The sequence below is a fragment of the Candidatus Enterococcus myersii genome, assembly GCF_017316025.1.
Lineage (GTDB): Bacteria > Bacillota > Bacilli > Lactobacillales > Enterococcaceae > Enterococcus_C > Enterococcus_C montenegrensis.
Genome location: NZ_JAFLVT010000002.1, coordinates 1 through 57,671, shown reverse-complemented (window position 1 = coordinate 57,671; position 57,671 = coordinate 1). Strand labels below are relative to the sequence as shown.

56 protein-coding genes, 1 tRNA gene and 1 other annotated feature (1 of these 58 running past the window's edge) are annotated in these 57,671 nt (G+C 36.7%); of the genes, 13 read left to right on the top strand and 44 right to left on the bottom strand.

Translation table 11 applies throughout. The annotated features are described in order from the left end of the window. From JZO76_RS01825 to JZO76_RS01805, 5 genes are all read right to left on the bottom strand, one after another. On the bottom strand, nucleotides 1-105 hold the 5' portion of the coding sequence (locus JZO76_RS01825; protein ID WP_206902471.1) for a YycH family regulatory protein. The gene continues 1,221 nt to the left of window position 1, outside the view; 105 of the gene's 1,326 nt are visible here — the first part of the coding sequence; its start codon is at nucleotides 103-105; the stop codon falls past the left edge of the window. Then, entirely contained in the window at nucleotides 102-1,940 is a 1,839-nt protein-coding gene (gene walK, locus JZO76_RS01820) for a cell wall metabolism sensor histidine kinase WalK (protein WP_206902470.1), read from the bottom strand. The genes JZO76_RS01825 and walK overlap by 4 nt, the downstream gene beginning before the upstream one ends. 4 nt (nucleotides 1,941-1,944) lie before the next feature. Next, a complete protein-coding gene (gene yycF, locus JZO76_RS01815) occupies nucleotides 1,945-2,649 on the bottom strand; it encodes a response regulator YycF (RefSeq protein ID WP_206902469.1) in 705 nt (234 codons plus the stop codon). A gap of 205 nt (nucleotides 2,650-2,854) precedes the next feature. Next, on the bottom strand, nucleotides 2,855-3,712 hold the full coding sequence (locus JZO76_RS01810; RefSeq protein WP_206902468.1) for a DegV family protein: 858 nt from the start codon (nucleotides 3,710-3,712) through the stop codon (nucleotides 2,855-2,857). Further along, the gene (locus tag JZO76_RS01805) at nucleotides 3,705-4,277 is read right to left on the bottom strand and encodes a DUF1836 domain-containing protein (RefSeq protein ID WP_206902467.1); all 573 of its coding nucleotides are present in this window, start codon (nucleotides 4,275-4,277) and stop codon (nucleotides 3,705-3,707) included. The genes JZO76_RS01810 and JZO76_RS01805 overlap by 8 nt, the downstream gene beginning before the upstream one ends. Before the next feature lie 598 nt (nucleotides 4,278-4,875). Between JZO76_RS01805 and JZO76_RS01800 the strand changes: the two genes are divergently transcribed. After that, nucleotides 4,876-4,948, top strand: a tRNA-Lys gene (locus JZO76_RS01800). A gap of 418 nt (nucleotides 4,949-5,366) precedes the next feature. On the opposite strand, the gene citF is transcribed toward JZO76_RS01800, so the two are convergent. From citF to citC, 5 genes are all read right to left on the bottom strand, one after another. After that, nucleotides 5,367-6,917 carry a citrate lyase subunit alpha gene (gene citF, locus JZO76_RS01795; protein ID WP_206902466.1) on the bottom strand — a complete coding sequence of 517 codons (1,551 nt, stop codon included), beginning with the start codon at nucleotides 6,915-6,917 and terminating at the stop codon, nucleotides 5,367-5,369. Continuing rightward, nucleotides 6,914-7,783 carry an aldolase/citrate lyase family protein gene (locus tag JZO76_RS01790; protein ID WP_347401452.1) on the bottom strand — a complete coding sequence of 290 codons (870 nt, stop codon included), beginning with the start codon at nucleotides 7,781-7,783 and terminating at the stop codon, nucleotides 6,914-6,916. Before JZO76_RS01790 ends, citF begins: the two co-directional genes overlap by 4 nt. A 23-nt stretch (nucleotides 7,784-7,806) precedes the next feature. Further along, complete coding sequence (citD, locus tag JZO76_RS01785; RefSeq protein ID WP_206902464.1) at nucleotides 7,807-8,106, bottom strand: citrate lyase acyl carrier protein; 300 nt, start codon at nucleotides 8,104-8,106, stop codon at nucleotides 7,807-7,809. A gap of 223 nt (nucleotides 8,107-8,329) precedes the next feature. Further along, entirely contained in the window at nucleotides 8,330-8,872 is a 543-nt protein-coding gene (gene citX / locus JZO76_RS01780) for a citrate lyase holo-[acyl-carrier protein] synthase (protein ID WP_206902463.1), read from the bottom strand. A gap of 12 nt (nucleotides 8,873-8,884) precedes the next feature. Further along, on the bottom strand, nucleotides 8,885-9,940 hold the full coding sequence (gene citC / locus JZO76_RS01775) for a [citrate (pro-3S)-lyase] ligase (protein WP_206902462.1): 1,056 nt from the start codon (nucleotides 9,938-9,940) through the stop codon (nucleotides 8,885-8,887). Nucleotides 9,941-10,307: 367 nt separating this feature from the next. Here citC and JZO76_RS01770 point away from each other — a divergent pair, with 367 nt between their 5' ends. Then, entirely contained in the window at nucleotides 10,308-11,453 is a 1,146-nt protein-coding gene (locus JZO76_RS01770) for a PucR family transcriptional regulator (protein ID WP_206902461.1), read from the top strand. A 247-nt stretch (nucleotides 11,454-11,700) separates the two neighbouring features. Beyond that, nucleotides 11,701-11,913 (top strand): hypothetical protein, encoded by a 213-nt coding sequence (locus tag JZO76_RS01765; RefSeq protein WP_206902460.1) that lies wholly within the window; start codon nucleotides 11,701-11,703, stop codon nucleotides 11,911-11,913. A gap of 44 nt (nucleotides 11,914-11,957) precedes the next feature. Here JZO76_RS01765 and JZO76_RS01760 read toward each other — a convergent pair whose 3' ends face one another. From JZO76_RS01760 to JZO76_RS01740, 5 genes are all read right to left on the bottom strand, one after another. After that, entirely contained in the window at nucleotides 11,958-14,321 is a 2,364-nt protein-coding gene (locus JZO76_RS01760; RefSeq protein WP_206902459.1) for a glycoside hydrolase family 2 TIM barrel-domain containing protein, read from the bottom strand. A 173-nt stretch (nucleotides 14,322-14,494) separates the two neighbouring features. Beyond that, nucleotides 14,495-16,222, bottom strand: coding sequence for a PTS lactose transporter subunit IIBC (locus tag JZO76_RS01755; protein ID WP_206902458.1), 1,728 nt, complete (start codon nucleotides 16,220-16,222; stop codon nucleotides 14,495-14,497). A gap of 23 nt (nucleotides 16,223-16,245) precedes the next feature. Next, entirely contained in the window at nucleotides 16,246-16,566 is a 321-nt protein-coding gene (locus tag JZO76_RS01750) for a PTS lactose/cellobiose transporter subunit IIA (protein WP_206902457.1), read from the bottom strand. 70 nt (nucleotides 16,567-16,636) lie between these two features. Next, nucleotides 16,637-18,037 carry a 6-phospho-beta-galactosidase gene (gene lacG, locus JZO76_RS01745; RefSeq protein WP_206902525.1) on the bottom strand — a complete coding sequence of 467 codons (1,401 nt, stop codon included), beginning with the start codon at nucleotides 18,035-18,037 and terminating at the stop codon, nucleotides 16,637-16,639. Nucleotides 18,038-18,060: 23 nt separating this feature from the next. After that, the gene (locus JZO76_RS01740) at nucleotides 18,061-18,894 is read right to left on the bottom strand and encodes a PRD domain-containing protein (protein WP_206902456.1); all 834 of its coding nucleotides are present in this window, start codon (nucleotides 18,892-18,894) and stop codon (nucleotides 18,061-18,063) included. Nucleotides 18,895-19,372: 478 nt separating this feature from the next. Between JZO76_RS01740 and JZO76_RS01735 the strand changes: the two genes are divergently transcribed. Further along, complete coding sequence (locus tag JZO76_RS01735) at nucleotides 19,373-19,798, top strand: GNAT family N-acetyltransferase (protein WP_206902455.1); 426 nt, start codon at nucleotides 19,373-19,375, stop codon at nucleotides 19,796-19,798. 128 nt (nucleotides 19,799-19,926) lie between these two features. On the opposite strand, the gene JZO76_RS01730 is transcribed toward JZO76_RS01735, so the two are convergent. From JZO76_RS01730 to JZO76_RS01720, 3 genes are read right to left on the bottom strand one after another with little or no spacing between them, the layout of a single operon-like run. After that, nucleotides 19,927-20,061 (bottom strand): FeoB-associated Cys-rich membrane protein, encoded by a 135-nt coding sequence (locus JZO76_RS01730; RefSeq protein WP_206902454.1) that lies wholly within the window; start codon nucleotides 20,059-20,061, stop codon nucleotides 19,927-19,929. Further along, on the bottom strand, nucleotides 20,062-22,221 hold the full coding sequence (gene feoB / locus JZO76_RS01725; RefSeq protein WP_206902453.1) for a ferrous iron transport protein B: 2,160 nt from the start codon (nucleotides 22,219-22,221) through the stop codon (nucleotides 20,062-20,064). A 1-nt stretch (nucleotide 22,222) separates the two neighbouring features. After that, entirely contained in the window at nucleotides 22,223-22,693 is a 471-nt protein-coding gene (locus JZO76_RS01720; RefSeq protein WP_206902452.1) for a FeoA family protein, read from the bottom strand. A gap of 331 nt (nucleotides 22,694-23,024) precedes the next feature. On the opposite strand from JZO76_RS01720, the gene nrdH reads away from it, so the two are divergent. The 4 genes from nrdH to JZO76_RS01700 all read left to right on the top strand — a co-directional run bounded on the left by nrdH (nucleotide 23,025) and on the right by JZO76_RS01700 (nucleotide 27,839). Beyond that, complete coding sequence (nrdH, locus tag JZO76_RS01715; protein ID WP_206902451.1) at nucleotides 23,025-23,249, top strand: glutaredoxin-like protein NrdH; 225 nt, start codon at nucleotides 23,025-23,027, stop codon at nucleotides 23,247-23,249. A 187-nt stretch (nucleotides 23,250-23,436) separates the two neighbouring features. Beyond that, on the top strand, nucleotides 23,437-25,599 hold the full coding sequence (nrdE, locus tag JZO76_RS01710) for a class 1b ribonucleoside-diphosphate reductase subunit alpha (protein ID WP_206902450.1): 2,163 nt from the start codon (nucleotides 23,437-23,439) through the stop codon (nucleotides 25,597-25,599). Between the two features lie 93 nt (nucleotides 25,600-25,692). Then, nucleotides 25,693-26,655, top strand: a complete 963-nt coding sequence (gene nrdF / locus JZO76_RS01705; RefSeq protein WP_206902524.1) for a class 1b ribonucleoside-diphosphate reductase subunit beta — start codon at nucleotides 25,693-25,695, stop codon at nucleotides 26,653-26,655. Nucleotides 26,656-27,035: 380 nt separating this feature from the next. After that, nucleotides 27,036-27,839, top strand: coding sequence for a DUF92 domain-containing protein (locus JZO76_RS01700; protein ID WP_206902449.1), 804 nt, complete (start codon nucleotides 27,036-27,038; stop codon nucleotides 27,837-27,839). A gap of 342 nt (nucleotides 27,840-28,181) precedes the next feature. Here JZO76_RS01700 and nagB read toward each other — a convergent pair whose 3' ends face one another. The 11 genes from nagB to JZO76_RS01645 form a co-directional block, all read right to left on the bottom strand. Next, nucleotides 28,182-28,883, bottom strand: coding sequence for a glucosamine-6-phosphate deaminase (gene nagB / locus JZO76_RS01695; RefSeq protein ID WP_206902448.1), 702 nt, complete (start codon nucleotides 28,881-28,883; stop codon nucleotides 28,182-28,184). A gap of 280 nt (nucleotides 28,884-29,163) precedes the next feature. Further along, nucleotides 29,164-29,352, bottom strand: coding sequence for a CsbD family protein (locus tag JZO76_RS01690; protein ID WP_071865579.1), 189 nt, complete (start codon nucleotides 29,350-29,352; stop codon nucleotides 29,164-29,166). A gap of 99 nt (nucleotides 29,353-29,451) precedes the next feature. Then, nucleotides 29,452-30,639, bottom strand: coding sequence for a class C sortase (locus JZO76_RS14190; RefSeq protein ID WP_206902447.1), 1,188 nt, complete (start codon nucleotides 30,637-30,639; stop codon nucleotides 29,452-29,454). A gap of 65 nt (nucleotides 30,640-30,704) precedes the next feature. Continuing rightward, nucleotides 30,705-32,618 (bottom strand): SpaH/EbpB family LPXTG-anchored major pilin, encoded by a 1,914-nt coding sequence (locus tag JZO76_RS01680; protein ID WP_206902446.1) that lies wholly within the window; start codon nucleotides 32,616-32,618, stop codon nucleotides 30,705-30,707. A 15-nt stretch (nucleotides 32,619-32,633) separates the two neighbouring features. Further along, complete coding sequence (locus tag JZO76_RS01675) at nucleotides 32,634-34,100, bottom strand: SpaH/EbpB family LPXTG-anchored major pilin (RefSeq protein ID WP_206902445.1); 1,467 nt, start codon at nucleotides 34,098-34,100, stop codon at nucleotides 32,634-32,636. Next, nucleotides 34,101-36,884, bottom strand: coding sequence for a prealbumin-like fold domain-containing protein (locus tag JZO76_RS01670; RefSeq protein WP_206902444.1), 2,784 nt, complete (start codon nucleotides 36,882-36,884; stop codon nucleotides 34,101-34,103). 730 nt (nucleotides 36,885-37,614) lie between these two features. Continuing rightward, nucleotides 37,615-37,983: a 50S ribosomal protein L7/L12 gene (rplL, locus tag JZO76_RS01665; RefSeq protein ID WP_206902443.1), complete on the bottom strand. Its 369-nt coding sequence runs from the start codon at nucleotides 37,981-37,983 to the stop codon at nucleotides 37,615-37,617. Between the two features lie 54 nt (nucleotides 37,984-38,037). Next, nucleotides 38,038-38,541, bottom strand: coding sequence for a 50S ribosomal protein L10 (rplJ, locus tag JZO76_RS01660; RefSeq protein ID WP_206902442.1), 504 nt, complete (start codon nucleotides 38,539-38,541; stop codon nucleotides 38,038-38,040). Nucleotides 38,542-38,577: 36 nt separating this feature from the next. Beyond that, nucleotides 38,578-38,709: a sequence feature (ribosomal protein L10 leader region), on the bottom strand. Nucleotides 38,710-38,763: 54 nt separating this feature from the next. Next, nucleotides 38,764-39,453, bottom strand: a complete 690-nt coding sequence (rplA, locus tag JZO76_RS01655; protein ID WP_206902441.1) for a 50S ribosomal protein L1 — start codon at nucleotides 39,451-39,453, stop codon at nucleotides 38,764-38,766. A 101-nt stretch (nucleotides 39,454-39,554) separates the two neighbouring features. Then, nucleotides 39,555-39,977 (bottom strand): 50S ribosomal protein L11, encoded by a 423-nt coding sequence (rplK, locus tag JZO76_RS01650; protein WP_173103535.1) that lies wholly within the window; start codon nucleotides 39,975-39,977, stop codon nucleotides 39,555-39,557. Nucleotides 39,978-40,408: 431 nt separating this feature from the next. After that, the gene (locus JZO76_RS01645) at nucleotides 40,409-41,137 is read right to left on the bottom strand and encodes a glucosamine-6-phosphate deaminase (protein WP_206902440.1); all 729 of its coding nucleotides are present in this window, start codon (nucleotides 41,135-41,137) and stop codon (nucleotides 40,409-40,411) included. A gap of 224 nt (nucleotides 41,138-41,361) precedes the next feature. Between JZO76_RS01645 and sdaAB the strand changes: the two genes are divergently transcribed. Beyond that, complete coding sequence (gene sdaAB, locus JZO76_RS01640; protein WP_206902439.1) at nucleotides 41,362-42,027, top strand: L-serine ammonia-lyase, iron-sulfur-dependent subunit beta; 666 nt, start codon at nucleotides 41,362-41,364, stop codon at nucleotides 42,025-42,027. Nucleotides 42,028-42,040: 13 nt separating this feature from the next. Then, entirely contained in the window at nucleotides 42,041-42,913 is an 873-nt protein-coding gene (sdaAA, locus tag JZO76_RS01635; protein WP_206902438.1) for an L-serine ammonia-lyase, iron-sulfur-dependent, subunit alpha, read from the top strand. Between the two features lie 73 nt (nucleotides 42,914-42,986). On the opposite strand, the gene JZO76_RS01630 is transcribed toward sdaAA, so the two are convergent. Continuing rightward, nucleotides 42,987-44,600: an ABC transporter permease gene (locus JZO76_RS01630; protein ID WP_206902437.1), complete on the bottom strand. Its 1,614-nt coding sequence runs from the start codon at nucleotides 44,598-44,600 to the stop codon at nucleotides 42,987-42,989. 8 nt (nucleotides 44,601-44,608) lie between these two features. Then, nucleotides 44,609-45,490, bottom strand: a complete 882-nt coding sequence (locus JZO76_RS01625) for an ABC transporter ATP-binding protein (RefSeq protein ID WP_206902436.1) — start codon at nucleotides 45,488-45,490, stop codon at nucleotides 44,609-44,611. 184 nt (nucleotides 45,491-45,674) lie between these two features. Between JZO76_RS01625 and JZO76_RS01620 the strand changes: the two genes are divergently transcribed. After that, a complete protein-coding gene (locus JZO76_RS01620) occupies nucleotides 45,675-46,271 on the top strand; it encodes a TetR/AcrR family transcriptional regulator (RefSeq protein ID WP_206902435.1) in 597 nt (198 codons plus the stop codon). A gap of 379 nt (nucleotides 46,272-46,650) precedes the next feature. On the opposite strand, the gene JZO76_RS01615 is transcribed toward JZO76_RS01620, so the two are convergent. The 11 genes from JZO76_RS01615 to rpmG form a co-directional block, all read right to left on the bottom strand. Next, complete coding sequence (locus JZO76_RS01615; protein ID WP_206902434.1) at nucleotides 46,651-47,505, bottom strand: alpha/beta fold hydrolase; 855 nt, start codon at nucleotides 47,503-47,505, stop codon at nucleotides 46,651-46,653. 153 nt (nucleotides 47,506-47,658) lie between these two features. Then, the gene (locus JZO76_RS01610; protein WP_206902433.1) at nucleotides 47,659-48,837 is read right to left on the bottom strand and encodes an SIS domain-containing protein; all 1,179 of its coding nucleotides are present in this window, start codon (nucleotides 48,835-48,837) and stop codon (nucleotides 47,659-47,661) included. A 42-nt stretch (nucleotides 48,838-48,879) separates the two neighbouring features. After that, on the bottom strand, nucleotides 48,880-49,608 hold the full coding sequence (locus JZO76_RS01605; RefSeq protein WP_206902432.1) for a GntR family transcriptional regulator: 729 nt from the start codon (nucleotides 49,606-49,608) through the stop codon (nucleotides 48,880-48,882). Nucleotides 49,609-49,780: 172 nt separating this feature from the next. Next, entirely contained in the window at nucleotides 49,781-50,821 is a 1,041-nt protein-coding gene (locus JZO76_RS01600; RefSeq protein ID WP_206902431.1) for a PTS system mannose/fructose/sorbose family transporter subunit IID, read from the bottom strand. After that, the gene (locus JZO76_RS01595; protein ID WP_206902430.1) at nucleotides 50,811-51,617 is read right to left on the bottom strand and encodes a PTS mannose/fructose/sorbose/N-acetylgalactosamine transporter subunit IIC; all 807 of its coding nucleotides are present in this window, start codon (nucleotides 51,615-51,617) and stop codon (nucleotides 50,811-50,813) included. Before JZO76_RS01595 ends, JZO76_RS01600 begins: the two co-directional genes overlap by 11 nt. A gap of 27 nt (nucleotides 51,618-51,644) precedes the next feature. Continuing rightward, the gene (gene agaV, locus JZO76_RS01590; protein ID WP_206902429.1) at nucleotides 51,645-52,127 is read right to left on the bottom strand and encodes a PTS N-acetylgalactosamine transporter subunit IIB; all 483 of its coding nucleotides are present in this window, start codon (nucleotides 52,125-52,127) and stop codon (nucleotides 51,645-51,647) included. A 27-nt stretch (nucleotides 52,128-52,154) separates the two neighbouring features. Beyond that, a complete protein-coding gene (gene yajC / locus JZO76_RS01585) occupies nucleotides 52,155-52,442 on the bottom strand; it encodes a preprotein translocase subunit YajC (protein ID WP_206902428.1) in 288 nt (95 codons plus the stop codon). 2 nt (nucleotides 52,443-52,444) lie between these two features. Continuing rightward, nucleotides 52,445-52,879, bottom strand: a complete 435-nt coding sequence (locus tag JZO76_RS01580) for a PTS sugar transporter subunit IIA (protein WP_206902427.1) — start codon at nucleotides 52,877-52,879, stop codon at nucleotides 52,445-52,447. Nucleotides 52,880-53,300: 421 nt separating this feature from the next. Continuing rightward, nucleotides 53,301-53,843, bottom strand: coding sequence for a transcription termination/antitermination protein NusG (nusG, locus tag JZO76_RS01575; protein ID WP_173103550.1), 543 nt, complete (start codon nucleotides 53,841-53,843; stop codon nucleotides 53,301-53,303). A 98-nt stretch (nucleotides 53,844-53,941) separates the two neighbouring features. Then, entirely contained in the window at nucleotides 53,942-54,112 is a 171-nt protein-coding gene (gene secE, locus JZO76_RS01570; protein WP_206902426.1) for a preprotein translocase subunit SecE, read from the bottom strand. 12 nt (nucleotides 54,113-54,124) lie between these two features. Next, nucleotides 54,125-54,277: a 50S ribosomal protein L33 gene (gene rpmG / locus JZO76_RS01565; RefSeq protein ID WP_016171295.1), complete on the bottom strand. Its 153-nt coding sequence runs from the start codon at nucleotides 54,275-54,277 to the stop codon at nucleotides 54,125-54,127. Nucleotides 54,278-54,463: 186 nt separating this feature from the next. Between rpmG and cbpA the strand changes: the two genes are divergently transcribed. Then, entirely contained in the window at nucleotides 54,464-55,105 is a 642-nt protein-coding gene (gene cbpA, locus JZO76_RS01560) for a cyclic di-AMP binding protein CbpA (protein WP_206902425.1), read from the top strand. Between the two features lie 123 nt (nucleotides 55,106-55,228). On the opposite strand, the gene JZO76_RS01555 is transcribed toward cbpA, so the two are convergent. Together JZO76_RS01555 and JZO76_RS01550 are read right to left on the bottom strand one after the other, a co-directional pair. Beyond that, the gene (locus JZO76_RS01555; protein ID WP_396139697.1) at nucleotides 55,229-55,729 is read right to left on the bottom strand and encodes a QueT transporter family protein; all 501 of its coding nucleotides are present in this window, start codon (nucleotides 55,727-55,729) and stop codon (nucleotides 55,229-55,231) included. A 60-nt stretch (nucleotides 55,730-55,789) separates the two neighbouring features. Then, complete coding sequence (locus JZO76_RS01550) at nucleotides 55,790-56,044, bottom strand: hypothetical protein (protein WP_206902424.1); 255 nt, start codon at nucleotides 56,042-56,044, stop codon at nucleotides 55,790-55,792. A 446-nt stretch (nucleotides 56,045-56,490) separates the two neighbouring features. On the opposite strand from JZO76_RS01550, the gene JZO76_RS01545 reads away from it, so the two are divergent. Next, a complete protein-coding gene (locus JZO76_RS01545) occupies nucleotides 56,491-57,471 on the top strand; it encodes a diacylglycerol kinase family protein (protein ID WP_206902423.1) in 981 nt (326 codons plus the stop codon). Nucleotides 57,472-57,671: the final 200 nt, after the last annotated feature.

Below are 57,671 nucleotides of genomic sequence, written 5' to 3'. Positions count from 1 at the left end.
ATTACTGCGCGCAGTCGGGCTCAACCAAATCATATAAGAAAGATAAAAACTTAATGCGATTAAAAAAATCAAACCGATACGAATAATACGTTCGGATATTTTCATTCCCACCATTCCCCCTCATATGGTTCATAAGGTAATGTAATAAAGAAAGTAGAGCCTTTGCCTTCTTTACTTTCAGCCCAAATACTACCACCATGGGACTTAATTACTTCTTTTGAAATTGCTAAGCCTAGGCCTGTACCACCTTGTTTTCGTGCTCGCGCTTTATCGACGCGATAAAAACGATCAAATACTTTTTGCAAATCTTTTTTTGGAATACCTAATCCTCTGTCTTGAACGCTCAAGACGATGTTATTATGCGTTTCCATCAAACGAACAGTAATCGTGCCGCCGTCTGGTGAATACTTGATGGCGTTATTCATGATATTATCAATCACTTGCATCATTTTATCGGTATCCACTTCAACCCACAATTCCCGTTTGGTAAATTCTCGCCGAATTGTATATTTTTTCTTTTGATCCTGGGAATTCATCATCATATCAAAACGATCCAAAACAAAATTCACTAGTTCATTAAAATTAATATATTCTAGTTGCATATTATTTTTACCATTATCCATCCGCGATAAATTCAAAAGATCGTTGATCATGCGAATCATACGGTCGGTTTCATCTAGCGTTACTTTTAAGAAATTTGGTGCAATTTCTTTGTCTTGCCAAGCACCTTCACTCAAAGCTTCAATGTAACTACGCATACTGGTCAAAGGTGTCCGTAATTCATGGGATACATTTGATACAAACTCCCGGCGTTCTTGCTCTGTTTTTTCCTGTTCGGTTACATCGTGCATAACGGCTACTAAACCACTAATAAAGCCCGATTCACGCCGAATCATGGAGAAGTCCGTCCGCAAAATAATTTCACTGCCATCTGGTGCTTCACGAGAAATTAACATTTCATCAGGATTTTCCAAAAGTTTTCGCAGGGTATAATCTTCTTCAATATCTAATAGTTCTAAAATCGAATGTCCCACTGCTTCTTCACTGGTGACATTTAAAAGGTTGATTGCCATTTCATTAATCGTAATGACTTTTCCTCTTCGATCGGTGGCGACAACACCATCTGTCATATGTGACAAGACACTATCTAGCCGATTTCGCTCTGCTTCCATCGCTTCTTGCGTTTCTTCGATCCGATCTCCCAGTTGATTAAATGTTTCAGCCAATTGCCCTAACTCATCTTTACCATGAACAGCCACCTTACGACTATAATCTCCTCTAGCTATTCGTCTTGCTTGTTCTCGCATTTCTCCAATCGGTTGTGTGATCGAGCGGGAAACCAATACCGCCACGATTATTGAAATGGCCGCCGCGATAATCGAAGCAGTAACAAAAATCAGAGCCGTATTTTGAATTTCTAAGTATTGTTTTTCAATATCACTCTTAATGTAAACAGCTCCGATAATGCTATCCCCTGTAGGAGATTGAATTGGTTGTACATTAATGTAAACTCGATTTCCTGTTGTATCATCAATGGCCATCTCGGATTTTACGGCTAAATCATCAATATCGCGATAATCATTTTTTTTGCCGCGGGCACTACGATCAGAAACATTGGTAGTAGCCCTCACAATGCCTTTTTCATCCACAACTCGAATTTCAATAATATCGCCGCTTTTATTCGTGTCAATAATCCGCTGAATAGAAGCATCCGCTTCATCGGTCTCTTTATCATTGTCTTTACTCAATTCTGAGCCAAGCGTGCCGGATAAACTGGCAGCTTGTCGGTTCATACTCGTGGTAAAACTTTCGATCGTTTTATTTTCCAATCCGCGAATAAAATACGCCCCGATAATCTCGATCGAAATAATTAAGATCAAGATAAATGCCAGGGCGATTTTAAAGTTCACTGATTGAAAAAAGCGAACTTTTTTATTCATTCCATTACTCCTGTTCCGGATTGCGTAAATAATAGCCTACGCCTCTTCGTGTCACCAAATAATTAGGATGGCTTGGATTATCTTCAATTTTTTCCCGCAGACGACGAACTGTTACGTCAACAGTTCTGACGTCGCCAAAATAATCGTAACCCCAAACGGTTTGTAATAAGTGTTCTCTGGTCATTACTTGACCTAAATGCTTTGCCAAATAATGTAACAATTCAAATTCTCTATGGGTCAGCTCAATCGCCTCACCATTTTTCATAACCATGTAGGCTTCTGGTTGAATGGTCAAATCTCCAATGACAAGTTCGGAGTTTGGCGCTTCTTCAGCTTCTTTTGCCGCAGTAGAACCACGACGCAAGTTGGCTTTAACCCGAGCAACTAATTCACGGTTTGAAAACGGTTTGGTTACATAATCATCTGCGCCCAATTCCAGTCCTAAAACTTTATCGATTTCAGAGTCCTTGGCTGTTACCATGATGATTGGCATATCATAGTTTTTGCGCACTTCCCGAGCGACTTCTAGCCCGTCAATTTTTGGTAACATTAAATCCAATAAAATCAAATCTGGCTCGACTTCTTTCACTTTTTCTAGGGCTTCTTCCCCATCAAAAGCAGTGTGTACCTCATAACCTTCTTTAGTTAAATTGAATTTGACGATATCTGAAATTGGTTTTTCATCGTCAACAACTAATATTTTCTTCATTAGAAGACACCTCTTTATGCTTCTTAAATTTGTCTCTATTATTATAACTCATTTTGACAGGCATTTCATTAAATGGAAAATTTCCTGCTCTAGCAGCCTTTTGAAAAGAAAAAGCTTAACAAAAGAGTAAGAATTAAGTCAAATAACACACCTTTTTTCTGACTTTGATTCTTCACTTGTTAAGCTTCCTTCATTATTTTTTTGATTAGTCTAATGCTTGAATCCCAAAACCTAATAATCCAGGACCAGTATGGACAACCAACGCTGGGGAAATTTGCCCAAAGAAAAATTCTTTGACTTGGGGAAATTCTTTTTTCAAGTGCGCCAACATCATTTCAGCCTCTTCTTTTGCATCACCATGAGCAACTGCTAATCGGACTTTTTGATGATTCCCGATTGCTTCAGAAATCAAACGCACTGATTTTTCCAAACTTTTTTTGCGCCCTCTGGCTTTGGCAACGGTATAATAAATTCCTTCATCATTGCATGAAATTATCGGATTTAATTTTAATGCATTGCCTAAAATCGATGCGACTAAACCAATCCGGCCGCCTTTTTGCAAATATTCTAAAGTTGCCACATTGAAGTAAACTTTGTTTTGCAACACTTCTTTTTCCAATTGGACGATTAATTCGGTAAAAGATACTCCTGATTGCAATAGTTCTGCTGCTCGAATCGCTTGCAGGCCAGCACCAATACCAATATTTTTCGTGTCAAATGCATAAGTAGTTAAACCTTCATAATGCTCGCCTAAAAGACGAACAGCATTATTTGTCCCGCTCAAACCACCAGAAATCGTAATCGCTAAGACATGGGTAAACCCATCAGCTTTGATTTGATCAAAAATTTTATTAATCGTATCGCCATCAGGTAATGAAGTAGAAGGAATTTCCTGACTTAATTTGGCATAAATCTCTTCTGGGGTGATATCTACTTTATCGGTGTATTCCCGATCTTTATAAATAATTTTTAAAGGAATCGTGTACATATGATTTGCGGCAACAATTTCTTGTGGTACGTCTGTTCCAGAGTCTACTAGTAAGGCAATTTTTTCTTTAGTCATTATTTTCTCCTTGTCGTAAATAATCAATCTCACAACTAATAACTTTTGCGGCTAGAATTTTATTGGCAAAGGCAATTGTCGCCGTTCGGGCTGCCAAATAAGCAAAAGGGATAGGTTCATTGGGGTAAGTTATCCCTTCACCTTGCGCTTGGCGGGCGATTAAATGAAGCGCACTTTCTTGCTCACGACAAAAAAAGTTATAGGCCTCACGAATGCCATCGGTACGTCCTTGAAAAACAATTGCTTCTTTTATTTCGGGAATCGTTAAAACTTGCTTCAATGTGGTAATAGCAAGTAAAAACGCCACATGGGTTCTGGTATAACGTTTTTTAACTGGCGGTGGAATCAAGCCTAATTTGACGTAATTGTTTACCATTGACTTTGTCAAAAGCGGATGCTTGTCGCCTGTTGTCACAGGGGATAAATATTGATCAACTAATTGAATCACTTGATCCATATATAATTCCAAGTCAGGTAATTGGTCCCAACGTGGTAAATGGAACTCACTAATTACTTCGCCCCATTTTTTTAAAGTTTCATTTTGAAAAGTATCATTCATTTTCATTACTCCAAATAAATTTATGATAATTATATAAAGTAGTTTTAAAAACTAGATAGAATATAACACATTCTACGAAACAAAACTAGCCAGCTAAAGGAAAATTTTAGAAGTAGCCCCTAGAAAGTTTGCATAAATTTCCACAGCTTTTAGATAGTAAGAGCAAAATATTGCAAAATTGCAACTCAAATTAAAATTTTTTACTTCGTGCTAGTAAAGCGTGTTTATAAAGTGTGGCAGGAAGAAAGGTTTTCTAAAACTTGTTTTGCTTTCCAGCAGAAAACCAAAAAAGTTAGCTCAAGAGGCTGATGGCTAAAAAGACAGCTACACTAAATTTTTAAAGTAAAAAAAAGACCTGTCGGCGGGGAACCGACAGGCAGGAGTAAAAATGAAAAAGTGTTAGGGTTTGTCTTAAAAAGACAGGTTATTGTTGGTACTCTTGTATAGTAACGAGAAAGTGTGAAAAAAGTGTGAATGAAGTTTTGCACCTCTGTAAAATTTTTCTTGCGATAAATTAACCAAAGCAAAAATATTTTCCTCTTTATTCTTGCATTTTCAAAATCAGAGTGCTAACATAAAAAAGTACTTTTCTTAAAGTATTTTTGGGCCGTTAGCTCAGTTGGTAGAGCAGCTGACTCTTAATCAGCGGGTCGCGGGTTCGAGCCCCTCACGGCCCATTGGGTGCCAAACCCACGCCACCGGTATGATCTCGGCGTCTTTTAGACGTTTCGAAGAGATTGTATGCGGTGGTATTTTTTTTGCCTTAGGTATGGAATTTGGGTACGAAATTCTAAATTTTTTAATTTCATAAAAAAATAACAACAAAAAACAACCCCATTCTCAAGTTAAGAGTTGGGGGCTGCTCACTGTTTAATAGAACATTAGACAACAAATTCCCTTGAGAGATATCCCTTTTGGTATTTATCAGTTCGAAGCCATATGATCAAAATATTCCCACTTACTGACTCACTATCACCAAGTGTAACTTGAATAACAATTTTTTAAACTATCTATTTTTGGGCCAGCTTTAGTTGCTTTCACTATGCTATGGTTTTCTGGTCTATGATTTATAGAAACAAAATAATTAGTCGAAACCTAGTTCAATTGTTTAGGCTTTCTAACTACGTCAATAATTGTTCCATCGCGATATTCAATCATCGCGACAACTTTGTCTTCAAATTCAATTTTTTCTGGTTCTCCTGCGTATTGATAGGCCAGATCACGAAGTTCTTCAATAGTTTTTAAAGGAATGTCTGTTTCCTTAAAAGCATCAAGCAAGTCTTGTCGTTTAGGATTGACTGCTACACCATAATCAGTTACCACAATATCAATACTTTCACCTGGGGTCGTGACTGAGGTTACTTCCGTTCTCACTGTTGCTAAACGGCTTCTGATTAAAGGTGCAACAATAATTGAAACTTTGGCTCCCGCTGATGTATCTGTGTGGCCTCCTGGAGCCCCTTGTAAAATACCGGTTGTTCCTTGGACGACATTGACATTGTAATCGACATCTATCTCTAATGCACCTAATATTACGAAGTCAAGTTGATTTACAAAAGCGCCTTTATTGAACGGATTTGCATATTGTGAAGCAGAAATTTCAAAGTGATTGGGATCAGTATGCACAGAAGCTACCGCCGCAAGATCAAAAGCTTGATCATTAATTACTTTATTGATGTAACCTTCTTTAAACAGGTTTACAATTGGTTCAGTGATTCCGCCCATAGCCCACCGACACTTAATGTTTTCTTGATCCATGTACTTTTTCAAAAATACCGTCGTTGCTAAAGAAGGTCCACCTGCACCAGTCTGGAAAGTAAAACCATTTTTGAAATAGCCGGAATGATACATACATTTAGCAACAGTTTCTGCCATATTCAATTCACGCGTATCTTTTGTCAATCGTAAGACTCCAGAGGCAATTTTAGAAGGGTCACCAATCGAATCTACAAGAACAACAAAGTCTACATCAACACCTTGAATACTAGCTGGAAAGTTTGGTGTTTCAACCAAAGTATCCGTAATAATTACAACTTTATCAGCATATTTCGCATCGCCGTCAACGTATGATAGAACACCACAGTCTGATTTTCCACCTTTACCGCTTGCATTACCATAAGAATCACTTGTTGGCGCTCCTAAAAATGCAACGTCAATTTTTACAGTACCATCTTCAATTGCACGAGCTCTGCCTCCGTGAGTTCTTATATATGCGAGATTTTTTAGCTTCCCAGCTGATACAGCTTCTCCAATCTCGTCACGAATTCCACTAGTAGAAATACCAGTCACCGTTCCGTCTTCTATACACGGAACCAAGTAATTATGCGCTTTACCCAAACTTGAAGCACAAACAAATAGATCCTTGATACCCAGCTTATGGATTTCTTTCATTACCATATTTACAATATAGTCACCATCTCTAAGATGGTGATGAAACGAAATTGTCATTCCATCCTTTAGGCCACTTTTTACAATAGCCTCTCTTATATTTTCGACAATTTTGTCTCCAGTCGGTTTTACATGTGCAGTAACAGTTGGCGCACTTTTCGTATAAACATAACCATCACGATAATATTGTCCCTGAAATACTTCTTGTCCTTCGACGAGTAATTCTTCTGGAATCTCTCTTCCTAATACATTTTTCATACTAGATCCCCCTTATACTGTCCTGAAGCTTTGGCAAGATTTAATACTCTTTGAGCGCCTTCAACCCAAGCGATATCAACCATCTTACCATCAACAACTAAGACTCCAATCCCTTGATCTTCACTCTCTTTGACAGCTTCAATCACATGAATTGCATGATCAATTTCTTTTTGAGTCGGGTTAAAGATTTCATGGGCAACACTAATTTGTTTTGGACTGATACACGATTTTCCATCAAAGCCCATATCCGCAATCATTTGTACTTCATTTGCAAAACCATCCATATCGTTTACATCTGTATAAACAGTATCAAAAGCCATCACGCCTGCCGCTCGCGCAGCTACCAACATCTGACTTCTTGCATAAAATAATTCATTGCCTTCATTCGTTCTTTTGGAGTGCATCGTTCGTGTGAAGTCTCCTGCACTTAACGCAATTCCCATAAGTCTTTTACTACTACCTGCAATCTCGTATGCATTGATAATTGCCAAAGGTGATTCCAAAGCGGCCATTAGCATCGTAGAACCAACTTCTCTTCCAAATTCCTTTTCAGCAGCTTCAACCAAATTTTCTACCAATTGAACATCTTCAGCTTTTTCCGTTTTAGGTAACCGGATACCTTCGGCTCCACCAGCAACAGCTGCTCGGATATCTTCTTCAAAAAGATCAGAATCTAGTGCATTTATCCTAACCCATCTTTCAACTCCTTGATAATCCAATTCTGCAAGAGTATGATAAAGTTGAATGCGAGCCGAATCTTTCTCACTTTCTGCTACTGCGTCTTCCAAATCAAAGATCACGCAATCTGGTTTATACACAAAGGCATCCTTTACTAAGGAAGCTCTTTGCATGTTTAGAAAAATCATCGTTCTTCTAATTCTGTTCTTGATCATAGGATTGTTTCCCCCCATGCAATATCTTTTTTTACTTCACATGCACGTAAAACAGCTGTTTCAACTCTCGCTTTAATTGTACAATCAAGAGCACCTTTATCGTTAACTATTACATTTGCTTGTTCAATTCCCAATCGCATTAAAACGCTTTCAACTGTTGTTCTAATTTGTTTTCCATACTGGCTCATTACACTACTTTCGATGTCTATGTTAAGTCCGCTCTCAGCAGGCTCAATTACTACGTAAACATCACTAGATTCATAGCTACCAGCTACAGCACTGTGCTTAAGCTTCATTGAAATTCTCCTCTCACAAACCATTTTTCTTTTTACATACTAAGTTTATCTTTAACTAAATGTGAAACCCATGTTTCAAATCACAATAAAACAAGGCATATCTATCATTTTTTTGTACTGTAATATAATTTGGGTTCTCCAAAAGCTCCTGCATAGAAAAAATCAGATTAAAGCCTACATTAGGCAAAAAAAACTAGCATTCACTAATGTAAATGCTAGTTCACTACTTAATCAAAGTTGAGGCTATTCTTGAAATGGCTTCCTGAATTTCATCAATTGAATGTTTCTTACTTCTCCCGCAAATTTTTGCATTATTTCCACACAAATAACATTTTCTTGGAGCAATACCATAATTTTTGCGACTTGTAACTACAATCTGATTCTCAGTAGCATACAATACATCCAGATCTGCAATTCTACCAAAAATATGAGTATTCTCAATCTCGATCATCTTTTTCTTTATTTCGTTTGGATCACCTGGCAAAGAGATAAATAATTCTAGTCCTGTTTTTCGATTATAAGACTTCGTCAAACATGACTGTCCTTTAACAATACTTCTCTTTAGCTCTTCGTAAATAATCTCAAAAACTTGCTCTATTATAGGAATATTTTTTACCGGTCCAGGTATATTCAAAGTAAAGCAAATTAGTACATTTTCAGGATACTCATGCAGTATCTCACTTTGGAGCATTGCCCTTTTTTCTCTTGCCTCCAACATATCTTCCATAGTTATCTTTAAACCGCTAGCAAAAAAATTAAATGCCATAAACTAACCACCTCAATAGTGAACTACATCAGAAGTCATCTTTATTTTCTCTATAATCGGTAAAGCTTCCTCACTAACCAAATAATTAAATGTAGTTTCAGGCACCAGATCTTTGACGGTTTTTAAATCATTTGCCTTTAGTGCCTGCCTAATCTTAGAAGCGCTGATTATTTTTGCATTGACTTCTTTCCGCTTTAGTTCAATAAATTCAATTCCGACTTTTCTTAGCTCATGATTCATCACATTATTATAAATACCTGTTACCAAACTAAACGGCTCTTCTCCTGCATAGCGGCAATTTATAGCTAATCTTTCCGCAATTTTTTGAAATATCTTTATATCAAGTAATGCGTGCCCTTCAATAACCGAAGTTTCATCTTTCTGAAAATAACTTGGAAAGGTTGCATTACTAATCATATACGGCCCGGTTGGATGTAGCACAACATTTTTAAGATGAGCTGTTCCCTCTTCAATTAATCTTTTTCTGATTGAAAACGGGAAGATACTACTATCCTCACTTACAACGAAAAGATGAACCAGATCACTTTTTTTGGCAGCTTCCTCAACTAAATATTGATGTCCTAAGGAAAATGGATTGGCATTCATGATAATTGCCGAGTTTTTACCTTGATTTAAATCAAATGCAACATTGGTGTGCAAACTATTTAAATAATTTTCAAAACCATTTTTTCTATTTTCTAAAAATACAAGGTGGTCATCAACTGTAACAATCTCATAAAATCCCAAAGTTTTAAATATATCTTCTCGTCCCGCTTTTGTATAAATAAATAGGTGAAAAATACCACGTTTAAACTGATAGTTCACTAAGTGAGTAACAATCAAATTCATCAGCCCCTCACCTTGGTGCTTGCTAGCTACAGCTAAACATCTCAACGTATTTCCAAAACAACTTCCTGTAGCAATCAAATTGTTATCCTCGTCAAAAATTCCACAGGTATACTCCAGGTTTTTATCTCTGCGAATATTCTCCTTTTCTAACAGCCTAATAACTTGTTCATTTTTCTTTCTATTTTTAGGGAAAATTTTTGTTACAACATATTCACTCATTGAAGATATCTCCTTACTGGTTTATAGCAATAAAAACTTCTCTCTTTTGAACAACAACAGCGTAGCATCGCACATTTCTCCTAGCTAAAAAATCTTTAGCTTGTTAAAAGAACACAGCCATTAAAACTCTCTCTTTTATTTTTTTGTACTTGCAATTTCTTCACTAAAAATGATGTGTAATTTAAAATATCTCTGCTTATAGTTTGGTCTTCTCAAATAAGATGTACCTAAGTTATAATGAAATCGTCCACTCATTATTTCCCTTAAGTGTAATTAAACTAAAGCTTTTCATCTATGTCTGGATATACATAAATCATTTGCCATATTACTGATTTTTTGGATAGGAAAACAAAATGGGAGGAAAACAATGCAGATTTCAAAACTAAATTTACTTTTTACAAAGAAATTTTTGTCTGACATCACAATTTATAATGTTGAAATGTTTGATCTAAATGGGAAGAACTATTTTACAAACGAGCTAGATTCAACTATTTCAAAAGCACTAATTCCTGATATAGTTGAACTTCAACAAAATGTATATCTTCCTATTGAAATTCAAAAAGAAATCAGTTTTATTTTACGTTTCAAAAAAAATAAGGAAGATGATAGTGTGCTCTATCAAGATTTTGCTAGCTCTTTAAAAAGAACTTTAGAAACCAGCCTAAACTTCGTAAACGACAATTCCTACGTTGGCAGTATTGATATGCTAAATGATTTTCTTACAGAATTACTTTTACGGGACTCCAGTGACCTTTTTAGCAATTTAGTGGAACGAGCAAATCTTTTGCATTTTGATTATGCTGTAAGTCGTCGCCTAGTCCTAGTAGATATTACTCATTTTAAAAAAGTTGTCCGAAACAGTTCAAATAAAATAGAGGTTCAAGAAAAGTTAGACACTGTTCAAAAAATTCTTAAAAATCATATTTCAAGTTATGCGGAATATGCAGTCTATCTTTATGATGATAAATTTGTTCTTTTTAAAAAAGAAAATGATACCTTCGATGAAGAGCTTTTAACTATTCGAAAAGAAATTATGGATGTACTTGCTTTAGGTTCTCAATTCATTGTCAGTCGTCCATGTACATCTTTGGAAAGCTATAGATCCGAGTTTAAAAAAGTAATCGAATTACATGAGAATCATGCTCGCAGGAATCTTGATATCCCACTTCTTTCAGTTGATAAAAACCAAATTGAACTCCTGCTATCTAACGTTAGTACTGAGGATCAATATTTTTTTATTCAGAAAGATATCACTATTTTGACAGAAATATTTAAATCTAATCATGAATTAATCGATACTTTTATTCATTTTTTTAAAAACAATATGGATACTAAAATGACGTCAAAAGATTTGTTTATTCATAAAAACACTGTCTATTATCGAATCAAAAAATTATCCGATCTAGTGAATAGGGACTTATTTCTACCCTACGATAGTGCTTTTTTATTCATTCAGATTTGTTTATATAGGAATTTAAATGAACCGAATAGAAGCCAAATAAAATCAAACTAAAGGAATACTTGCACCTTTTTTGGTTCTTATGTAAATTTATTCGTCTACAAATATAGAGAGTCTGGGACATAAGTCCTCTAAAACAAATAAACTAGCTAAGTGTTCTTATGTTTAAAGATTATGTCACAAATCAGATTATTCTTCCTCTAAATTTTAGTTTTTGGATAGAAAAAATGATATTGCGTTTGTCATAAATGAGCTCATTGAGAGTATTCTAGAGAATCATTTTCTCACTTGCGATCCAAAAATGATGACAATAATGATTTTATGCGCCTATACACAATCCGTCTTTTTCGGTCGTAGGATTGACGTGTTAACCAAAGATATTCTCCGCATGATGTGGCTTACGCAAAGCTATCAATCCAGTTACCGAACCATCAATCGTTTTCGCGTAAATCCTTTAGTACTCATCTTGAATGACAGCACAAAATACTATAGAACCAAAAAAAGTGGTCTTTAAAAGCGCAAGTAAACATCGCTTTTAAAAACCACTATCTAACAGTGCTATAACGTAATGATCAAATCATGAAATCCAGCGACAGAAAACACTGCTTTTGCTTTCACGGCTACTTTTGTTTTCACATAGCAAATAGCGCGACCATTGCGTGTTCTTCTATATTTTTCACCATAATTGGTAATATCATCCATATCCCCATTTTCAAAGCCTAAAAACTCGCAGTTTTCGCCTTCAAAGTGAATAACTTGATTGGTATCGGTTAGATTTTCCTCTTTGTCGACGATAGATAATTCAATTTGTTGGATTACTTCATCTTGTGGCAAAAGCATTTTAAAAGCCGTTGGCACTTGCCATAGATTGGCGGTTAACCGCTGTCCTTGCCCTACTGCTTTTAAAGTATCGATGATTGTTTTCCCATCTTTTTGGGCTGTCAAAATTAATGGGCCTGCTACAAATGGAACAATGGTCGAATAGTACCCCTCCACTTCATCAAAAGTTAAAGCAATTCTTTCCTCATTCACCTTCAATTCAAAACTGGCAGCATTCGTGTAGAGGCGAATTTCAACTTGTTCGCCTTCACTGTAATTCCATTTACGATAAACAGCTTCCCATGGATCCTCTGATTTTTCTTTAGCAGGGCGCGTAAAAAGACGGGCAGTTAATTCTTCTGACCACCAGCTTTTACGTTTATAAAACATCATGGTTTCATATCCACACATATCCAGTAAACCGCGATAAGTTCCATGTTTGGGCCAAACGCCACGAGATTCGCCTAAATAATCAATTCCCGTCCATAAAAATTGGCCAGCGATATAATCATTATCTTTTACCGCTAACCAATTTTGATAGCTGTGACGATTTTCACTACCAATAAAAGGCTTGTTCGGAAAAAGACGGTGATGTTCTTCATACAAGTGTTCTTTATAGTTATAACCAATGACATCTACACTATCTACTAAGCCCGTTTGATAGGATAATTCTGGAAAGGCTGCAGCCAGTGTCGTTGGTCTTGTTGCATCTTCTTTGTGGACGACTTCACTCAACTGTTTGGCAATCGTTGTCAAACGACGCGTATCCGGACGATTAGGATTATAAATTCGCTCTTCTACTGGTTTATTGGCGTCATTATTGCCTTCCATTTCATTGAATAAATCATTGGCATACGGATCATTGGGATAGTCAATCTCGTTGCCAACACTCCAAGCGATAATTGAGGGATGATTTTTATTACGCAATACCATATCCACTAAATCTTTTTTGTGCCAAACTGGAAAGTCTTTGGCATAACCTTCATATTTTGGCGGATAGACATTGTGACCTTGCCACCATTTGTTTTTTGGGTTTTCCCATTCGTCAAATGCTTCATCAAAAACAAAAAAGCCGAGTTCATCACACAGATCGTACAAAATTTGCGCATGGGGATTATGCGCCATCCGAATCGCATTGCAACCAGCTTCTTTTAATTTTAACAAGCGACGCAGCCAGACTGCTTTGGGAACAGCTGTACCAAAACAACCGGCATCTTCATGTAAACAGACCCCTTTTAATTTTAGATTTTCGGTATCATTTAAAATAAAACCATTGTCAGCAGTAAAGGCAAAGGTGCGAATACCGACTTTTTCTTCATAATGATTCGCCTTATCACCACTTATAATACTCGTAGTTAAAGTATATAAATTGGGACTTTGCACCTGCCATAATTTTGCATCTTTTACAGTCGTTTCAAATTGAATTTTGCAAACTTCACCGGCTAGTAATGAAACTTCTTCATGCCCTACTGTTACGACAGTTCCATCTTCATCTGTTAAAGTCTGTTTAATCACTGCCGTTGCTTTTTTGGCAGTGAAATTTGTTACTGCTGTTTTGGTTTTCACAACAGCATCTTGCTCATTTAACGCAACGGTTTCAAACGTAATCCCGTAGCGATCCACCATAACGGGATTGCTGGTGACAATTGTAACAAGACGAGAAATTCCACTGCCGTTATACCAACGAGAATCTGCAATGTCTGTATGATCCACTCTAACGGCAATTACAAGTTCATCATTGGTGTTATAGCTTAAAATTTCAGTTAAATTAAATTGAAATGAACTATATCCCGATGCCCAGCCGCCAACATGATACCCATTGACCCAGACCTGACAGTTTTTATAGACACCATCAAAACGCAATTGCGTCACTTTATCGGTAACTTCGCCAATCTCATTTATGGTAACATGAGCCCGATACCAACCAATCCCCCCTGGCAAATATCCTGTTCCACTAGAAGCTTCCTTCGTAAAATCTTGTGTAATACTCCAATCATGAGGCACCGTTACATTTTGCCAGTTTTCGTCGTTAAAATCTTTTTGCCACGCGATTTCATTATCACCTAAATAAAAACGCCAATCATTAATGGGATATTTTTCCATTTGTATTTTCCTCCATTGTTCAAAAGACTCCTAAACTTTTCAACTTTACATTGTTTATCCAAAAGATAATTTCTTCAACTAGGCAGCCATTGTTTTTAATTAGATTTGTCTGTTTGAAAAAAGGGTAGAACCATTTTTTCGTTCTACCCGAACTAAGAAGAAATCTTAGTAATTTATTTATTTAATTCACCTAGGACAAAGTCAACTGCGCCTTTGGGATCACGGGTTAAATTAATATACTGCGCCCCTTTGGTTGCAATTAATTTGATACCTAATTTATCAGTATCGGTCTTAATATCTTCGTAGTAGCTATTTACTTGTGGCGCTAAAACAATAACATCGTAGTTATTCATAATGTCATAATGAGACCCATATGACCCAGCTGCTGCATTAATGTGTTTCCCGGTTTCTGCTGCACCTTTTTTCAAAGCGTTGGCCAACATCGCACTAGTTCCCGCACCAGCACACAAAACTAAAACATTTAAATCTTCATCGTAACCTTTGCCACTAGCATTTGGACTAACAGCAGGTTCTGTCTCAACAATAACAGTTTCATTGCCATCAACAACTGCTGCTGCACTAGCTGGCGCTAATTCTGGTGCAATTGTTTCTACTTCATCTATCTCTTCTACCCGTTGTGCTTCTTGTTCAACTAAAACTTTATCGTAAGCTTTACAAAACGGCATATAAATGAAGAAGTCGACTACTAATAATGTGGCAGCCAATAAAAATGAAATTGGTTGGAAATTAGTTGATAATACAGTACCAATTGGTCCTGGCGTAGCCCAAGGCAAGACATACATGAAACCATTCATCCCCAAAATGTCGATGAATAATTTACCAATAATTACATTGGCAACCGGTGCTAAACAAAATGGTACTAAAAAGTAAGGATTCAAAATAATTGGTGCTGCAAATAGTAACGGTTCATTGACGGCAAACATGACCGGAATAATCGAAGCTTTACCAACTGCTTTTAGCTGTTTGGAACGCATTAACAAAATGAAGATAATTGGTACGATAAACGTTGCCCCGGTACCCCCTAATTCACCAATGAAATTCCCAAAGTTTTCAGTCAATGAATGAAAAGGATGTTCACCATTTTGGAACAATTTCAAGTTTTCTTCTGTATTTCCATACAAAGCTGAAGACAGGCCCGGTTTTACAACCGATGGACCGTGTACGCCAACAAACCAAAACATCGGAATTAAAAACCAAATCAAAGCCATTCCCGGATAAGACTCGGCGGCTGAAAAAAGTGGCGATAATAATTTAGAGAACATTTCCCCAAAAGGAGCATCAATGAAATAACGAGAAATCAAATCGATAATTGCACAACTTAAAACTGAAAATGAAAAAGGAAAGACATCTCGAAAATTTTGCGAAATACTACCGGGTACTTCTGGTGGCATTTTGATGGTAATGTCGCGTTTAATACAGAATTTATACATGTTAACGGTGATGAAGGCTGCAACAAAAGCTGATAACAAACCTTTTGTTCCCATGTAATCTGCGACAAAGGCACCGTCTGTTTTATTAACAGCAAGTAAAAGCATGCCACAAATTGAAGCTAGCATAACAGAAGTTTCGTTAATCACTTTACCATCAGGCATTTTACGGTTCATAGAACCTGCTAAACAACGTGCTGTTGTTCCGGCCACCAACATCCCCACTAAGCCCATGGTAAAGTCATAAATTTTCCATAACCAGGTTTCAAATTCTGCTGGTAGTGTAATACCAAAAATTGGCGGGATCGCCGCAATCAAGATAAAAATACTGGAAAATAAGATAACTGGCATCGCTGCCAAGAAACCATCTTTAATCGCCGACAAGTAAATGTTTCTTGAAATCTTTTGAAAAGTTGCCTGATGCTTTTCGATTTGTTTAATAATGGCGTTCATTTCATTTCCTCCTTAACCTTTGTTTATTTGTTGTATTTTTCTTTATATAAGTCGACAAAGTTTTCTGTTAATTCTTTTAAAAGAATAGTCGTCATCAAATGATCTTGCCCATGAACAAAGATAAAACCGATATCTAAGTCTTCACCTTCTGCTTCTGCGGCCAGACATTTGGTTTGAGCATTATGGGCCAAATTCAAATTTTCCTCAGCGTCAGCCATGAGTGTCGTAACATTTTCAAAATTGCCGGCCCGGGCTTCTTTAATAATTGTTAATAGGCTACTTCTAGCGTCACCAGCATATGCGACAATCTCAAAGCCCAGCATCTGTAATTCTTCTTTATTCATCATTCTCACTCCATTTTTTCAATATTCTGAATTCGTTTTCCGGATAATTTTTCGCAACTTCTACTAAAGTTTAAATAATTACTTTTGTTTCACTGACAAATTTATACCAATATGCCGATTCTTTGGGATAGCGTTTTTGCGTTTCAAAATCCACATAGAACAAGCCATAACGTTTGTTGTAGCCATTGGCCCAAGAAAAAACATCCATTAAAGACCAGATGAAATAGCCTTTGACATCGACACCCGCAGCGATGGCTTTTGCGATAGCATTAAAATTCCCCCGTAAATATTCAATCCGCGGACCGTCCATAATCACGCCATCATTGAAGTTATCTTTAAACCCTAAGCCGTTTTCAGTAATATAAATTTTTCCATAATTTGGATAGTCGGCTTTAATTCGAATTAATAAATCAGATAAACCTTCTGGATAAATAGCCCAATCCCAATCATTTTTAGGAATATCATCTCTTTGAACACGTTCACCAATTCCTTTGATCCGGTAAAAACTAGTTCCTTTTTCTCCAGTACCATTAAATCCAACTTCACTTTTTCCTTCGTAATGTTGTACCCAGTGACTTTGATAGTTATTGATTCCCAGAAAATCAGTTTGGGTAGCAGCTTTTTCCATCTCAAGAAAATCTGACTCTTCAAAAGTAATACTTGTATCATTGGCAGCTAAAATTTCATTAACTAGCGCCATCGTTTTATCAGAATAGCGTCCTTTATAAGTTGCATCTAGTAAAAAGGCAATGGAAAGCGCATCATCTTTAGCTGCAGCATGAACATCTTCTTTTGCTTTGGAATAAGGATATTTTGGTTCCAGGGAGTGCACAACACCAATTTCACCAGCGTAATTGCCCGCTTTAAAAATGTTCACAGCCCGTGCGTGGGCCCACATCATATTGTGTAAACAAGTCACTACTTTTTTTAAATCAAATTTCGTTTCTGGCGGGAAGATACCTGTTAAATATTGATTCGTGGCCACAGGATAAATTTCATTAAAGGTACTCCAATAATGCACTTCTTTAAATTCTTCAAAGCAAAACTTAGCGTAGTTAACAAAATGTTCCACGTTTTCTCGGTTTAAAAAATCACCATTATCAAATAATGTCTTCGGCGTATCAAAATGATGAATGGTAACAAAAGGAATTACCCCTTGTTTTTCACATTCCGCAAAGACGCGATGATAATAATCCACACCAGCTTGATTGACCTTTCCATAACCATTCGGGAAAATTCGACTCCAAGCAATGGACATGCGCAAACTGTCGATCTTAAACTCGCTACATAGTTTTAAATCAACTGGATACTGATGATAAAAGTCACTGGCCGGCTCTGCGGTGTATCTTCCTTTTTCCTCAAGCCACGTATCCCAAGCAACTAAGCCTTTGCCGTCTAATTGTGTTGCACCTTCAGCTTGGTATGCCGCGGTTGCACCACCCATGATAAAATCTTTTGGTAGGGTTCTCATTTCTTTCATTACTAAACCTTCTTTCACAATAGTCGTTGAATATGAATTGCCAGATATACCCGCTCGCTATCGCTTAATTTGCGATTCGCATAATCACTTACCAATTGATAAATTTCATTGCCAATCGCGTAGGCACGAGGATAATCTGTTTTGATATTTGTTTCCAAACTTTTAGAAAAGATGACTTGTTCTGCTGGCTGATCGAGTCTATCTGCAAAATAATTCAAATGAATCATTAAACGATCGTAAAAATTTTTATTTTCTTCGGTTCGCACAATACCTTTATTTAATAATATTTTTTCTACCTGATTAATAATATCTTGACGGGGATCCAAAACTTCATTTGTTACAGGCTCCCCTTCTCGTTTGGCATTAATAAAATGCAGGGCAATCCGACCAATTTCATCATCAGGAAAATGCGCATTTAATCGCTCATTAATAATGGTGACACCCATTTTGCCAATCGCATATTCTGTCGGATATTCTTTACTCATATCAGGTAAGCGACTGACTTCATAGTTTCCTTTTTGCTGATTTTGATAGCTCCAATAAATATGATCGGTTAGTGTTACATAGATATATTCCTGGACTGGATAATTGAATTTAGAAATCGCCGTATCAATCACTTCATAACCGGTAGTAATAAAATTTAAAGGTAAATCTTTTAGCAGTGAAGAAAAATTTTGCTGGGACTCTTTATTGCGCAACATGAAAAGTTTACTAATATCTTCTTTTTTTAGTAAATCGCCTTTTTTCTTTTGAAAGACAATACCTTTTCCCATTGCAATAGCCTGCTCATCGTTTTCTATTCGAATAATGGCGACATTATTATTTAAGACTTGAATAATGCGATACATTCTATTCCCCCTAACTAACCAATAAAAAAACCGCAAATGATAGGATTATCATACCATGTAAAGATACTGGTACTCACCTAGCATTCGCGGTTTTTGCCTAATCGAATAGTAACAATCCACTACGTATTAACTTCACAAGTATCGTAACATGTAAACAAACACTTGTAAACCCTTTCTAACATATTTCCACTGTATTTTTTTCAAAAAAACACTTATACCAAACATAATCAAACACAAAGCAAATGTTTTTGCTTTTCTCACGCAAAATATTCCTTACTAAATCAACAATTTAAATAAAATACTATTAGAAAATTTGCGAATTGAATAACACAACAACCCCACACAAAAAAACGTTTGCATTTTAACTTTTTTTGTCATTTTACTAAAATTTTTACTTACTTTTATAAAAATCTATTTAGATTTCCAATTGGTTAAAAGAAACTGCTATACTAAATGCGTATAGACAGGAGGAATTTGCATGATTCGAATTGAAACCAGTCAGACAGAAACCATTGAACCTTTATTAAGAGAAGTTTTCACAGCGCAATATCAGGCACAATTTCACGATGAATTGCCCAAAAAACACGAAAGACTTGTCATTGCCGCAACCTTAGCAGATGAATTAGTCGGCGGATTAATTGCCAAGCAAGATTTTGAAAATCTTCACGTCAGTCTGTTAGCTGTCAAACCAGAATTTCAAAACCAAAAAATTGGCTCCCGACTTTTACAAGCCTTAAGTGATTGGGCACAAGAAGAAGGTGTAATTAACCTAACCTTAACAACCAAAAGTTATCAAGCCGTTGAATTTTATCAAAAAAATGGTTTTACTATCTTTGGCAGCCTACCAGATACACCTATGCGGGGCGTCACCAAATACTACTTATATAAACGTGTCACAAAATAGCGCGCCTTCTTACGCTTAATAAAAAGAAGGGCTTTACCAATTTTTCTTCACGCTCAAAAACAAGAGGCGGTTTTTTCTCAACTTTTCTTCCTATTTTTAAATAGCCCCTTATTTTACTTTTACAACTACTAAAACTGTTCCGGTTTTTTCACAGGACAACTTGTTTTACAATCTTCACAACTGCTGCCTTTTTTTACTTGACGGTAAACAACAAAGGCTGCTGCGCCAAAAATTAAAAGGCTTAAAATTATCGTTGCTACCATTTATTTCACTTCCTCTTTTAATTGATGCATTGAAATGACATCATTTTTAGGTGCGGGTGTTTTACGAATTAGTAAGAACAGACCGTAGGCTAAGACCGCGGCTGCTAAAATAGTAGCCGCATTCATTGGGCCTCCTTCAAAGATAACCCGGCCAAATTGATAGACGACAAAGCTTACCGCATAAGCTAAACCACATTGGTAGCCCACTGCGATCCAAGTCCATTTCGCATTGCCCATTTCCCGATGAATCGCGCCAATTGCTGCAAAACACGGTGCACATAGCAAATTGAACACTAAAAATGAGTAAGCCGCTACTGGTGTAAAGGCTGCTTGTAATGGTCCCCAAATTTCTACACCATTTTCAGAAACTTCATCTAAATGACTAAACAAAATGCCAAATGTGTTGATCACATTTTCCTTGGCGATCAGTCCAGTAATTGTTGCAACTGCACCTTGCCAATTTCCCCAACCTAATGGTGCAAACAATGGCGCAATCACACGACCTAAATTCGCTAAAATACTTTGATTGCCATCAACTGCTTTTAAGGTAAAGCTGTAATTGGACATAAACCACAAAACGATACTGGAGACAAAAATAATCGTCCCTGCTTTTTTAATGAAGGAAAATCCCCGATCAAAAGTTTGGCGGAAAACATTTTTGACTTGTGGCAAATGATAAGCGGGTAATTCCATAATAAATGGTGCGGGATCACCGGCAAATAAGTGCGTTTTTTTCAAGGCAATGCCTGACAAAACAATTGCGGATACGCCAATGAAATAGGCAGACGGTGCAACCCAACTTGCTTGTGGGAAAAAGGCACCGGCAACTAAGGCAATGATCGGTAATTTCGCAGAACAAGGCATAAAGGTCGTTACCATAACCGTCATACGACGATCTTTTTCATTTTCAATTGTGCGACTCGCCATAACCCCCGGCACACCACAACCGGTTGCAATCAACATGGGGATAAAGGATTTACCAGATAAACCAAACTTACGGAATAGACGATCCATTACAAAAGCAATCCGTGCCATATAACCACAATCTTCTAATAGTGACAAGCAGAAAAAGAGCACTAATAATTGCGGGACAAAACCTAAGACAGCTCCGACACCGGCAATAATGCCATTTAAAATTAGATCTTGCATCCAAGCGGCAACGTGCCATGCTGCGAGATTTTTCGTAACAAAATCCGGTACGACTGTTCCAAACAAGACATCGTTGACCCAATCTGTTCCCATGACTCCAATTGTTTGGATAGACAGATAATAAATCCCCCACATAACAAAGGCAAAAATTGGAAGTGCCAAGAAACGATTGGTCACGATTTGATCGATTTTATCGCTGATAGTTAAGCGTAATTCATTTTCATTAACGGTACATAATGCCATTAGGCGCGCGATAAATTCATAACGCTCATTTACCAAAATGGCATCACTCGTATCATCAAAGATTTTTTCTGTAATGGCAATAATTTCGTTAATTTCTTTACGCTGAATTTTACTTAAATCTAAATTTTCTGTTGCCAATTCATCTTTTTCAAATAATTTTGCAGCATAAAAACGTGCTTGTTTTTGCGCAACAGTATTACCTAAGACGTCAATAATTTCAGTTAAGGCTGCTTCTAAACGCTCATCATAAGTTGGATATGTCGTTTCAGGAGGAAATTTTTCCGCTGCTTGCGTACTTTTATGAATCAATTCCTGTAAACCTTGTTTTTTCAAGGCACTCATGCTCACTACCGGAATGCCTAAGCCATAAGCTAATTTGTCCAAGTTAATGGTTTTGCCGCTTTTTCTGATGAGATCCATCATATTCAATCCCAAAACAACAGGAATACCTGTTTCCATAAGCTGCGTCGTTAGATATAAATTACGTTCCAAATTAGTCGCATCGACAATATTGATGATCGTATTAGGTGAACCTGTTAATAAATAATCTCTGGCAACAATTTCTTCTGGAGTATAAGGAGATAAAGAATAAATCCCAGGCAAATCTTGAATGGTAATATTTTTTTGTTTCTTTAATGTACCGGATTTACGCTCAACAGTAACCCCCGGCCAATTTCCCACGGATTGCATGGAACCTGTTAATTGGTTAAATGTACTTGTTTTCCCACTGTTGGGATTCCCCGCTAAAGCAAATTGCAAGTTTTCCATACTATCCCTCCTTTTTTAACTCCACTAAAATATACTCTGCTTCACTTTTTCTTAAAGATAATTCATAGCCACGCAAATTAATTTCAATGGGATCGCCTAATGGTGCTAATTTACGGACCGTTATCACAACATTTTTAGTCAAGCCCATATCCATTAAGCGGCGTTTGACCGCACCTTCGCCAAATATTTTAATAACTTTGCCTTTATCTCCTACTGCTAATTGATCTAAAGATAAGACTTCTTCTTTTTTTGCAGCTGGCTCGACGATAATTGCTTCTAATAAACTCTGGTCTAAAGCTAGGCGCGCATTTTGAACTAGGACAATTCCGTCTTGACCTTTACTTTTTAACAACACAACATGACTGCCTGGCAACAATCCTAAGTTTTGTAAATGCTTTTGAACTTCTGCTTGCGCTGTTACTTCTTTCACAACAAAGGTTTGATTGGGTGCAACTTCTGCTAATTTTTTCATGAATACTCCTTTACTGACAGGAATCAATTGCGACTGATAATTATTCTCATTTAGGATAAGGTCTACCGCTAGCAAAGTCAATCAAATTTAAAATATTGTAATATTTTTCACATATTAATAATTATTCTAATTTAGAACTAGACCATTTTCTATTCTCATCATGAAAATAGAAAAGAAAACTTGTCCTTCTGCTATCTTTTCAACTTGTCTATCCCAAAACCACAATGTATAGTGTGTTTATTATTACAAAACACAATATCTAGTGTTTTTCGTTTGACTTTTAGTTTTACTTCTCTATACTGAGAATATAAAGAATTAAGGGGGCATTATCATGACGATTACATTATTTTCAAAAAACAACTGCATGCAATGTAAAATGACAAAACGCTTTTTAACTGAGAATCATGTCAGTTTTAAAGAAGTTAACATAGATGAAGAGCCAAATGCATTGAACTTTCTAAAAGAACAAGGTTTCAAGAGTGTGCCGGTAACAACTGCTGGTGAAACAACAATCATCGGTTTTAGACCGGACCAATTACGTAGTCTTGCTTCTTAAACGCATTTAACCGAGGTTGTATCCTAGACAAAATAGCAGCAGTCTAACTGGCAGATTTTATTTTACAAATAGTGGAAAATTATTTTTACCAGTTATACAAGCATATTTTGCAATTTACGGGGACGCCTCCTTTTTTTCGCATTTTTTTATTTTTTAGAGCCTAAAAAAAAAGAAAGTTGGTCCTTCCATGAGTTTAAAAGAGTTAAAAGATGTTAGTTACTACAAACTAAATAACGAAATCAATCGCCCTGTTAATGGTCAAATTCCATTAAACAAAGATCAAGAAGCTCTGCAAGCTTTTTTCAAGGAAAATGTGTTACCAAATACCAAGCAATTCGCTACATTTAATGAAAAACTGGAATATCTTGTAGCGCAAGATTATTTGGAAGCAGAGTTTCTAACACATTATTCTGCTGCATTTATTACAAAATTATACGACTTTTTATTAGCCCAAAACTTCACCTTCAAATCGTTTATGGCAGCCTATAAATTTTATTCGCAATATGCCTTAAAAACCAATGATGGTGCTTTTTATTTAGAAAATTACGAGGATCGCGTCGCAATTAACGCCTTGTATTTTGCTGCTGGCGATGAAGAGTTGGCGTTAACTTTAGCCGATGAAATGATTCATCAACGTTATCAACCCGCAACGCCTTCTTTTTTGAACGCAGGACGCAAACGCCGAGGAGAATTAGTGTCTTGTTTTCTAATTCAAATTACCGATGATATGAATTCAATCGGCCGCGGCTTAAATTCTGCATTGCAACTTTCTCGAATTGGCGGAGGAGTCGGGATTACATTATCCAACTTGCGGGAAGCCGGAGCGCCAATTAAAGGCTATGAGGGTGCTGCAAGTGGTGTGATGCCGGTTATGAAATTATTTGAAGATTCCTTTAGCTACTCGAACCAATTGGGGCAACGACAAGGTGCAGGGGTAGTTTACTTAAATGTCTTCCATCCGGATATTATGGCTTTCTTATCGGCAAAAAAAGAAAACGCCGATGAAAAAATCCGTGTGAAAACTTTATCCCTAGGTGTATTAGTTCCCGATAAATTTTACGAGTTAACCCGTAACAACGAAGATATGTATTTATTTAGCCCTTACAGTGTCGAAAAAGAATACGGCGTTCCCTTCTCTTATATCGATATCACTGCAGAATACGACAACTTGGTTAAAAATCCGAATATCCGTAAGCAAAAAATCAAAGCGCGGGAATTGGAAAATGAAATTTCTAAATTACAACAAGAATCTGGCTATCCTTATATTGTCAATATCGATACAGCTAATCGTGAAAATCCGATTGATGGCAAAATTATCATGAGCAATTTGTGTTCAGAAGTACTGCAAGTCCAAACTCCATCTGTTTTAAATGGACGTCAAGAATATGAAGTCTTAGGTACGGACATCTCTTGTAATTTAGGTTCAACCAATATTGTTAACTTAATGGCTAGCCCTGATTTTGGTAAATCAGTCCGAGCTATGACACGCGCACTAACCTTTGTAACCGATAATTCTCATATCGATGTAGTCCCTTCCATTGCCCATGGAAATGACCAAGCTCATACAATTGGACTAGGCGGCATGGGCTTGCACACTTTCTTTGCTAAAAATCAATTGGTTTACGGTTCAAAGGAATCCGTTGAATTTACTGATATCTATTTTATGTTGTTAAATTACTGGACCTTAGTCGAAAGTAATAAAATTGCTAAAGAACGCCAGCAATCTTTTTACAACTTTGAAAAATCAGCCTATGCTGATGGCAGCTATTTTGATAAATATATTGCTGAAAATCATATCCCCCAATCTGCTAAGGTGAAAGAATTATTTGACGGCATTTTCATTCCGACAGGTGAAGATTGGGCCAAATTAAAAGCAGCCATTCAAAAAGATGGCTTGTATCATCAAAACCGCTTAGCAGTGGCGCCAAATGGTTCTATTTCCTATATTAATGACACAAGTGCCAGCTTACATCCTATTACTCGGATGATTGAAGAACGTCAAGAAAAGAAAATTGGTAAAATTTACTATCCAGCGCCTTATCTCTCAAATGAGACACTACCTTATTACACATCAGCTTATGATATGGATATGCGCAAAGTTATCGACGTTTATGCCGCAGCCCAACAACACATTGATCAAGGTATGAGCTTAACGCTGTTTATGCGTTCTGACATTCCCAAGGGCCTTTATGAATGGAAAACGGCAACCACCAAACAAACGACCCGTGACTTGAATATTTTGCGTCACTACGCTTTTCATAAAGGCATTAAATCGATTTATTACGTCCGTACCTTTACCGACGATGCAGAAGAAATCGGCAGCAACCAATGTGAAAGTTGTGTCATTTAACCCTTAATTAAAAGTGAAAAAAATAAAGGGCTTGTCTTAACAGCTTGCATTTTTTGCGAGCAAGCTGTTAAAACAATTACGATTAGGAGGCAGATCATGGCAACTTATTATGAAGCCATTAACTGGAACGAAATTGAAGATATTATCGATAAATCCACTTGGGAAAAACTAACCGAACAATTTTGGTTAGATACCAGAATTCCGCTATCAAACGACTTGGATGACTGGCGGACCTTATCAGAACTTGAAAAGCAAACAGTAGGCCACGTTTTTGGCGGGTTGACCTTATTAGATACCGTCCAATCTGAAAGCGGAATGGATCAATTACGAAAAGATGTCCGTACCCCCCATGAAGAAGCGGTATTGAATAATATTCAATTTATGGAATCCGTCCATGCCAAAAGTTACTCATCGATTTTTTCAACCTTAAATACAAAATCAGAAATTGACGAAATATTTGAATGGACCAACACGAATCCATATTTACAAAAAAAGGCCGAACGAATCAATGAAATTTATAAAAACGGCACACCTTTGGAAAAGAAAATCGCCAGTGTCTTTTTGGAGACATTCTTGTTTTACTCTGGTTTTTATACACCTTTGTATTATCTAGGTAATAATAAATTGGCCAATGTCGCTGAAATTATTAAATTGATTATCCGCGATGAATCTGTTCACGGAACGTATATTGGCTATAAATTTCAATTAGGTTTTAACGAACTGGATGAAACCAAACAAGAAAACTTAAAAAATTGGATGTATGATTTATTATATGAATTGTATGAAAATGAAGAACGTTATACCGAAGAATTATATGATGAAATCGGCTGGACTGAAGAAGTAAAAACCTTCTTACGTTACAACGCCAATAAAGCATTGATGAATTTAGGACAAGATCCGCTTTTCCCAGATACTGCCGATGATGTTAACCCGATTGTTATGAACGGAATTTCAACTGGGACAAGCAATCACGACTTCTTCTCCCAAGTCGGCAATGGTTATTTATTAGGTCAAGTTGAAGCAATGGAAGATGACGACTATAACTTTGGACTTTAAGTAAAAAAAAAGACTTCGCAAATTTCCTTTTCTTTTGACTACTACTAGTGTCATAACAAATTAGTTCAAAAAAGCACCGCTACAATTATGATTATTACAATTGCTAGAATTTCACGGCAATTATGTAATGAAAATAATTTGGCGGTCCTTTTTCGTCTATTATAGGAAGTATAAGTTGTCCACCAGAAAAAGATTGATCTAACGGCTTAGCCCTGTCTAGCTTTTTGAACTAACTCGCTGCGACAATAAGCCAAAATTTTAAAAAAAGGAACTGCTATGTATCAGGATTTTGATCTTCTATCTCTGGGCTGAACCATTCCTTTAACTTCTCTTATGTTACACTAAAAGGGTGTAAATTCCGTTAACAAAAGAGGTGTCAAATGATTACAGTGTATTTAGCCTGTGGTGGCTTAATTTTCACAGCGCTCCTTGGTTTTGTACTTTTTATCGCCCATTATCTAACTTTCTCAGGTTATCTTGCTTTTATTTTTTTAGGTACTTTTTTAGCTGCGCTAACGCCTCCATTTGTTTGGCTTTTACTAGGGCTATTCTTTGGCAGTGCGATTTTCATCCATGCGATTAAAAAAGTTGCTAGTAACCAATTCGATACAATTGGCAAAAAAGGAGCCAAGCGAGATGCTAAACAGCTTTTGGCTAATAGCCTGCCCGTTCTTGTTGCTGGCTTATTAGCACAATTTTTTCCCGCGACTTTTAACTGGTCAGAAATTATGACAGCTCTGATCGCAGTCAGTTCTGCAGACACTTGGGCTTCTGAAATTGGCATGTTAGCTAAAGGGGATCCTTACAATATTCTAACGTTAAAAAAAGTTGCCACTGGTTTATCAGGCGGTGTGAGTTTGCTGGGAACTTTTGCGGCAATTGGTGGCAGTTTTTTAATTGCGGCAACTTACGCTGGCGGCATTTTTCTATTTACCCCAATCAGCTTCCAGCCTGCTACTTTTTGGCAGCCATTTTTACTTGGTGTATTGGGAATGTTTGTCGATAGTCTTTTGGGTTCAGCTTTACAAAGTAAATACCGTTGCGTTGTTTGCCATCAAATAACTGAGCAGGAATATCATCACAATAAACCCTGCCAGCTTGTCCATGGACTAAAATTTATTGATAACGATATTGTTAATTTGCTTACCGGTTTTACAGTCTTAGTTATAACCATGTTTATTTAATAAGAATAGCAGGAAAATGAAATTATGCTAAATTGCCCTTCAAATTTCTCAAGATTTTGACTTAGTGTGCAAAGAGCTGGTGCACAAAGCTACATCACTAGAAAAGCTGCGAGCACCGTCTTAGCTCTCAAGCACTAAGATGGAATCTTGATAAATTGTCCTTCAAATTTTTCAAGATTTTGACTTAGTGTCGCAAAGAGCTGGTGCACAAAGCTCCATCTCGAACATTTATAAGTCATAAAATTTATAATTCTTTTAACAAAAAAGCACTTCATTAAGTAAGCATTCGTCACAATGACGTACCTTACAGTTAATGAAGTGCTTTTATTTAATTAGCTTTTATTATAATTTGCTGGCAGCTGCATCATCGACGATTACGACCACATCTGCGTGATTTTGTAGTGCAGAAGCAGGAAGATCTGTTGTAACCGGACCATTTACCATGCCGGCAATCGCATCTGCTTTGTCTTCACCATAAGCCATTAAGACCATTTTTTTACCTTGTAAAATAGAACCAATTCCCATTGAGACAGCTTTTGTTGGTACATCTTCAATTTTATCGAAGAAACGTTTGTTTGCTTCAATTGTTGACTCCGTTAAATCAACCACTGATGTTTTACTATCTAGTGGTGTCCCTGGCTCGTTAAAACCGATATGACCGTTGCGACCAATACCTAAAATTTGGATATCAATTGGATGCGTTGCAATTACATCATCATAACGTTTGCATTCAGCAATTAAGTCTTCTGCTTTACCATTTGGAACAAACGTTTCTTTGAATGGTTTTTGATTAAATAAATTTTCATTCATGAAGTAGCGGTAACTTTGCTTATCTTCTCCACCTAAACCAACATACTCATCTAAATTAACAGAAGTCATTTCTGAAAAATCTAAATCACTTGCCATCATTTCTTGATACAAAGTAATCGGTGTACTTCCAGTTGCTAAACCTAATGTATGGATACCATCTTTCATGGCTTGTTGAATAATTTCAAAGGCTTTTTTTCCGCCAGCAGCGGCATCTTTTACGCGGATAATTTCCATTTTGATAACCTCTTTCTACGCTTGTTTGGTATAGCCCAATTATAGCACCATTTTTTTATGTAGGCAACAAAAGTCTAGACCAAATTCCACTTTTTTTAAGAAATTCATAAACGTGTGACTAGATAAAATTTTCTCTTAAATATTGCGAGTATGCGTACAAAAATATGTGTTAGCTATAAAATTATGCTTACAAATTTTAAAAGTAGCAGAGTTTTTCTTAACAATCCGAGGTAAAATGTAAAAAAACTTACAGACTGCATGCAGCCTGTAAGTCAAAAATTTATTTTTCTTTATCTTTTTTATCAAATAATTTGTTGATTTCACCAGCTACATCATCTTTTAAATCTTCAGCTTTTTCTTTGATTTTGCCAGCTTCTTGTTGTAGCTTACCTTTTAATTCTTTTGAATCATCACCTGTTGCCTTACCTGCTGTTTCATTTACTTTACCTTTAACTTGATCTTTATCCATTGATATAGCCTCCTTATTCTTTACTACTCTTCAAGTGTAGCAAAAATATGGTCAACTGCCCAATGAAAGAGCTTCAAATGTGTCAGATTATAAATTAAATTATTTTAAATTTGGATTATTTTCAACAGTATAATTATTTGTCTTTTGCCAAGGACTCTTTTTGGTAACCAGGGTAAATCGCTCATCTGTCACTTTTTTAATTTGAATTTTCAAATTGCCCGTAGTCGATTTCAGAACGTATTTTCCACCTTTCATCGCTTCAATTTGAATGATTCCTGCTTCATCACTTGTTGCTTTTAGCGGTTTGCCATCACGATTGATTTGATGCTTTCCTTTACGATCATAAACCGCAAAAGTCACCCCGGTTAAAGGTTTTTGATTCTGCAATATGTTGAATTCCAACAAATAGCGCTTTTTGGCAATGGCTAATGTTTTGGCATGCTTAATAACTGCGGCGACTAAAAGTGCGATAAGTAATACTCCCCCGACCACAATTCTAATAATTCGCAACAATTGATAGTGGTCGGCTTTTTTCAGCTCGGCTGCCATTTTAGGTACATAGGCAATGCGATGTCCCCGCACTAACAGTCGGTGACTGTTGATCATATAAGGCGTACAGGTTAACAGCGTGACATAGTCCTTGCCCTTTTCAATCTGCAAGTAATCGGTGTTCGTCGGTTCTACTACTTTTATTTGATCCACTTCATAAGCATGAATCTTTTTATTAATCTCAATGTAGAATTGATCCCCTTTTTTTAGCTCTGGTAAATCCGTGAATAACTTCGCTTCTGGTAACCCCCGATGTCCCGAAATGACAGCATGGGTACTTTTGCCGCCCGTTGGATAAGAAGTCCCTTCCAATAGCGAAGTTCCCTTTGCTAAAAATAAATCATTGGTGGTGTCAAAAATTGGCAGCTTCACTTTGATTTTAGGGATATTGATAACGCCAATCGTATGGGTTTGATAATAGTCTTTCGGTGGATTTTTCGGCACTTTTTTCTTCTTTGTCGCATCAGACCAGGGATCAGCCCCCGGATTGCTACCTTTTTCCGCTAATTCTTTGTTTTTCTGTTCCATCTTGGCTTGTGCCGCCTGCATCGCCTCTTCATTTTCGGCATTTGCTTTGGCTTGATAATAATTGATGATTTGCTGATCTAAAAAAGTATTCAGCGTGTCACTGATAAATGGATAAGACAACGCCCCAATACCAAAAATCAGCAACAAAACCATCAAAATATCCAAAATCGTTCTTTTTTTCGTTGTTTTCTTCTTCGCTGCTTTTTTCATGAGACGCTCCTTATAGCAAAATCAGGACAGAAGCCATACGCGGCTTCTGTCCCAGTTCAGTTCGTTTACGCTTCAGTTTGTTTGCGTCCGCGTGTAAAGTAGACTACCGCACCTACTACCGCAATCGTACCAATTGCGATGAAAGCATAGATCCCTTTACCACCAGTGGAAGGAAGAGTACCTTTTTGTTTGTTTGGTACAGTATCTACAACCTGAGTATAAGCATCTTTTCCAACCTTAAACTCTACAGGATTTAGTAATTTAACATATCCGTCAGGAGCTTTTGTTTCTTCAAGATAATACGTTCCTTCAGCTAATCCTGTAATCTCAAAAGAACCATCATCACCAGAAGTTAGTACCACAACACCATCTGCATCTGCATCTGCCTTATTTTTCCAATCGTATTTACCCTTATTTTCCACAAGATATTTATTAGATATATTTTTAATTTTAAATTCTGCCTCTTTTAATCCTTTTAATCCTTCTTTGGAATCCCCATCTATTTTTATAAATTTTTTCCCGTACGTTGTAACTTTTGTCGCTTCACTTGTTTTAGGTTCATGTCCAAAGTCCAATGTAGCTTCATTGCCAAGTTGTTTATCCGGTACTACACCACTCTTAATACTCATGTCATACGTTATAGTCAATGTTTTTCCTGATAGATTTTTTACTTTATCGGAAAGTTGAAGACCCTTTTCCAGTGGGTTAATATCAAAATCGATAGAAAAACTGTTGTCAGTATCATTTTTTAAGATGTAGTCTTTATTTTCTTCTAAATCATCCCCGACTTTTAGTGAACCTTTGTCAAGAATTAACCCTGTATCCGCCTTATCAGAAATTATATATTTTTCATAATCTGTTCCAATAGTTTTAGGGATTTCGTTTGTGATCTTATAGCTAAAAGTTTTCCCATAATCGTATGAAGGCTTTTCATTATTTAATGTTTTTTTAAAAGATGGTAGTGCGTTTGTAACTATTGGGGTATTATCTGAATTTCCATCTCCTCTATAGCCTTGCGCAACTTCATATGTTATACCTGTATCACTTATAGTAGCAGTAACCAACTTATCTTCTTTTGGCAATACATATTTTTTGTCATCTGGAGTTGCTACTTCTTTAAAATAATATGTTCCTACTGGTAGTTTGTAATTGTCATTTTCACTGGCAACTGAGACACTTCCATCTTTCCCTGAAGTAATTTTATATGCATCTTTTTCGTCTGTACTCCAAGAAATATTCCCCGTTGTTTCTCCGTCATTTAATGGTTTCAAATATTCTTTACCACCATTAACTTCACGCCATAAAATAAACTGCGCACCTTCAATGCCGTCACCTTTAGTTTCATTTCCCGTTACCGAAACTTTTTTAAAGGAAGGTGATTCACCGAAAACCTTATTTTTAAAATATAGATAAATGTCGTTTAGTTCTTCGTTAGTAAATTTACCATCCTTTATTTGATATACGGGAAATTGAATCAATAAATTTTGAGCAGTTTCTGTTACATATTCGGGCTTAGCTGTTTCAACTAATAAATACTTTTTATAAACATTTTTAGTTTCAGATTCTGAATTTTGTATAGTACCTCTCTTAGCAATACCCTTAAAATCAACTAAACCATCTGAATTTGTCACTCCCGAGTTAACTTCACTAATCTTCAAATCTTCAAATTTAGATTTATACTCAGTACTATTTTTATCCTTTAATAATATTTCCAAATCCTCTGATTCAATACTCGTTACATCGTAAAGAGTAAATGTAACACCAGAAATAGGTTTCAATTCATCACTATTGCTGATTTGGTCACCATTATTCGTAATGGTTCTTCCATTATCTTCAACTTTATAAACGTGTAAATTTACATTATCATTGTTAGACACATCATCATCAGCAGCCTGTACTGTTTTGCCCATTCCTAATCCCAACGGTAATACTAGTGCTAATGTAGCCAATGCACCAAATAGTTTTGTTTTGATTTTCATCTTCTTTACCCCTTTTTATTCTTCTTTTTTATCCTTTTTATTGTGAATAAACCCAATCACTACCATAAGAACCAGGAATGCACCTAACCAAATTAACTTGCTATTGAAGGTATCGTTTGTTTTTGGAAAAATGCCGGTATGTGGTTTTTTCGTTTTTGGAATTTTTCTGCGTTCTTGAGTATTAACAACCTTAAGCACGCCGGCTTTTTGATCGTAGCTTGTCTCACTTACTTTGAAGGAAATTTTTTCTTTGCTTAGCACATAACCAATTGGTGCTTTTATTTCCTCTAATTGATAAGTGCCGTAAGCGAGTCCGCGAATTTCAAATTGGCCGTTTTTATCTGAAATTAATTTCAGTACATTTTGATTAGTCACTTTATTTGTCCAAGCGAACCCTGTCTTCTCTTGGCTCAAGTAGTCGCCTTTTTCGTTTAGTATCACAAATTTTGCGTCCGCCAATTTTTTATTAGTATCGCGTGCATCGACTTTCACAAAACGTTTTCCGCCAGTTTTTACATCGACTTCTTTCACAATCTTGTCAAAATCTGTATCCAGAGAAGCTGTATTCACAATTTTGGCATCGACTTTGTCATGGCTCATTAACGTATCTGTATACGTGACCACAATCGTCTTGCCTTCATAGGGTTCCAATTTCTTCATATCATTAAAGTTGAGCTCAAAACCATGTTGCCGAATTATTTTTTCAAAGAGGGCAGAAATATCTTTCCCATCAATTGTTACAGATAAGGATTCCGGATTAAAATGTAACACTTCATCTGCTTGGTCGGTGACTTTATAAAACTTGTAATCTGTTAAATCTGCCGGAACTGTCGTAGTAACAGTAAAAGGAATTTTATCGCCAAAATTATAATTTGCCTTGCCGTCTGTCACGACTTTTGTGAATCGAGGTGGAATTGTCGTTTTCCGCTCATTTTTTGGATACAAATGAATTTTACTCATGACTTTATCACCGTCATAAATTGGCAATACCACCACTAGATCTTTGGACTTTTCCTTAATATAATCAGGCGCTTTCGCCTCGTGAAATAGATAAACTGCATCTTTACCATCAGCTTGTGTAGAAGTAGACGATAGTGAAAAAGCTAATGTTCCATCTTCCCCGCCAACATTTTGTGTTACACCTGTAGCAACCCGTTCTTTATTCGGACCAAGTTTTGCAAGTTGATCTTGCGCTTGCTCTGTTGTCAAACCTTGTTGGCGTAAATCATAGAACTTGCGGGAAACATCAAAAACATCAAAGGTTACATTATTTAGTCCATGATATTCCTTTAATAATTCTGCATGTTGATCGTCAATTTTCCCTGTATTAGGCGTATTCTGTGGTAGCTCTCCTTCTGGAAATGCAATCTTGTGTAACACAACTTGAATTTGAGTCGCCTTATTTTGATCGGCAGGAGTCATCCCCATCAAGAGTGGTAAGCATAAAATAATACTAGTAAGGGTAACTATGATTTTTTTCATTTAAGCTTCCCCCTTACTTTTATTGCGTAAGAAGTAATAACCGCCAGCCACAATGATAGCCAAAGCCCCGGTGCCGTAAATTAGCCATACACCCATGCCACCCGTTGCTGGGAGTGGGACTTTAAGCTTATTTACAAAATTTCCATTTTTATCTATTGGGGACTCCTTTTCCCAACTAATAGAAAGCTGATTTTCTTGAGAAGTCACCTCAAAATCCCATTGAGTTATTCCATTTTTTCCTAATTCATAGCCATCAGCAGTCTGAGTCTCTTCCAGCTGATACTTGCCTAATGTTAATCCTTCAAAACTCACCTTACCATCTGGACCAGTTGTAACAGTTTTTTTATCACTACCATCATTTTTCATAAGTTTAAAAGTGACGTCAGATAATGGTTCGCCATTATCAGCAATTTTAGTAAAATTCAAATCTATTTTTAACAACTCGTTCGTTACAAGGAACGTACCATTTTCTTTGCTATAAATTGGTTCCTTATAACCTGGAACTGATGTTTGTCCATTTTCGAAAACTTCTATAACACGATAATCAACTGGATGGTTTTGTTCTAAAGATGCCAGCGAAGTAAATGTTGTTTTTAACGCTTCTCCTGTATCAGTCGGCTGAATTTCAAATTTTTTGCCTTCCACGTTTTCCCAAGTCGAACCATTATCGATTGTTTTTTGTAATTGCAATGTAACTTTTTTGCGTAATTTTGTGTAGTTTTTGTCTTCGGTCCATCGCTTTTCTACAGGAATATCGATATCTTTCGGTCGAACATAAGTGGTTACATCATTAGTATCATGGCTGAATAATGGAACACCATTCAAGTTAAAATTAACAGTTGCCGTATTTACCATATCAATTTGTTTCTTTAATTTATCGGCCGCCTCAAAAGCAGGATTCACCTTAACATCTACTCTAAAACTTAACCCACTACCATCGAAATCAATTTGTTTCAAATCTTCACCAGTAACACTAGCATTGATCTCGTATTTCGTCTTGTTTGGTTCTTTTTTTGGCAATAAGCTCGATAGATTAATGGTTTTATCTTTTTGTAATAGATAGAGACTCTCTGGTATAACGTATTCGGGTAAGTTATCAATTAGTTGGATGGCATCTGGACGACCAATCGACTCATCTGAACTATACAACGGTTGATTAATAAAATACGAATGTTTTTTATCTGAACCAGTTAAATAGCTATTTAAAAATTGCTTATTCAATTCATTTTTATCTCGACTATCCCAATCTGTAGACTGCGTAACAGTCTTAGTTGGCGCCCCTGGATCAATTGGAACCAGTACGCTGCTCATAAATGAGGTCCAAGAACGACTGGCTAACGATCCAATTGTGTAAGTACCTCCATTTGCAGCATTGAAACTTACAGCACCATTCACGTATCCCGGTGCAGCCAAATTATCATCAAACCCTTTATACCCATAAAATGCTTCTTGTTGTCCATATGGATAGGAACTTCTGGAGCCATTGGGAACTATTCCTTGTTTTACCGAAGTATCACTAGTTAAATAGAAGTGTGTATCATAATGAGGAAAGACAAACTCTGGACCTTGTCCATCATTGCTATTCAAAGAAGCAAATGTGATAAATGTATTGTTCTTATTCATCTCTATAGGACTTGAGTCTTCAGTAGCAGTGAATTGGAAAGAAATATCCATTCCCTTAATATCGTCATAGACCATACCTGAATATAGTGATGTCGCAACATCGATAACTGGCTGGGAGACACCTGTCCAACTATGTGTATCCGCAGAAATAATGTTAGTTATCGTTAACCTTGCACCAATTGATTTCTTGTTATAAGTACCCACGTTTGGATAGTTAATTGTGATTTTAGCTTTTTCTGCAGCCTCATTATTTTTAAAAATAATTGACTTTGCTCCATTCACGGTCCCATAATCTGTAAAGACTTTTTCTGTATAGTCATTTATGTTAGCGTAATTTGCTTTTGTACCTTTCTTGGAATTTAGGGTATAATCGTCAACACCTATGCCTGTTACTTCAACACTAATTTGATCAAGAGAATTATCGATATCATTACTGATAACCAACTCATTCGCTTTAGGAATTTCTCCTCCAGGTGTTACGCTTCCTGACTCGGCTACTGCCGCACTTCTAGTAATTGTCTGTGGTCTGCCTGTTTCTTCATATTTCTTTTCAGCTTCTTTTTTAGCAGAATCAACCGTTGCTTCGTCGGCATCGCCTAAATTTGTTACATCACCACTTGTTGATTCTTTTGTAGCCTCACTAGAAGAAGCCGCAGTCGATTCAACAGTGCTTGAACCCAAGCTACTTTGTATTGTTGTCGATTCTGTTACGTTAGCTTTCACAAGCGTAATCGGATATTCTTTTGAGAATCCTACTTCTTCAGCCTTATCGTTTGTTTTTGTATTCAAACTAACTTTTAAATTGACTTCACTTACCACCGGTGTCGTAAATTTAATTTGATCGTTTTTAATAGCAGTGGATACTTCTTTTTCCACTACTTGACCGTAGTCTGCAATACTTTTATCTGTTTTTACCTCAAATAAATTTTCTGATGACTGATCATCTTTGACCGTTGTTGGCAAGATAACAGCTTTATCTTTTACATCTTGTAGCGAATAGGTCAAGCGTGTTGGCCCTTTGTTGTCATTTTTATGTATATTGATTTGCCAATCAACATGATTTTCCTTAATTTGATGTTGAATTGAAGCCTTACCGTATTCGTTATCAAATAATTGTTGTTCGTTTTTTTCTTTGCCTTCCGTTAACGCAATTGCTGTCATGCCATTAATGAAAGATTGAGCAAAGGGTAATAGTACAATTACTAATCCCAAAAGAACAAACCACTGCCTTTTCCAACCCTTTTTTTTCATTGTCTCCACTCCTTTAACTAGTAGGATAATCCCATTCTATGGAGGAGAGCACATATTAACAAACTCACAAAAAAAGTTTTTTTTTTTAATCTGTGACAAAACAATTGTTTTTTGAAAAAGTACAAAATTATCAGTTATTTTACTAATTCTAATTTAGAAATAGACCACGCCAGAATTGACGTTAAAAAATTATAAAAAAAAATAAAGGTTATCTATAATACTTAAAAACGAGGAGGGTATTCAATTCCTATCTTTTGTATTATTTTGAAGAATTATGACATCCATTAATGAAGGGGGATTAAATAGATAGTTTTCTATATCAATAATTCATAATTGTGCTATATTTCCAGCAATTTATATTAATATTGCCAAAAAGGTAAATTTTACTCCCTCTTATTAAGAATAATTAGCAGATTCTATTAATAACTATCTATCTTTTACATTCAAGCAGGTAAAAGATACTACTTCCCGTTCTTCATTTTTTTTAATAACTATCTATTCTTTATAGACTATCTTTTATGGCAAATAATCTTCAAAATAAATTCACAAATAAATATTTCGTTTGTGAATTCTCAAACAAATTTTGTCATACAAAAAAGCCGAGACCCTAAAGGATCCCGGCTTTTGAAATAATCAGTGATTATTTTACTGTTACAGATGCGCCAACTTCTTCAAGTTTGCCTTTCAATTCTTCAGCTTCTTCTTTAGAAACTGCTTCTTTGATTGGTGCAGGAGCGCCATCAACTAATGCTTTAGCTTCTTTCAAGCCTAAGCCAGTTGCTTCACGAACTGCTTTGATAACTTTAACTTTTTGGTCGCCAGCTGAAGTTAATTCAACAGTAAATTCTGTTTGTTCTTCTGCTGCACCAGCAGCACCAGCTGCAGCTACAGCTACAGGAGCTGCTGCAGATACGCCAAATTCTTCTTCGATAGCTTTAACTAAGTCGTTTAATTCTAAGATTGTCGCGCCTTTTAGCTCTTCGACAATGTTTTCGATATTCAATGCCATGATTGATTTTCCTCCAATTTAGGTTTTGTTTTTTTTATTTAGATTATGCGGCGCTTAAGCTGCATCTCCATCTTTGCTTTCTGCCACTGCGTTGACAGCGTAAGCCACGTTGCGGACTGGCGCTTGTAGTACAGATAGTAACATAGAAAGTAGTCCTTCGCGGTTTGGTAATTTTGCCAAAGCTGTGATTTCTTCTAAAGAAGCCACTTTACCTTCAATGATACCGCCTTTTAATTCTAATGCTTTTGCGTCTTTTGAAAATTCGTCCATGATTTTCGCTGGTGCAACTACGTCGTCGTTACTAAATGCAACGGCAGTAGGACCTGTGAAAACTTCATCCAAACCTTCTAAGCCGGCTTGTTTTGCAGCGCGAGAAAGGATAGAGTTTTTGATAACTTTCATTTCAACGCCTGCTTCACGCAATTGTTTACGTAAAGTTGTTACTTCTTCAACAGTTAATCCACGGTAATCAGCGATTACAACAGATGCAGCTGCATTGAATTTTTCAGCAACTTCGTCAACGATTTGCGCTTTTTTAGCGATTGCTGCTTCACTCACTTGTATTTCACCTCCTGATTTTGATGAACAAGGATTTTAGGCAAAGAAAAAAGCCTCTCCTTGTCACCGTAGACATAGAGGGACTATTGAATGTTCTCCAATAAACGTCCTCGGTAGGAAATTAAGACATACGCCACCTACTGTCTTCGGTACAGTTAATTATTAACCTTGACTACCTTACCATAGATAAGGTAGTCAAGTCAATGTTTTAATTACGTTTAATTAAAATGAAGCTTGGTCAACGTGAACACCAGGACCAAATGTTGTAGTCACTGAAATGTTTTTGATATATTGACCTTTTGCAGCTGATGGTTTAGCTTTCACTAACACATCGTTAATTGTTTTGAAGTTTTCAACTAATTTGTCATCTTCAAATGAAACTTTACCGATTGGCACGTGCACGTTACCAGCTTTGTCAACACGGTAAGTAACTTTACCGGCTTTTACTTCGTTAACAGCTTTTGTAACGTCCATTGTAACTGTACCAGTTTTAGGGTTAGGCATTAAACCTTTAGGGCCTAAAACACGACCTAATTTACCGACAGTAGCCATCATATCTGGTGTTGCCACAACTACGTCAAAGTCAAACCATCCACCTTGGATTTTTTGAACCATGTCGTCGTCGCCAACAAAGTCAGCGCCTGCTGCTTCTGCTTCTTTAGCTTTTTCGCCTTTAGCAAAAACTAAAACAGTTTGTGTTTTACCAGTACCGTTTGGTAATACAACAGCACCACGGATTTGTTGATCCGCTTTTTTAGGGTCAACATTTAATTTGTATGCAACTTCAACCGTTGCGTCGAATTTTGCGATATTTGTTTCTTTTGCCAAAGCAACAGCTTCTTCAACAGAGTAAGCTTTAGTTGCGTCAACTTTTTTTAATGCTTCTTGCATTTTTTTGCTCTTTTTAGCCATTTTGTTTCCTCCTTGATGTGGTTATAACGGTAGAACCTCCCACGTGTCTCGTATTTTTCAATAGCGAGTAAACTGAGAAGCTACTTCCTCAGGGTGTAGAATTATTCTACAGTGATCCCCATGCTTCGTGCAGTACCTTCGACCATGCGCATAGCAGCTTCTACATCAGCAGCGTTTAGGTCAGCCATTTTAGTTTCAGCGATTTCTTTAACTTGATCACGCGTAACTTTTGCAACTTTAGTTTTGTTTGGTTCGCCTGAACCTTTTTCAACACCGGCAGCTTTTTTCAATAATACTGCAGCTGGTGGTGTTTTTGTGACGAATGTAAATGAACGGTCTTCATATACAGAGATCACAACTGGAATGATTAAACCTGCTTGATCAGCAGTACGGGCGTTAAATTCTTTTGTGAAGCCCATGATGTTGATACCCGCTTGACCTAGCGCAGGACCTACTGGTGGAGCTGGTGTTGCTTTACCTGCAGGAATTTGCAATTTAACGATTTTTTCAACTTTCTTTGCCACGAGACATACCTCCTTGAGTCCGTGATGTGGTTAATTGGAGATGCATATTTCTCCTCCCACGTACTTGTGCTGCTACTAAATAGTAAAAACACAATTAAAAATGCGTGCCTCAAAATAAGCGTGAGTTTACGCACACTGAAATATTATAGCAAAATTCGCAAAAATTGCAACAAGAAAAGTTTAACAAACCTGCTTTACTCTCTTGCAATAAGACAAAAGTTTGATAAATTGCTCTTCTAATTTCGCGAGCTTTTGACTTATTGGCTTTGAGAGTTGGGTTGGTAAACTAGACAACAAGAAAAGTTTAACAAACCTGCTTTACTCTCTTGCAATAAGACAGAAGCTTGATAAATTGCGCTTCCAATTTCGAAAGCTTTTGACTTATTGGTTTTGAAAGTTGAGTTGGTAAACTAGAGAATCTAGAAGGTCCTCTAGTTCTGATTAGTTAATTCGCTGGCTGCTTCTTGATCTAAAATTAGCGTTAAATTCGGGTGTAATTGTAAAATTGAAGATGGGATATCTTCTGTTACTTCACCAAAAAATGCTTTTTTGACGATTGCTGCTTTTTTCTTACCGTTAGCAAACATGACTAAGTGTTTTGCCGCCATTACGCTTTTTGGTCCCATCGTGTAAAACTCATTGGGAACTTTACTTAAATTGCCATCAACTTCTGCGGCCAATGACTCTCTGGCTTCATCGGCATCAGAAATATCCACAGCATATGTCTCAGAGCCAAATTTTGTCCAACCAGGCATATTTCCACAAAAATGGCCATCTGCACCAATACCCATTAAAATTAGATCCAAGCCACCAGCTTCCTTTAGACGCGCATCTTGTGTTTGCCAATTTGTTTCATCTAATGGATGCAACTGCTCTTTTTTGATATTAGCTGGTCCAAAGTACAGGTCATTTAAATTGCGCATGGTAATGCCATAACCTTGGCTACCGACAATTGGAATTTCGTCAAAATTATAATAATGAACATTTTCAAAATAAGGGCGCCCTTTTACTTGAGGCACCATGATCTCGTATAGTCGTTTGGGTGTATTGCCCGCAGTAATCGCCAAATTAACACGACGACTTTCACTCATTAAACCTAGTAAAATATTGGCGGCTACTTGGCTCATAGCTTCATAATCTTTTTCAACAATTAGTTTCATTAATATCGCTCCTCTATTTTTGAAAACGTTTTATAAAATAATTATATCGTAAAAGAATGCTTTCGTGTAAATATATTGTGGTATCTGATTTTTTTTGCTATTATTGCGCAGTTGAATTGAATTAAAATTTCAAAAAACTTATCTTTTTTATAAGAAAAACAAGCTTAAAAACTGTTATTTTTGTGTTAGACTACAAGTGCATAAAACGAAACGAGGTGCCTTCAATGGAACAGCTGAAATATCGCAGCGTTTTCGACATTATCGGACCTGTCATGGTCGGCCCTAGCAGTTCTCATACTGCCGGTGCGGCTCGAATTGGGAAAGTTATTCGCAGTATTTTTGGCGAGCAGCCAGATAGTGTTGATATTTATTTATATGAATCGTTTGCCAAAACTTATCGCGGTCACGGAACAGACATCGCATTAGTTGGTGGTTTGTTGGGGATGGAGCCAGATGATACCCGTTTGGCAGACTCTTTAAAAATCGCTTACGAAAATGGCATGGAAGTATACTTCATTCCTAAAAGTGAAAAGGCGGAACATCCCAACTCAGTCAAAATGGTCCTGCATAAAGGTGAGCGAACATTATCTGTAACCGGCAAATCAATTGGCGGTGGCAATATTCAAATTTCCGAGTTAAATGGTTTTAAAATTTCTTTATCTATGGGAACACCAACCTTTATTACAGTTCATCAAGATGTGCCAGGCATGATTGCTAAAGTTACCAATATCTTATCAAAACGCGGGGCAAATATCGGTACCATGACTGTCACGCGGGAGTCAAAAGGTGAAAAAGCGATTATGATTATTGAAGTTGATGAGCCCCAACCAGGTATTTGTGAGCAGTTAAAAGCTTTGGATCACATGTATACTGTTAATTATTTTGATTAAGGAGCATTATCTGATGTTTTATACAATTGCAGATTTAGTAGAACAAGCTAAAAATTATCCTTCTGTTGCAGATTTAATGATTGCTACTGAAATAGCTGTCACAGGACGAAAAAAAGAACAGATTATCGCATTAATGGAACGTAACTTAACCGTTATGGAAAATTCCGTTGCCGAAGGTGTTGCGGGAGTTACTTCTGTTACAGGTTTAACTGGCGGTGATGCTAAAAAGATGGATGATTACTTAAACAGTGGAAATTTTTTAAGTGGTGATACAATTTTAACGGCTGTCAGAAACGGCATCGCCGTCAACGAGGTCAATGCCAAAATGGGCTTAATCTGCGCTACCCCTACTGCTGGTAGTGCCGGGGTCGTAGCTGGGGTTTTACTGGCGGTACGTGAGCGTTTAAATTTAAGTCACAAAGAACAAGTGGACTTTCTTTTTACTGCTGGCGCATTTGGTTTAGTGATTGCCAATAACGCTTCGATTTCTGGAGCTGAAGGTGGTTGCCAGGCAGAAATCGGGTCTGCTAGTGCAATGGCCGCCGCGGCTTTAGTTTGTGCTAACGGAGGCAGTGCCCATCAAGCAGCCCAAGCAGTGGCGATTACTTTAAAAAATATGATGGGTTTAATTTGTGATCCAGTTGCTGGTTTAGTCGAGGTGCCTTGTGTGAAGCGTAATGCATTAGGTTCTTCTCAAGCTTTTATTTCCGCTGATATGGCCTTAGCCGGAATTGAAAGTGTCATCCCACCAGATGAAGTGGTAGTTGCAATGTATCAAGTCGGACGTCAAATGCCTTCTATCTTTAAAGAAACAGCAGAAGGCGGTTTAGCCATGACCCCTACGGCCCAACGATTGCAAAAAGAAATTTTTGCCAAACAAGAATAAATGAGTAACGGTTCTTCTTATAGTTAGACTAAAAAAAGCATTATGAAAGCAGACGCCTTCATAATGCTTTTTGTTAAGCCGATTCTTGTAAGTCGCGACGATTATAACCAATAAATCCAACTATAAATAAACCACAACTAATTAAGCTAATCACAACAAAACGGGTAAAATCAAAATCTGCTACAGGCAGCTGTGGCAACCATTTTAAAGCAGAAGTATTACTAAACCAATCTGGTAAATCTAAAATACCACCAAAATAACTTAGCGCAAAGGAATAACCCAGATATGCGTAAATAACTTTGCTAATTTTTGGTGCAAAGCCTAAACATAATGCCGCTAAACTAGCAAAGAACAAGACGACTGGTAATAAATTAAAACCAGCTTCAAAAAATTCTTGTATCGGCATTGTTGCATTTTCTTTCATAACGCTAACTGCTGTTGCTCCTAGACAAGCTGAACTAATGAAAACCCCAGCCACACCACTGATTATAGCTAATAAAACACTATTACCATAAAGTTTTAAACGAGAAACTTTAGTCGAAAACAACTGACTCATACGCCCACTGCTTTCTTCGGTGAATAATTTGTTTAAAATCGCAACAGGTAAAATCACCACTAACGCTACCATCACCATCATGATCGTGCCAGTAAAGGATTCAGCTAAACTTCCACCCGTATGCACAAACATTTGTTTTATTAATTCATTACCTTCCATGAAGCTTTGCATATCCTGATAAACAGAACCATAAGCTGCTCCCATCACTGCAAAACCAACAAGCCAACTGATGATCATGCCAGCATTAATACGCCAATACCAACCTGGTATAGACAAAAGTGCTCTGCTAGCATTTTTGCGCCCTTCTTTTTCTGGTAAAAAGCCTGCATTATAATCTCGTTTTCCTTCTAAATAGAAGCTACATAACATTATGATCAGACTAAAAATCAAGCCAATTATCAGATAAGACCAACTATTCTTCGTAAATGGGTACGTAAGATACGTCCAGGAAAGAGGATTTAATTTTGATAAATCACCATTACTGATATCCGTTACAGCCCGCACCATGTACAACAGACCAATAAATCCGAGGCTGGCGCCTGTTGCACCTGCTGATGAAGGCATAATTTGTGCGAATAACAATCCAATCACAGCACCCAATATACCGGCTAATGCTACTGATGCCCCAAACAATAAACTTCCTTTTAGATCGATACTTGTAGCATGAAATGATGCCATTAAAATACCGATAAATAATCCCAAGACAACATTAATTAGAAAAGTTTCAAGTAAAACAGCTAGCGAATTGGCTTGTCGTCCGACACGAAATGAACGAATTAATTCTGTTAAACCTTGTTCTTCTTCTTTTCTAGTATGACTAATAACATGTAAAGCGGCCACTACCATAGCAAATAAACCGCAAAACAGCAGCATTTCATTGGCATACATTGCACCAATCGTATATGCTTTTGCATCAGAGACGGGTGTTGTGCCAATCATCGCAATCATGGCTGGATTTTGCATCGTGTGATACATTCCCACTAACCCTTGTCCTTTTGAAAGTTCTTCAAAGGCGGAGACAAAGCCACCGCTAAATAACCCTAAACCCAGTAACCAAACAACAATTTTCTTCCAATCGCGTTTTAGAAATTGAAAAAATAATAAATTCCATTGTGAAAATTTCTCTGCCATTGCTGCCATCACCCTTCATAATGTCTGATAAACAAATCTTCCAGTGTCGGCGGTACAACTTCAAATTTTTCAACTTCAAATTTTGCTACCGCGGCTAAAATAGTATTTAACGCTTTATTATCGATCGCAAATTTTACTTCTGTTCCTTTTTGACTGAAATCGTAAACACCAGTAACATCAGCTAAACTTGCCACATCGCCTTTTGCAACGAGTGAAACCGTAGAACGCGTCAAATGTCGCAATTCTTGGAGTGTGCCGGTTTCTACTATTTTGCCTTCACGAATAATAACAACTTTATCTGCTAAGCGCTCTACTTCACTTAAAATATGAGAAGATAATAAAATAGATTTACCAGCATTTTTTATTTTTTCTACCTCATCTTGGAAAACAGCCTCCATTAGGGGGTCTAAACCAGATGTTGGTTCATCTAAAATATAAAGATCGGAATCAACCGACAACGCAGCAATCAACCCGACCTTTTGCCTGTTCCCTTTTGAATAGCTTTTGGCCTTCTTTCGTGGATCTAATTCAAATTTTTGAATTAATTCATCTCGCTTTTGTAAACTACCGCCTCCATGCAACTTCATAAATAAGTCGATAATTTCCCCACCGGTTAAATTTCCCCACAAGGCGACATCCCCTGGAACGTAGGATAGTCGTTTATGAATTTCGATACTATCTTGCCAAGCATCTTTGCCAAATACTTGAACATGGCCCGCATCTTTTTTTAAGATGCCCAAAATCGTTCGAATCGTTGTCGATTTTCCAGCACCATTGGGGCCAATGAATCCCACCACTTCTCCTGGAGCAACCGCAAAACTTACATCCTTTAATGCTTGAAACTTCCCAAAACTTTTTTGCAAGTTATTGATTTCAATTAACTGCGTCATTTTTAAGTCTCCCTTTTTCCAAAAAAATATTTTTGAACTATTTACTTAATACGAGTTCAATATTATGCATCTCAGTTGAAAATGTCAATCAAAAACCCCCTACTTTTGAACTTATTTTTAATTTGCAGTTTAAAATTATTTTACTATAATATAAGTAGTAATGGATTAAAAAGGAGGCACAAAATTGAACGGTTTTGAAAAAAGAAGTGCCCAAAAAAAGCACGCCATCTTAAAAGCAGCAGCGGAAATAATGAATGGACCCGAAGGAAGCAAGGCTCTAACCATTGATAAAGTAACTGCTGCAACCAATATTTCAAAAGCTACGATTTTTAAATATTTTCAATCCAAGGATAATTTAATTAAAATGGTGTTTAAAAACTTTATGGCCGAAATGGCTTATGACGCAGAAAAAACTTTGCAAGAAAAAAGATCTTTTCCAGATACTTTTACCGCCTTAACACAGCTAAAAATCAACCGCTTAGACCATGTTAGTCAACAATTTTATCTTGATCTTATGGCTTATTATTCGCAAACAGAAGATAAAGAATTAGCTGAATTCATGAACGGCTATGCAAAAAAAAGCAATGAAACACTCCTCACCTTATTTCAACAAGGACGAAAAGAAGGATTTATTGATCCGAAGTATACCGATGAATTTCTCTTTATTTACACTGAATCAATGATCGCAGGCATTGCCGAACCAGCAATTTATACTCGTGCATTGCCTTACATTGCAGAGTGGAGCGAAGTTTTACTAAAAGGCTTAGCACCGGAAAAATAAACGAGCCAATCACGCCTTGTGCGCCGTGATTGGCTCGTTTATTTCCTTCACTATCTTCACTATAAAGAAGAGATACATTTTTCAAAAGATAAATAGTGATTTGACCGCTTAGCACTGTCTGGCTTTACGCACTAGCCCTCTAAGAAATAAGGCGAAATTTCAAGAAATTTGAGCAACAATTTCTGGCAATTCCACGCTTATTTTTCGAGCGCTGACCAAGTCCGAAAAGCTTTTCTGGTTGTCTGGCTTTGCGCACTAGCCCTCTAAGAAATAAGGTGAAATTTCAAGAAATTTGAGAAACAATTTCTGGCAATTCCACGCTTATTTTTCGAGCGCTGACCAAGTCCGAAAAGCTTTTCTGGTTGTCTGGCTTTGCAAGTCAGCTCTTTGGCCATAAGAAGTCTGAAACTTTTTTATCGACTTCCTTATTTTCGTGCAGTTGACTATGCTGTGCGTTGGGACCATAAAAAATTTGGGTTGTCACGCTGTTGGTTTGTTTTAGTAAGGCATTCACTGCTAGAGCACTCGTAGTTGGGACCATTTCATCATTAAACGTATTTTCATCTAACTGTCCAGCTAAAAGTAAAATTTTCGTATTTTTAGCTAAATTGGCTGCTAATTTTTGGTAATCTTGGTAACGACTAGAAACTTCAGTAGGCCCATTTTTTAATAAGTCGGCCATATCTTGATTGCTACTAGTGTCTAAAAAATCATTGAAAGGTGCACCAATCGCCACAAATTTTAAAATTTCAGGCTGTGACGGATCGTCAGGATAACTCATCATATACCGCAATCCTGAAACGCCACCCATCGAATGTCCTACCAAATTGACCGATTCAACCCCCATTTTTTTTAAATCAGCCAAACAATTATACAACCATTCAGATTGTGACCATTCCGTATTTTTATTATCTTGAAAGATGACTTGAATCATCGGATTATCTTTTTTACCACTCAGTGTCCCTGTTGTTGTGATTGAACCTTCTTTAGAGACGGTCATAATCAACTCTTTTTTGGCTAAGTTACTTGTTTCTAGACGTTGCAACATACCACCGAAAGAATTTTTAGTACCGCTATAACCGTGGATAAATAGCGTGGGTACCGCACTTTTTTTAAGGATTACACTCGTCTTTGGTTGTATTTGCGCTTTAGCAGTAGGATTGGCTTTTTTTTCATTTCCACCACAGCCAGCCAAAGCCAACAATAAAATAAGCACTGTGAGTATCTTCTTCATGTCTTCACTTCCTTTCGCCTAATTATACGCTACAATAACCTGCTGACGAAAATTATAGCTATTTTTAAGGAATTCTTTGCCTATCCCATTGTGCTTCTCGTCTAAAAAAAAAGACCCCCGTAAAAAACACGGGAGTCAGACTTTGTATTCAATTTATGCTTCAAAAGGGTGAATCGTTACTCCTTTAACAACCCGGTTAACCGTGCCAGTAGGAGACGGTGTATCTGGTGTATTCCCAACTTTAATAGAGGCTAACAGCGAAACTGTTTGGGCTACAATTAAAAATGGCAACGCTGCGTATCCGTCTGGTAATTTCACATCACTTGTTTCAAAAACAAAGTTATCACCACTAAAGTTTGATTCTGCTGCCTTTTGAGTAATTCCTAAAACAGATGGCGCAATTTTATCTGCATGCACCTCTTCTAAAATATCAACATCGTATTGACGCGTATATTCATCGTTGTTCACAAAAACAAACATAATTGTTTTATCATTAATAAATGATTTTGGACCATGACGAAATCCCATTGAAGAATCAAAGATCGTAGCCATTTTCCCAGCAGTTAATTCCAATACTTTCAAGGAAGCTTCCCGGGTTAAACCAGATAGACTGCCAGAACCAAGATAGACGATACGTTCAAAGTCTAAATCGATAATTTTTTGTACCTCAGCTTCTCTAGCGATTGCTTCATTGCCTAAGGTCGTCATTGCATTGACGTAATCTTCTTTTTGAGTGAAGTCGTTACTTTCATCAAAGACTAATAATGCGCTTAGCGCCATACAAGAAAAACTTCCAGTCATAGCAAAACCTTGGTCATTGGCACGAGCGGGCATCATTAATAATAAATTGTGGGCATCATCGGTAGCCGCTTTTGCCAATTGTCCTTCTGGAGCACAAGTAATGGTAATATGACGTAAATTTTTCACGAATTTATTGGCCACATCCACAGCGGCCACACTTTCTGGTGAATTTCCACTGCGGGCAAATGATACTAAAATAGTCCAATCATCTGGATGTAAATATTCAGCCGGAGAAGCCACGATATCAGTTGTCCCGATACTTTCAAAGATAAATTTACGGTTATCTCCTACTTTACTTAAATAAGGTTTTACTGTATCGCCTACATATTGAGAAGTCCCCGCACCAGTGAAAACAACGCGGATTTTACCATGTGCGGCATCTTTTACTTCTGATAAAAAATTGTTAATTCTTTTTTGATTTTCTTTATAATAAGAAAATGCTTCTTGCCATAATTCTGGTTGTTGCTTAATTTCACGGGTGGTAATTTCTGCTCCCATTTTAGTTAATTCTGCTGCTGTCAGTTGAAACATTGTAATCCTCCTTTAATTTACAAACGTGATCTTATTTGCTCTTTAATTGCCATTGTGATGTACGATTTTATAGCGAAAGTGATCCGCACGGGCAACACTATAGGTGAACTCGATTATTTCATTGGCTTGATTATAAGTTTTGCGCATTAAAGTCAACACCGGCGCTCCTTCTCTAATATCTAAAAAAGGCGCATCTTTTGGTCGTGCAATATTGGCAAATAGCTCTTCTTCGGCTACTTTGACAATCTCATTATAATCTTCGCGAAAAATATCGTATAAGGCTTTTTGATCTAAATCTTCTTTGGTTAAGGATAAAAATTTATTTAGCGGTAAATAGGTGCGTTCTAGCATTAATGGTTCGCCATCAGCACTTCTGAGACGCTTCATTTTTATTAATTTCGTTCCTAATTTGACATTAAATTTCGTAGCTAAAAATTTGTTGGCTTCGATTGTTTCAAAATCCAAAACTCTCGTTTCTGGATGTCGCCCCAAAGATTTCATTTGCTCGGTAAAACTATACATACTCTGCAAATTGAAACTGGACTCTTTTAAGTCAGATACAAAAGTTCCTTTGCCGTGTTGCCGATAAATATAGCCAATTTTTTCTAACTCTTGTAATGCCAAGCGAACCGTTGTGCGACTTAAACCATACACATCTGATAATTCCCGTTCAGAAGGTAGCATCATATTGGCTTCGTATTCATTTTCAATTTTTTCTTTTAATAATTCGACTAATTGATCGTACAAAGGTTGTTTTTTTGCTCGGGTCATATGACACCTCCTCTAACTGGTTACTACCACAGTATGAGTTTATCTTCTAAGGCCTATAAAGTCAATAGAAATAGTAAATAAAACGCTTTATTTTAAAACTTTATCTAGACCACCACCTAAAAAAATACCACTTATCAACTACGGATAAGTGGTATAATCTGTCAAAGTTTTTTTAAGGCCAAATATTAGGCCAAATACCAAAGCCTGAGCCTACTAAACCAATTACCAATAGTAACAAGATACATTTCAATGGTGTCCAGCCACGTTTTGATAATAAGAAGTATAAAAGTAAAGTCATAGCTAATGGAATCATTTGTGGTAAAATACCGTCTAAGATTTTTTGAATATCAATCGTAACCGGAGTTGTTTCATTACGGTTGAAGGTTACTTCAAAATCCCCTGAAGGCAATTTAACTACGCCTAAGGCTTTTTCACCTTCAGCTGCCGCTTGCACTTCTTCTGTCAATTTACCACTGTCATCTTTTTTGAAGATATATTCATCATATTTGTGTTCTTCCCCAGCAGGGACAACTGTTGTTACAGAATGAACAGCATTTGTTTCACCGTTTGGAATTTGAACGTTTACTTTTGTAGCACCGTAAACACAAGTTAGTGAACCTACGACGAAGATACCTAAAATACTTGCTGCCCGCGTAAATTCTTTGGCATTTTCGGTTAAGACACCAATAGCATCTGTTCCTAGTTTATAAGACCAGTTCATCAAGAAGAAACGTAACGCAAATTGGGCAATATTGAAAACAAGTAAGAAAATAAATGGTGCGGCGATATTACCACTGATAGCCATGTTTGAAGTAATACCAGCAGTAATCGGTACTAAGGTAAACCAGAATAAGGCATCCCCAATCCCACCTAAAGGTCCCATCGCAGCGACACGAACGGCACGAATTGTTGGAATATCTGCTTTATTTTGTTCTAGTGATAAAACAATCCCCATAACAAAAGTTACTAAAAATGGATGGGTGTTGAAAAATTCAAGGTTGTGACTCATGGAAGCTGCCAAGTCATCTTTGTTTTTATGAATTTTTTTCAAGCCTGGTAAAATACCATATAACCAGCCACCTGCTTGCATCCGTTCATAGTTAAAAGATGCTTGTAAGAACAATGAACGCCAAACCATTTTATTTAACGTTTTCTTATCCAGTGTTTCGCCGACTGATTGATCTTGATACGTATCTGGAATATTATATGCCATCTTCGTCACCTCCGAAGTCATTTGCATTGGCTGTTGCTGTTTTGAATTTAGATTGGATTTGGTAATCCCAGAAGGCTAACGCAAAACCGATAAATGCCAAGATAATCAAGGCTGGACCTGATAGACTTGGAGCTGCCATTACGATTGTTGCTAGACCAAAGCCCATAAAGTAAAAGCCCCACATATCGCGCGAAACCATAACTTTTAATAAAATTGCAAAACCGACATAACGCATCATACCGCCGGCAGCTGATAAACCTTTCATTAACCATTCAGGAATGGCACTAACGACTTGTTCACCAAAAGTTGCACCACCGATAAAGAATAAGACAACGATTAAACCAAAGATAGCACCAATTGCAGCCATCGCTAAATAGTTAATGCGGTCAATTCCTTTTGTGTTGGCTTCGTGAGCGTAGTTATCTGCAACAGACATCACTGGTGACATTGCAGAGAAAATTAAAGTAACTGCATATTGACCTAATAAAGAAAATGGAATTGCTGTTGCAACAGCTGCAGTTGGTTCTAATTTCAATGTAATCGATAAAATAGCGGCCATAATCCCACCGATAACGGCGTTAGGCGGCTGTGCTCCCCCAACGGGCATATTGCCGATGGTCATTAATTGATACGTACCACCAACGATTAAACCTGTTTGTAAATCCCCTAAAATAAGACCAATTACCATACCCGTAACAATTGGTTGATATAATGATTCCAAGAAACTGAATTGGTCAATTGCAGCGACAAACGTCACGATAAAGACCAATAAAATCTGAATGAAATTATAATCCATTCTTAAACTCCCTCCTTAAGCACAAGCTTAGTTGAATAGTTTGCTACTGTCTTCTACTGCTGTAGTTGGTACGCGGCGTATTTCAAGTTCCACCCCTAAATCTTGCAATTTTTTAAAGGCTGCAACGTCTGCATCATCCACAGCTACCGTTGTCGCAACTTGGCGTTTTCCTTCTGCCATATGCATGTTTCCAATATTCAATTTTTTAATTGGCACTCCTCCTTCAACTAATTTCAAAACGTCTTCAGGATTTTCCGCAATAATGAAGATCTTTTGTTTTGGTGATGCTTTGTGGATGATATCGATCGTCTTTTGGATCGAGAAATACCGTGTTTGAACTCCAGTTGGCGCAGCCATATCCATTAATCCTTGGCGCACTTTGTCTCCTGCTACTTTATCGTTGGCTACTAAAATCAAATTAGCTCCTAAAGTACCATTCCATTGTGTTGCTACTTGTCCGTGAATTAAACGATTATCAATACGTGTTAATAAAATATTTGGTTCTGACATGAGAATTCCCCCTAAATTAAATGTTTTTTATTTAACGATTTCTGAAATTGCGTACCGAGAAACTTCAATAATAGTTCCTGACTTGACTTCAATATCCACTGTTTCCTTCTTTTGATTAATAACTTTCACAGTGCCATAAAGCCCATTTGCAAACTTCACTTGTTGTCCTGGCGCAAGAGATTGATGTAATTTTTTGAAATGCTCTTTTTGTGACTTCATGCCACGGGCGCCCACAAAATAATAAATAATAGCAAAAGCGATTACAAAAATTAATACCACAATCGAAGCACCCAGAATACTGTTCCAAATGCTCATAATTAAATTCCTTCTTCCCCGAATTCCTCGTCTTCTTTAATAACCAGCTTGGGATGAACGACACCGGTTTGTCCGGCTGTTATTGCTTGTTGTGTTAATTGTTCTAAGTCTGTATTGGCATAACGCAAACCAATTGTTTCAATAAGCATGGGTAAATTGGCACCTGCAATAACTTCTACTGCATCAAAATCTTGTGCTGCAATCATTGCAGTTTTAAAAGGTGAACCTCCCAATAAATCGCTAAAGATTAAAACACCTTCACAGGTTTGATCTAATTGTTTTACCGCTTGTTTCATTTTTTCTTCAAAATCATCGACATTTTGACCATCCTCAAAGGCAATTACATCAAAAAAATCTTGTTCTCCGGCAATCATTGTTAATGCCCCGTAAACTCCCGGCGCAAACGAACCGTGACCAGTTAATATACAACCAATCATCTTATCCCCTCCTTGAATCTTTTGTTACTCTATCTGGTAGTAACCACAGACCAATTATAAAAGCGCTAACATTATCTGTCAAGAAAAAGTTTAACAAATAAAATAGCACGCTTAATCAGAAAAATCCTGTTTTTTTAAAGTAATTTCAACTAAAAAAGAACTAACAGCTTCATTTATTTAGAACAGTAAAGGAAATACATAACTGGTTGTAACCTGATAATTTTTTTAATAATTAGCACAATATATCTAAAAAAATTATACTTGTCTTATAAGCTTGTATTTTTCAAGATCAACAAAAAAATACCTAAGTCCAAAATGTATACTGCCAATTTACACTTTGCAGTATGCCAGGCAATTAGCCTGAACATTTCTTTCTTAGGTATTTTTATAAAAATGTAAGACAAGTTTATTACAACCTATTTTATAGGCTATCTACTTGTTCAAAATCTAATTCCGTACTTGTTTCGCGGCCGAACATATCAATGTTGACTTTTAGTTTTTGTTTTTCTTCATCAATTTCAGCAACTTGCCCTTCCAAACCAGCAAATGCACCTTCAATGATTTTAACTGTATCACCAACGTTGACTTCTAAATCACTAGTTCTTGTACTCATACCGATGGAGCGTAAGATATGATTGATTTCTTCTTGTAATAAAGGCGCAGGTTTACTACCAGCACCGTGTGAGCCGACAAAACCGGTAACACCAGGCGTATTCCGCACTACATACCACGATTCATCTGTCATGACCATTTCCACTAAAACATAACCTGGAAAAGTTTTATGAACGACTTCTTTTTCTTTACCGTTCTTTAGCTCTTTTTCAGTTTCTTCTGGGACGACAACGCGAAAAATAAAATCTCCCATACCCATACTTTGCGCCCGTGATTCAATGTTTGCTTTAACTTTGTTTTCATAACCAGAATACGTGTGCAGCACATACCAGTTTCTTTCAAATGATTCCATTTGTTTGGCTCCTTTTGTCTAAAATAAAAAAACCTCAGTTACCCGAAGTTTTTCTTCTTGGCTATTATAGCATTTTTTGTATTATTCAGCTAGTTAATTTATTTTAAAATCCAGCCGAAGACACTCTTAATCACAGTGTCCATCACAAAAAACATTGCAGCAAAAATCAAAGATGTTTCAATGACAACCAATGTATCTTTGCGTAACTGAGCTTTGGTGGGCCATGTTACATTTTTCATTTCGTCTATTACACTACGTAAAAATTTCATGCCTGCTGCCTCCTATTTGGTTTCTCGATGCAATGTATATTGATTGCAATATTTACAAAATTTATTAATCTCCAAACGTTCGCCTTTTTTCCCTTCACTCACTGATTTAGTGTAGTTACGAGATCCGCAAACGGAGCAGGCTAAAGCGGCTTTTTTCGCACCCATCTTTATGGCCTCCTTCAAATTTATCACACTTTTAAAATTACCCGAGTTTCGGTTAATTTCTTCACAAAAGTACACTTTAACTTAGCATGTTTTTTTCGGACTGTCAATGAAGGTAGTCGGTTATGTCTTTTTATAGAGAATATGATATGATTAATTTGTTAAATTGGAGACAATGGAGGGTTTGTTATGTTACTTAAAACCATGGTGTATAAAAAAAGAGATTTGACTACGGTCAAAGAAACAGCAACACTGGCTGAAGCATTGGAAATTCTAGAAGATTCTGGTTTCCGCTGTGTACCGATTCTAGATGAAAGTGAAAAAATTTTCCGCGGCAACATTTATAAAATGCACATTTACCGCCACAAAGCTAACGGCGGTGATATGAATTTACCTGTTACTCATTTATTGAAAAATGCAACAAAATTTATTTATGTAAATTCTTCTTTCTTTAAAGTATTCTTTACGATTAAAGAACTTCCTTATATTGCGGTTTTAAATGAAAATAATGAATTTTATGGTATTTTAACTCATAGTTCCTTATTAAATATGTTATCCCAATCGTGGAGTATTGATCAGGGAAGTTACGTTTTAACAATTGCCTCAACAGGTAAACAAGGTGATTTAGCTGCTATTAGTAAAATCATCGCAAAATACAGTAGCATCGCCAGCTGTATTACCTTAGATATCGGTAAAGATGAATTTATTCGTCGCACATTAATTACACTGCCAGCCAAAACTGACAAAGCGTTGTGCGATAAAATTATTAGTCATTTAGAAAGTAAGAATTTCAAAGTTGTTGAAGTTGAAGATCTAACTCTTTCAGAATAAAAAAATCATAGCTGATTTTTGAAAATATGGGCTAAGGTCTTGGCTATTTACTGATTAAAATTAAAACAGAAGCTAAAAAAATGGACTTGGCAAAAAATTGCTAAGTCCATTTATGCTATACGTTTAAAATTGTTTATCAAAATTCACGCTATTATTTAACCAGTACATCAATGGTGCGGAAATACTCATAATAATCAGTTCACTTAAAGCTGTAGTGAAGTACGTTGGCCAAAATGGTAAATTAGCCGTAATCATTAGCATGATAGCAATTAAGAACATACTAAAAGTGAAAAAGGCAATATTTAGACCTAACAACACTTTTTTGTCTTTGACTTTATTTTGTAAAAAGCTCGTGAGACTTAAAGCCAATAGCGTCTGCGCGCCACCAAAGAGCACATCTAAAATACCATAACCAAATAAGGCATTATAAATGACGACGCCTAAAAAGACTCCCCACAAATATTTACGATTAAAAACAACTAAATGATTCAAACTTTCTGAGACCCGAAATTGAATAGGTCCCGCAGAAAAGGGCGTAATAAGCGAAAGGGCGACATATAAAGCCGCAACAATTGCATTTACCGCCAAAACTTTAACATTACTGCTACGTTTACTCATTTGCACAAATTATTCCTTCTTTCTCCGAGTTTTGATGACGCGGGATGGTTGATGAACCGCGGGAGGTTAACTGGCTTTTTTAAGTTTTTTGATGTCTTGATCCATTTTAACTACAGCAGCTATCTTTTTACTAGTTCTTTGTTTTTTACTAGCAATGAAATAAACACAAAAAAATAGACTATAAATGCTTAACGCCATAATCTGACAGCTGACAAAAAATAAATTGGCCTCTTTGGTGTAAGTTAAACCTAACAAATTTTCACAACCCCATTGTAGTAAAAATAAGACTGCTGAAAATCCAACTAAATGATAATATTTCATCGTTTTCCTCCCCTGTGGAGTATAGCAAAATTAACGCTAAAAGAAAACACGAGTTATCAGATAAAAGCAAAAAAAATTGTAACCCCCGTTGTAAACGCTTGCAAAAAGTGCTCGTATATGGTATAAAATAAGTGTAAGGGGTCATAGGAATTCCCAGTAACGTAGACGATGTAGGTTCTACAAAACGAAGAATTGTTATGAGACTTAAAAAAATTGTTAAAGGATGTGGGAATTTGAGTTACTCCTTACTAATTGAATAGGTCTAGTGAGTTTATCATTTATTAAGTGGACATCAGAACCTTAATAAAAAGGACAAAAAGGCAACAAGAAGAGTAACACGTTACAAAAAAACTCACTAGATCTTTTTTTGTGTGCTTTTTTCTTTTCCCTCCTCTATTTTTTCTGTTAAAATATGGAGCATTAAGTGTAAAAGAGGAGCAAACATTGTGAAATTCCATTACATACTCTTGATTAATCAGGTTTCAGGCAACGGCAATGGAAAGAAAACCGGTGCGATTATTCAAAATTTATTAGATGAACAAAAAATGAGTTACGAAAGTTATTATACCGAATATGCAGGTCATGAAGCTGAATTAGCCAAAGAACTTGCTAATTCTAAACTAATTGGTTGGACTGGGGAAATAAAAGCAGATTATGCAGATAAACTTTATCCTTTGCTGGTCGTAATTGGTGGTGATGGCACTTTACACCAAGTTTTAAATCAATTTTACCGGATGGACAAAGAAATTCCCGTCAGCTATATCCCGGGTGGCTCTGGCAATGACTTTGCGCGGGGAATAAACTTACCAAAAGATCCCCAAAAAGCCTTTTGGGCAATTCAGCGGGCAAAAGAGCCACAAATTATTAACACGTTGACTTATGAAGAAAAAATTCAAACGGAAACAGGGCTGGCAATTAACAATATCGGTATTGGTTTGGATGCAGCAATTGTGGCGGCTACGAATGATTCCATGACTAAAAAAACGTTAAACAAATATAATCTTGGTTCCTTTGCTTATATCGCCTCTATTGTCAAAGTTTTATTTACACAAAAGGGCTTCCCTATTTTACTTGAGGTCAACGGTGAAGAGTTTACGTTTAAAAAAGCATTTTTATGTACTACGACCAATCATCCCTATTTTGGTGGCGGCGTGGCGATTGCGCCCATGGCAAAAGCTACTGTCTCAGATATTGACTTGGTTGTAGTAGAAAGAATTTCGATGATTAAAATTTTCGGGTTGATTATTCGTCTGATTACCAACAAACTAACAACATCAAAACATTACCACCATTTTACCGGACATAAACTTAGAATTGTCTCCACTGTTCCAGAATACGGTCAAGCAGATGGTGAAGTAATGGGCTTGCGCCCTTTTGATATCACCTTTTCCACCCGGCCACAATTAATTTGGTATTATCCAGAATAAATAAAGAAGACTTCGTCAATTCCCATAGCTTTTGCAAATAAGAGCAACATATTGCTAAATTGCTACTCAAATTTAAAAATTTCTACTTATTACCACTGCACGTAGCGTATTAGTTATAACATTTTACCTGTATATTTTGACTGCAACGTATATTTTGGTGAAATTTTTACTGATAATTTACAAAAAGACTTAAATGATTT

What these genes read in the sequence shown, in the direction of transcription:
- nagB (WP_206902448.1), bottom strand. Translation starts at nt 28,883, where the DNA reads ATGGAAATTATCCGCGTAAAAGATGCCGCTGCTGGCGGAAAAAAAGCC.
- JZO76_RS01700 (WP_206902449.1), top strand. Translation starts at nt 27,036, where the DNA reads ATGATTACAGTGTATTTAGCCTGTGGTGGCTTAATTTTCACAGCGCTC.
- JZO76_RS01670 (WP_206902444.1), bottom strand. Translation starts at nt 36,884, where the DNA reads ATGACAGCAATTGCGTTAACGGAAGGCAAAGAAAAAAACGAACAACAA.
- JZO76_RS14190 (WP_206902447.1), bottom strand. Translation starts at nt 30,639, where the DNA reads ATGAAAAAAGCAGCGAAGAAGAAAACAACGAAAAAAAGAACGATTTTG.
- JZO76_RS01615 (WP_206902434.1), bottom strand. Translation starts at nt 47,505, where the DNA reads ATGAAGAAGATACTCACAGTGCTTATTTTATTGTTGGCTTTGGCTGGC.
- rplL (WP_206902443.1), bottom strand. Translation starts at nt 37,983, where the DNA reads ATGGCATTGAATATCGAAAACATTGTCGAAGAGCTAAAAGGCGCGACA.
- JZO76_RS01720 (WP_206902452.1), bottom strand. Translation starts at nt 22,693, where the DNA reads ATGAAAAAATTAGCAGAAGTTGCACCCAATCAAACCTTTGTTGTGAAA.
- JZO76_RS01645 (WP_206902440.1), bottom strand. Translation starts at nt 41,137, where the DNA reads ATGAAACTAATTGTTGAAAAAGATTATGAAGCTATGAGCCAAGTAGCC.
- JZO76_RS01810 (WP_206902468.1), bottom strand. Translation starts at nt 3,712, where the DNA reads ATGACTAAAGAAAAAATTGCCTTACTAGTAGACTCTGGAACAGACGTA.
- JZO76_RS01790 (WP_347401452.1), bottom strand. Translation starts at nt 7,783, where the DNA reads ATGATTTTTCTAAACATGCAAAGAGCTTCCTTAGTAAAGGATGCCTTT.
- JZO76_RS01740 (WP_206902456.1), bottom strand. Translation starts at nt 18,894, where the DNA reads ATGTATCGCATTATTCAAGTCTTAAATAATAATGTCGCCATTATTCGA.
- JZO76_RS01760 (WP_206902459.1), bottom strand. Translation starts at nt 14,321, where the DNA reads ATGGAAAAATATCCCATTAATGATTGGCGTTTTTATTTAGGTGATAAT.
- JZO76_RS01605 (WP_206902432.1), bottom strand. Translation starts at nt 49,608, where the DNA reads ATGACCCGAGCAAAAAAACAACCTTTGTACGATCAATTAGTCGAATTA.
- JZO76_RS01770 (WP_206902461.1), top strand. Translation starts at nt 10,308, where the DNA reads ATGCAGATTTCAAAACTAAATTTACTTTTTACAAAGAAATTTTTGTCT.
- sdaAB (WP_206902439.1), top strand. Translation starts at nt 41,362, where the DNA reads ATGGAACAGCTGAAATATCGCAGCGTTTTCGACATTATCGGACCTGTC.
- JZO76_RS01735 (WP_206902455.1), top strand. Translation starts at nt 19,373, where the DNA reads ATGATTCGAATTGAAACCAGTCAGACAGAAACCATTGAACCTTTATTA.
- JZO76_RS01690 (WP_071865579.1), bottom strand. Translation starts at nt 29,352, where the DNA reads ATGGATAAAGATCAAGTTAAAGGTAAAGTAAATGAAACAGCAGGTAAG.
- JZO76_RS01675 (WP_206902445.1), bottom strand. Translation starts at nt 34,100, where the DNA reads ATGAAAAAAATCATAGTTACCCTTACTAGTATTATTTTATGCTTACCA.
- citC (WP_206902462.1), bottom strand. Translation starts at nt 9,940, where the DNA reads ATGAGTGAATATGTTGTAACAAAAATTTTCCCTAAAAATAGAAAGAAA.
- walK (WP_206902470.1), bottom strand. Translation starts at nt 1,940, where the DNA reads ATGAATAAAAAAGTTCGCTTTTTTCAATCAGTGAACTTTAAAATCGCC.
- nrdE (WP_206902450.1), top strand. Translation starts at nt 23,437, where the DNA reads ATGAGTTTAAAAGAGTTAAAAGATGTTAGTTACTACAAACTAAATAAC.
- rplA (WP_206902441.1), bottom strand. Translation starts at nt 39,453, where the DNA reads ATGGCTAAAAAGAGCAAAAAAATGCAAGAAGCATTAAAAAAAGTTGAC.
- nusG (WP_173103550.1), bottom strand. Translation starts at nt 53,843, where the DNA reads ATGGAATCATTTGAAAGAAACTGGTATGTGCTGCACACGTATTCTGGT.
- JZO76_RS01595 (WP_206902430.1), bottom strand. Translation starts at nt 51,617, where the DNA reads ATGGATTATAATTTCATTCAGATTTTATTGGTCTTTATCGTGACGTTT.
- JZO76_RS01550 (WP_206902424.1), bottom strand. Translation starts at nt 56,044, where the DNA reads ATGAAATATTATCATTTAGTTGGATTTTCAGCAGTCTTATTTTTACTA.
- JZO76_RS01680 (WP_206902446.1), bottom strand. Translation starts at nt 32,618, where the DNA reads ATGAAAATCAAAACAAAACTATTTGGTGCATTGGCTACATTAGCACTA.
- JZO76_RS01610 (WP_206902433.1), bottom strand. Translation starts at nt 48,837, where the DNA reads ATGTTTCAACTGACAGCAGCAGAATTAACTAAAATGGGAGCAGAAATT.
- JZO76_RS01580 (WP_206902427.1), bottom strand. Translation starts at nt 52,879, where the DNA reads ATGATTGGTTGTATATTAACTGGTCACGGTTCGTTTGCGCCGGGAGTT.
- citX (WP_206902463.1), bottom strand. Translation starts at nt 8,872, where the DNA reads ATGGCATTTAATTTTTTTGCTAGCGGTTTAAAGATAACTATGGAAGAT.
- lacG (WP_206902525.1), bottom strand. Translation starts at nt 18,037, where the DNA reads ATGAGAACCCTACCAAAAGATTTTATCATGGGTGGTGCAACCGCGGCA.
- nrdH (WP_206902451.1), top strand. Translation starts at nt 23,025, where the DNA reads ATGACGATTACATTATTTTCAAAAAACAACTGCATGCAATGTAAAATG.
- agaV (WP_206902429.1), bottom strand. Translation starts at nt 52,127, where the DNA reads ATGTCAGAACCAAATATTTTATTAACACGTATTGATAATCGTTTAATT.
- JZO76_RS01600 (WP_206902431.1), bottom strand. Translation starts at nt 50,821, where the DNA reads ATGGCATATAATATTCCAGATACGTATCAAGATCAATCAGTCGGCGAA.
- JZO76_RS01625 (WP_206902436.1), bottom strand. Translation starts at nt 45,490, where the DNA reads ATGACGCAGTTAATTGAAATCAATAACTTGCAAAAAAGTTTTGGGAAG.
- yycF (WP_206902469.1), bottom strand. Translation starts at nt 2,649, where the DNA reads ATGAAGAAAATATTAGTTGTTGACGATGAAAAACCAATTTCAGATATC.
- sdaAA (WP_206902438.1), top strand. Translation starts at nt 42,041, where the DNA reads ATGTTTTATACAATTGCAGATTTAGTAGAACAAGCTAAAAATTATCCT.
- JZO76_RS01805 (WP_206902467.1), bottom strand. Translation starts at nt 4,277, where the DNA reads ATGAAAATGAATGATACTTTTCAAAATGAAACTTTAAAAAAATGGGGC.
- citD (WP_206902464.1), bottom strand. Translation starts at nt 8,106, where the DNA reads ATGAAGCTTAAGCACAGTGCTGTAGCTGGTAGCTATGAATCTAGTGAT.
- secE (WP_206902426.1), bottom strand. Translation starts at nt 54,112, where the DNA reads ATGAAATTTTTACGTAGTGTAATAGACGAAATGAAAAATGTAACATGG.
- JZO76_RS01730 (WP_206902454.1), bottom strand. Translation starts at nt 20,061, where the DNA reads ATGGTAGCAACGATAATTTTAAGCCTTTTAATTTTTGGCGCAGCAGCC.
- JZO76_RS01765 (WP_206902460.1), top strand. Translation starts at nt 11,701, where the DNA reads ATGATGACAATAATGATTTTATGCGCCTATACACAATCCGTCTTTTTC.
- JZO76_RS01750 (WP_206902457.1), bottom strand. Translation starts at nt 16,566, where the DNA reads ATGAATAAAGAAGAATTACAGATGCTGGGCTTTGAGATTGTCGCATAT.
- rpmG (WP_016171295.1), bottom strand. Translation starts at nt 54,277, where the DNA reads ATGGGTGCGAAAAAAGCCGCTTTAGCCTGCTCCGTTTGCGGATCTCGT.
- JZO76_RS01630 (WP_206902437.1), bottom strand. Translation starts at nt 44,600, where the DNA reads ATGGCAGAGAAATTTTCACAATGGAATTTATTATTTTTTCAATTTCTA.
- feoB (WP_206902453.1), bottom strand. Translation starts at nt 22,221, where the DNA reads ATGGAAAACTTGCAATTTGCTTTAGCGGGGAATCCCAACAGTGGGAAA.
- cbpA (WP_206902425.1), top strand. Translation starts at nt 54,464, where the DNA reads ATGTTACTTAAAACCATGGTGTATAAAAAAAGAGATTTGACTACGGTC.
- yajC (WP_206902428.1), bottom strand. Translation starts at nt 52,442, where the DNA reads ATGAGCATTTGGAACAGTATTCTGGGTGCTTCGATTGTGGTATTAATT.
- citF (WP_206902466.1), bottom strand. Translation starts at nt 6,917, where the DNA reads ATGAAAAATGTATTAGGAAGAGAGATTCCAGAAGAATTACTCGTCGAA.
- JZO76_RS01755 (WP_206902458.1), bottom strand. Translation starts at nt 16,222, where the DNA reads ATGAACGCCATTATTAAACAAATCGAAAAGCATCAGGCAACTTTTCAA.